This window comes from Streptomyces sp. HPF1205 (assembly GCF_020400825.1).
Taxonomy (GTDB): Bacteria; Actinomycetota; Actinomycetes; order Streptomycetales; family Streptomycetaceae; genus Actinacidiphila.
The window spans coordinates 57172-113917 of sequence record NZ_JAINVH010000025.1; the positions used below are offsets into that span (position 1 = coordinate 57172).

General features: G+C 73.8%; 49 protein-coding genes (2 of these 49 running past the window's edge). 21 read left to right on the forward strand and 28 right to left on the reverse strand.

The genetic code is table 11. From position 1 onward, the window contains the following. Nucleotides 1–745, forward strand: partial view of a SpoIIE family protein phosphatase gene (locus K7G61_RS37360; protein ID WP_374204230.1) — the 3' portion only. 1022 nt of this gene lie to the left of the window's left edge; the window shows 745 of its 1767 coding nt (coding positions 1023–1767); its start codon lies beyond the left edge, outside the window; its stop codon occupies nucleotides 743–745. Here the strand turns inward: K7G61_RS37360 and K7G61_RS25240 are convergent. After that, nucleotides 699–1562, reverse strand: a complete 864-nt coding sequence (locus tag K7G61_RS25240; RefSeq protein WP_374204228.1) for a helix-turn-helix domain-containing protein — start codon at nucleotides 1560–1562, stop codon at nucleotides 699–701. The two genes, K7G61_RS37360 and K7G61_RS25240, sit on opposite strands and share 47 nt — an antisense overlap. Nucleotides 1563–1783: 221 nt before the next feature. Here K7G61_RS25240 and K7G61_RS25245 point away from each other — a divergent pair, with 221 nt between their 5' ends. Together K7G61_RS25245 and K7G61_RS25250 are read left to right on the forward strand one after the other, a co-directional pair. Continuing rightward, a complete protein-coding gene (locus K7G61_RS25245; protein ID WP_225849261.1) occupies nucleotides 1784–2476 on the forward strand; it encodes a DUF4097 family beta strand repeat-containing protein in 693 nt (230 codons plus the stop codon). A gap of 321 nt (nucleotides 2477–2797) precedes the next feature. Beyond that, nucleotides 2798–3403, forward strand: a complete 606-nt coding sequence (locus tag K7G61_RS25250) for a hypothetical protein (protein WP_225849262.1) — start codon at nucleotides 2798–2800, stop codon at nucleotides 3401–3403. Between the two features lie 75 nt (nucleotides 3404–3478). Here the strand turns inward: K7G61_RS25250 and K7G61_RS25255 are convergent, their stop codons facing one another. Next, on the reverse strand, nucleotides 3479–4681 hold the full coding sequence (locus K7G61_RS25255) for a S53 family peptidase (protein ID WP_225849263.1): 1203 nt from the start codon (nucleotides 4679–4681) through the stop codon (nucleotides 3479–3481). A gap of 370 nt (nucleotides 4682–5051) precedes the next feature. Here K7G61_RS25255 and K7G61_RS25260 point away from each other — a divergent pair, with 370 nt between their 5' ends. Both K7G61_RS25260 and K7G61_RS25265 read left to right on the forward strand, forming a co-directional pair. After that, nucleotides 5052–5936, forward strand: a complete 885-nt coding sequence (locus tag K7G61_RS25260) for a hypothetical protein (protein WP_225849264.1) — start codon at nucleotides 5052–5054, stop codon at nucleotides 5934–5936. Nucleotides 5937–6270: 334 nt separating this feature from the next. Beyond that, entirely contained in the window at nucleotides 6271–6894 is a 624-nt protein-coding gene (locus K7G61_RS25265; protein WP_225849265.1) for a TIGR03086 family metal-binding protein, read from the forward strand. Between the two features lie 16 nt (nucleotides 6895–6910). Here the strand turns inward: K7G61_RS25265 and K7G61_RS25270 are convergent, their stop codons facing one another. From K7G61_RS25270 to K7G61_RS25290, 5 genes are all read right to left on the reverse strand, one after another. Beyond that, nucleotides 6911–7261: a TetR/AcrR family transcriptional regulator C-terminal domain-containing protein gene (locus K7G61_RS25270; protein WP_308190697.1), complete on the reverse strand. Its 351-nt coding sequence runs from the start codon at nucleotides 7259–7261 to the stop codon at nucleotides 6911–6913. 41 nt (nucleotides 7262–7302) lie between these two features. Further along, a complete protein-coding gene (locus K7G61_RS25275) occupies nucleotides 7303–8259 on the reverse strand; it encodes a hypothetical protein (RefSeq protein ID WP_225849266.1) in 957 nt (318 codons plus the stop codon). Nucleotides 8260–8357: 98 nt separating this feature from the next. Further along, nucleotides 8358–9161 carry a hypothetical protein gene (locus K7G61_RS25280; RefSeq protein ID WP_225849267.1) on the reverse strand — a complete coding sequence of 268 codons (804 nt, stop codon included), beginning with the start codon at nucleotides 9159–9161 and terminating at the stop codon, nucleotides 8358–8360. A 105-nt stretch (nucleotides 9162–9266) separates the two neighbouring features. Further along, entirely contained in the window at nucleotides 9267–11510 is a 2244-nt protein-coding gene (locus K7G61_RS25285; protein WP_225849309.1) for a heavy metal translocating P-type ATPase, read from the reverse strand. 186 nt (nucleotides 11511–11696) lie between these two features. Beyond that, entirely contained in the window at nucleotides 11697–11993 is a 297-nt protein-coding gene (locus K7G61_RS25290; protein WP_225849310.1) for a heavy-metal-associated domain-containing protein, read from the reverse strand. A 235-nt stretch (nucleotides 11994–12228) separates the two neighbouring features. On the opposite strand from K7G61_RS25290, the gene K7G61_RS25295 reads away from it, so the two are divergent. Beyond that, nucleotides 12229–15489, forward strand: coding sequence for a BTAD domain-containing putative transcriptional regulator (locus K7G61_RS25295; protein ID WP_225849268.1), 3261 nt, complete (start codon nucleotides 12229–12231; stop codon nucleotides 15487–15489). On the opposite strand, the gene K7G61_RS25300 is transcribed toward K7G61_RS25295, so the two are convergent. From K7G61_RS25300 to K7G61_RS25310, 3 genes are all read right to left on the reverse strand, one after another. After that, on the reverse strand, nucleotides 15467–16222 hold the full coding sequence (locus K7G61_RS25300; RefSeq protein WP_225849311.1) for an ABC transporter permease: 756 nt from the start codon (nucleotides 16220–16222) through the stop codon (nucleotides 15467–15469). The genes K7G61_RS25295 and K7G61_RS25300 overlap by 23 nt on opposite strands. Before the next feature lie 92 nt (nucleotides 16223–16314). After that, nucleotides 16315–17331, reverse strand: a complete 1017-nt coding sequence (locus K7G61_RS25305) for an ATP-binding cassette domain-containing protein (RefSeq protein WP_225849269.1) — start codon at nucleotides 17329–17331, stop codon at nucleotides 16315–16317. 147 nt (nucleotides 17332–17478) lie between these two features. Beyond that, nucleotides 17479–18312: a ZIP family metal transporter gene (locus K7G61_RS25310; RefSeq protein WP_225849270.1), complete on the reverse strand. Its 834-nt coding sequence runs from the start codon at nucleotides 18310–18312 to the stop codon at nucleotides 17479–17481. Nucleotides 18313–19145: 833 nt separating this feature from the next. Between K7G61_RS25310 and K7G61_RS25315 the strand changes: the two genes are divergently transcribed. Continuing rightward, complete coding sequence (locus K7G61_RS25315; protein ID WP_225849271.1) at nucleotides 19146–19955, forward strand: LysM peptidoglycan-binding domain-containing protein; 810 nt, start codon at nucleotides 19146–19148, stop codon at nucleotides 19953–19955. 121 nt (nucleotides 19956–20076) lie between these two features. Here the strand turns inward: K7G61_RS25315 and K7G61_RS25320 are convergent, their stop codons facing one another. Beyond that, entirely contained in the window at nucleotides 20077–20724 is a 648-nt protein-coding gene (locus K7G61_RS25320; protein ID WP_225849272.1) for a cysteine hydrolase, read from the reverse strand. Between the two features lie 241 nt (nucleotides 20725–20965). Between K7G61_RS25320 and K7G61_RS25325 the strand changes: the two genes are divergently transcribed. The 3 genes from K7G61_RS25325 to K7G61_RS25335 all read left to right on the forward strand — a co-directional run bounded on the left by K7G61_RS25325 (nucleotide 20966) and on the right by K7G61_RS25335 (nucleotide 24177). Further along, nucleotides 20966–22489, forward strand: coding sequence for a hypothetical protein (locus K7G61_RS25325; protein ID WP_225849273.1), 1524 nt, complete (start codon nucleotides 20966–20968; stop codon nucleotides 22487–22489). A gap of 143 nt (nucleotides 22490–22632) precedes the next feature. Continuing rightward, on the forward strand, nucleotides 22633–23313 hold the full coding sequence (locus K7G61_RS25330) for a hypothetical protein (protein ID WP_225849274.1): 681 nt from the start codon (nucleotides 22633–22635) through the stop codon (nucleotides 23311–23313). Between the two features lie 63 nt (nucleotides 23314–23376). After that, nucleotides 23377–24177 carry a thioredoxin domain-containing protein gene (locus K7G61_RS25335; RefSeq protein WP_225849275.1) on the forward strand — a complete coding sequence of 267 codons (801 nt, stop codon included), beginning with the start codon at nucleotides 23377–23379 and terminating at the stop codon, nucleotides 24175–24177. Nucleotides 24178–24419: 242 nt separating this feature from the next. Here K7G61_RS25335 and K7G61_RS25340 read toward each other — a convergent pair whose 3' ends face one another. Further along, entirely contained in the window at nucleotides 24420–25154 is a 735-nt protein-coding gene (locus tag K7G61_RS25340; protein WP_225849276.1) for a DUF4232 domain-containing protein, read from the reverse strand. A gap of 272 nt (nucleotides 25155–25426) precedes the next feature. Here K7G61_RS25340 and K7G61_RS25345 point away from each other — a divergent pair, with 272 nt between their 5' ends. Beyond that, complete coding sequence (locus tag K7G61_RS25345; protein WP_225849277.1) at nucleotides 25427–25693, forward strand: GlsB/YeaQ/YmgE family stress response membrane protein; 267 nt, start codon at nucleotides 25427–25429, stop codon at nucleotides 25691–25693. A 90-nt stretch (nucleotides 25694–25783) separates the two neighbouring features. Here the strand turns inward: K7G61_RS25345 and K7G61_RS25350 are convergent, their stop codons facing one another. After that, nucleotides 25784–26206, reverse strand: a complete 423-nt coding sequence (locus K7G61_RS25350; protein ID WP_225849278.1) for an SsgA family sporulation/cell division regulator — start codon at nucleotides 26204–26206, stop codon at nucleotides 25784–25786. A 291-nt stretch (nucleotides 26207–26497) separates the two neighbouring features. Between K7G61_RS25350 and K7G61_RS25355 the strand changes: the two genes are divergently transcribed. Then, nucleotides 26498–27880 (forward strand): serine/threonine-protein kinase, encoded by a 1383-nt coding sequence (locus K7G61_RS25355; protein WP_225849312.1) that lies wholly within the window; start codon nucleotides 26498–26500, stop codon nucleotides 27878–27880. A 968-nt stretch (nucleotides 27881–28848) separates the two neighbouring features. Beyond that, entirely contained in the window at nucleotides 28849–30357 is a 1509-nt protein-coding gene (locus K7G61_RS25360; protein ID WP_225849313.1) for an LCP family protein, read from the forward strand. 82 nt (nucleotides 30358–30439) lie between these two features. Here the strand turns inward: K7G61_RS25360 and K7G61_RS25365 are convergent, their stop codons facing one another. After that, nucleotides 30440–31639 (reverse strand): class I SAM-dependent methyltransferase, encoded by a 1200-nt coding sequence (locus K7G61_RS25365; protein WP_225849279.1) that lies wholly within the window; start codon nucleotides 31637–31639, stop codon nucleotides 30440–30442. A 258-nt stretch (nucleotides 31640–31897) separates the two neighbouring features. Here K7G61_RS25365 and K7G61_RS25370 point away from each other — a divergent pair, with 258 nt between their 5' ends. Both K7G61_RS25370 and K7G61_RS25375 read left to right on the forward strand, forming a co-directional pair. After that, nucleotides 31898–32803 carry a diiron oxygenase gene (locus tag K7G61_RS25370; protein WP_225849280.1) on the forward strand — a complete coding sequence of 302 codons (906 nt, stop codon included), beginning with the start codon at nucleotides 31898–31900 and terminating at the stop codon, nucleotides 32801–32803. Nucleotides 32804–32917: 114 nt separating this feature from the next. Next, nucleotides 32918–33658 (forward strand): N-acetylmuramoyl-L-alanine amidase, encoded by a 741-nt coding sequence (locus tag K7G61_RS25375; RefSeq protein WP_225849281.1) that lies wholly within the window; start codon nucleotides 32918–32920, stop codon nucleotides 33656–33658. Nucleotides 33659–33848: 190 nt separating this feature from the next. Here K7G61_RS25375 and K7G61_RS25380 read toward each other — a convergent pair whose 3' ends face one another. From K7G61_RS25380 to K7G61_RS25390, 3 genes are all read right to left on the reverse strand, one after another. Continuing rightward, nucleotides 33849–35729 (reverse strand): cholesterol oxidase substrate-binding domain-containing protein, encoded by a 1881-nt coding sequence (locus K7G61_RS25380; protein WP_225849282.1) that lies wholly within the window; start codon nucleotides 35727–35729, stop codon nucleotides 33849–33851. Between the two features lie 86 nt (nucleotides 35730–35815). Then, nucleotides 35816–36784 carry a dihydrodipicolinate synthase family protein gene (locus tag K7G61_RS25385; protein WP_225849283.1) on the reverse strand — a complete coding sequence of 323 codons (969 nt, stop codon included), beginning with the start codon at nucleotides 36782–36784 and terminating at the stop codon, nucleotides 35816–35818. Further along, entirely contained in the window at nucleotides 36784–38283 is a 1500-nt protein-coding gene (locus K7G61_RS25390) for a sialate:H+ symport family MFS transporter (protein WP_225849284.1), read from the reverse strand. The genes K7G61_RS25385 and K7G61_RS25390 overlap by 1 nt, the downstream gene beginning before the upstream one ends. Nucleotides 38284–38497: 214 nt before the next feature. On the opposite strand from K7G61_RS25390, the gene K7G61_RS25395 reads away from it, so the two are divergent. After that, nucleotides 38498–39292 carry a FadR/GntR family transcriptional regulator gene (locus K7G61_RS25395; RefSeq protein ID WP_225849285.1) on the forward strand — a complete coding sequence of 265 codons (795 nt, stop codon included), beginning with the start codon at nucleotides 38498–38500 and terminating at the stop codon, nucleotides 39290–39292. A gap of 11 nt (nucleotides 39293–39303) precedes the next feature. On the opposite strand, the gene K7G61_RS25400 is transcribed toward K7G61_RS25395, so the two are convergent. The 5 genes from K7G61_RS25400 to K7G61_RS25420 all read right to left on the reverse strand — a co-directional run bounded on the left by K7G61_RS25400 (nucleotide 39304) and on the right by K7G61_RS25420 (nucleotide 43684). Beyond that, nucleotides 39304–40215: a metal ABC transporter permease gene (locus K7G61_RS25400; RefSeq protein ID WP_225849286.1), complete on the reverse strand. Its 912-nt coding sequence runs from the start codon at nucleotides 40213–40215 to the stop codon at nucleotides 39304–39306. Between the two features lie 14 nt (nucleotides 40216–40229). Further along, nucleotides 40230–41156 carry a metal ABC transporter permease gene (locus K7G61_RS25405; protein ID WP_225849287.1) on the reverse strand — a complete coding sequence of 309 codons (927 nt, stop codon included), beginning with the start codon at nucleotides 41154–41156 and terminating at the stop codon, nucleotides 40230–40232. Further along, nucleotides 41153–42055: a metal ABC transporter ATP-binding protein gene (locus tag K7G61_RS25410; RefSeq protein WP_225849288.1), complete on the reverse strand. Its 903-nt coding sequence runs from the start codon at nucleotides 42053–42055 to the stop codon at nucleotides 41153–41155. Before K7G61_RS25410 ends, K7G61_RS25405 begins: the two co-directional genes overlap by 4 nt. Before the next feature lie 209 nt (nucleotides 42056–42264). After that, a complete protein-coding gene (locus K7G61_RS25415) occupies nucleotides 42265–43230 on the reverse strand; it encodes a metal ABC transporter solute-binding protein, Zn/Mn family (protein ID WP_225849289.1) in 966 nt (321 codons plus the stop codon). A 196-nt stretch (nucleotides 43231–43426) separates the two neighbouring features. Continuing rightward, nucleotides 43427–43684, reverse strand: a complete 258-nt coding sequence (locus K7G61_RS25420; protein WP_225849290.1) for a hypothetical protein — start codon at nucleotides 43682–43684, stop codon at nucleotides 43427–43429. 165 nt (nucleotides 43685–43849) lie between these two features. Between K7G61_RS25420 and K7G61_RS25425 the strand changes: the two genes are divergently transcribed. Together K7G61_RS25425 and K7G61_RS25430 are read left to right on the forward strand one after the other, a co-directional pair. Beyond that, entirely contained in the window at nucleotides 43850–44746 is an 897-nt protein-coding gene (locus tag K7G61_RS25425) for a hypothetical protein (protein ID WP_225849291.1), read from the forward strand. A gap of 215 nt (nucleotides 44747–44961) precedes the next feature. After that, on the forward strand, nucleotides 44962–46467 hold the full coding sequence (locus K7G61_RS25430) for a cryptochrome/photolyase family protein (RefSeq protein ID WP_225849292.1): 1506 nt from the start codon (nucleotides 44962–44964) through the stop codon (nucleotides 46465–46467). A 27-nt stretch (nucleotides 46468–46494) separates the two neighbouring features. Here K7G61_RS25430 and K7G61_RS25435 read toward each other — a convergent pair whose 3' ends face one another. Genes K7G61_RS25435 through K7G61_RS25450 form a run of 4 tightly spaced genes read right to left on the reverse strand, consistent with a single transcriptional unit; the run spans nucleotide 46495 to nucleotide 49238 of the window. After that, nucleotides 46495–46761: a DUF6191 domain-containing protein gene (locus tag K7G61_RS25435; RefSeq protein WP_225849293.1), complete on the reverse strand. Its 267-nt coding sequence runs from the start codon at nucleotides 46759–46761 to the stop codon at nucleotides 46495–46497. Between the two features lie 13 nt (nucleotides 46762–46774). Next, on the reverse strand, nucleotides 46775–47857 hold the full coding sequence (locus K7G61_RS25440; protein WP_225849294.1) for a hypothetical protein: 1083 nt from the start codon (nucleotides 47855–47857) through the stop codon (nucleotides 46775–46777). Further along, nucleotides 47854–48792: an ATP-binding cassette domain-containing protein gene (locus K7G61_RS25445; RefSeq protein ID WP_225849295.1), complete on the reverse strand. Its 939-nt coding sequence runs from the start codon at nucleotides 48790–48792 to the stop codon at nucleotides 47854–47856. The genes K7G61_RS25440 and K7G61_RS25445 overlap by 4 nt, the downstream gene beginning before the upstream one ends. Continuing rightward, a complete protein-coding gene (locus K7G61_RS25450) occupies nucleotides 48789–49238 on the reverse strand; it encodes a GntR family transcriptional regulator (RefSeq protein WP_225849296.1) in 450 nt (149 codons plus the stop codon). The genes K7G61_RS25445 and K7G61_RS25450 overlap by 4 nt, the downstream gene beginning before the upstream one ends. Before the next feature lie 215 nt (nucleotides 49239–49453). Between K7G61_RS25450 and K7G61_RS25455 the strand changes: the two genes are divergently transcribed. Continuing rightward, nucleotides 49454–50440, forward strand: coding sequence for an aldo/keto reductase (locus K7G61_RS25455; protein ID WP_225849297.1), 987 nt, complete (start codon nucleotides 49454–49456; stop codon nucleotides 50438–50440). A gap of 57 nt (nucleotides 50441–50497) precedes the next feature. On the opposite strand, the gene K7G61_RS25460 is transcribed toward K7G61_RS25455, so the two are convergent. Then, nucleotides 50498–52429, reverse strand: coding sequence for an ABC transporter ATP-binding protein (locus K7G61_RS25460; RefSeq protein ID WP_225849298.1), 1932 nt, complete (start codon nucleotides 52427–52429; stop codon nucleotides 50498–50500). A gap of 319 nt (nucleotides 52430–52748) precedes the next feature. On the opposite strand from K7G61_RS25460, the gene K7G61_RS25465 reads away from it, so the two are divergent. Both K7G61_RS25465 and K7G61_RS25470 read left to right on the forward strand, forming a co-directional pair. After that, nucleotides 52749–54695 carry a serine/threonine-protein kinase gene (locus K7G61_RS25465; protein ID WP_225849299.1) on the forward strand — a complete coding sequence of 649 codons (1947 nt, stop codon included), beginning with the start codon at nucleotides 52749–52751 and terminating at the stop codon, nucleotides 54693–54695. Nucleotides 54696–54730: 35 nt separating this feature from the next. Next, complete coding sequence (locus K7G61_RS25470; RefSeq protein ID WP_225849300.1) at nucleotides 54731–55504, forward strand: hypothetical protein; 774 nt, start codon at nucleotides 54731–54733, stop codon at nucleotides 55502–55504. Nucleotides 55505–55648: 144 nt separating this feature from the next. On the opposite strand, the gene K7G61_RS25475 is transcribed toward K7G61_RS25470, so the two are convergent. After that, nucleotides 55649–56746, reverse strand: the 3' portion of a protein-coding gene (locus tag K7G61_RS25475; protein ID WP_225849314.1) for a UvrD-helicase domain-containing protein. 504 nt of this gene lie beyond the right edge of the window; only the last 1098 of its 1602 coding nucleotides appear in the window; its start codon lies beyond the right edge, outside the window; it ends in the stop codon at nucleotides 55649–55651.

Below are 56746 nucleotides of genomic sequence, written 5' to 3' on the forward strand. Positions count from 1 at the left end.
GCGCTGCTGCGAGCTGGCCAGGGCCGGCCACCTGCCGCCCGCCCTGGCCCTGCCGGACGGCACGGTGGAGTACCTGGAGGTGCCGCCGGGCCCGCCGCTCGGCGTGGGCGGCCTGCCCTTCGAGGCGGTGCGGCGCCGGCTGCCCGAGGGAAGCCGGCTGGTGCTCTACACCGACGGCCTCGTCGAGGACCGGCGGCGGGACATCGACGAGGGCCTGGACCTGCTGGCGGGCGCGCTGGCCGGCGCCGACGACCGGAGCCCGGACGAGCTCTGCGACGCCGTGCTCGCCACACTGATGCCGGACCAGCAGCGCGACGACATCGCCCTGCTCGTCGCCCGCACCAGCGCCCTGCCCGCGGACCGGATCGCGCGCTGGGACGTACCGCCCGATCCCGCGGCCGTGGCCGACATCCGCGACGACGCCAGCAACCAGCTGGCCGGCTGGGGCCTGGAGGACCTGGTCTTCACCACCGAGCTGGTGCTGAGCGAGCTGATCACCAACGCCATCCGCTACACCGCCGGGCCCATCCACGTACGGCTGCTGTTCGACCGCACCCTCATCTGCGAGGTCGCCGACGCCAGCAGCACCTCCCCCCATCTGCGCCACGCCGCCAGCACCGACGAGGGCGGGCGCGGCCTGTTCCTGGTCGCCCAGCTCTCCACCCGCTGGGGCACCCGCTACACCCCCGAGGGCAAGGTCATCTGGGTGGAGCAGGAGTTTCCGCAGGGCTTTCCGCAGGGCTGAGGGGGGCCGGGTCCGGTGCGGGCCCGGCGGTGGCGTCCGGGTCAGGCGCGCGTTCCGCGGTGGCGTCCGGGGGCGACGCGGGCTCGGGGGTGGCCTCGGGCGGCGGCGCGGCTTTCGCGTACAGGATGTCGCGGGCCTGCTCGGCGGCGCGGGTGATGCTCTCGGTGACGAAGTCGACGAAGCGGGCGGCGTTCTCCAGGCGGGCACCGGCCCGGGTGCCCGGGCCGAGGACGCCGACGCCCTCCCGGGTGATCTCGACGAGCTGGGCGTTGGACCGGGCGCTGGCCATCATCGCCTGGTACCAGACGTCGTCGTCGACGACGTAGCGCTCGCGCCGCCGCTCGTCGCGCTCCCGGCGGACGAGGCCCTGGGTGTCCAGGAACGCGATGGCCTTGGAGACGGACGCCGGGCTGACCTGGAGGCGCTGGACGAGTTCGGACGCGGTGAGGCTGCCGCTGTCGGTGGTGTAGAGGCAGGCCAGCACCCGGGACATCATCGTGGGCAGGCCGGCCCCCATGAGCACGGTGGTGAACTTCTCCTCGTACGCGCGCACGGCCTCCGCGTCGCGCCCGTGCGCCTGCGGGGGCGTACCCGGGGCCTTGGGAGCGGTCCGCCGGCGGCGGTGGGCGCGGTGCTCGGTGGCGCGGTGGGCGAGGTCGGCCCGGTAGGCGGTGGGGCCGCCGTTGCGCATCACCTCGCGCGTGACCGTCGAGGTCGGACGGTCCAGGCGTCTGGCGATCTCGGCGTAGGCGAGGCCGTCGGCCAGGCCCAGCGCGATCTGCCGGCGCTCCTGCTGGGTCAGTCTGCCTCCCGGCATCGCGGCCTCCTTCGTGGTCCGTCGCGTGCCGAGCTTAGCGTTCACTCGCGTTCATTGCAATGAATGGCAGGGGGGGTGTTGCGTTACCCGCATGGCCATTGCAATGAATATGTGGATGTGAGCTGCGAATATAGCCAGATGATGCAACGATCGCGTTGCCGAATCCGTGAAAGCAACGTAGCGTTTCTGTCATCGCGAACAACGAGCCGAAGGAGCGCACGATGCAGAAGCAGCAGAACGGGACACGGACGTTCGACACCCCCGCGCCCATCGCGGTCGTCCTCGACATCCCCGCGGGACTCATCCGCTTCATCGCCGCCGACCGGACCGACACCACGGTCGAGGTCCTGCCCGCGGACGCGGCCAAGACCGCCGACGTGAAGGCCGCCGAGCAGGTCGAGGTGGCGTACGGCGACGGCGTGCTGCGGATCCAGTCGCCGGGTGCGAAGAGGCGGATCCTCGGCCCTTCCGGGTCCCTTGAGGTGACCGTCCAACTGCCCGCGGGTTCCCGGGTCGAGGCCAAGGCGCCGCTGGCCGAACTCCGCGGTGTCGGGCGGCTCGGCGACGTCGTCTTCGAGGGCGCGCAGGCCACCGTCAAGCTCGACGAGACCGAAGGCGCCCGCGTCACCCTCCAGGCGGGCGACGTGCGCGTCGGCCGCCTCGGCGGCCCCGCGGAGATCAGCACCCAGAAGGGCGACCTCGTCGTCACCGAGGCCGTGCGGGGCGAGGTCGTCCTGCGCACCCAGCACGGGGACATCTCGGTCGGCGCCGCCCGCGGCGTCTCCGCCGCCCTGGACGCCGGCACCGCGTACGGCCGGATCGACAACGCGCTCAAGAACGCCGACGGCGCCGCCGCGGGCCTGACCGTCCACGCGACCACCGCCTACGGCGACATCACCGCCCGCAGTCTGTGAATCCCCGCCTGAATCCCCGCTTCCTTTACGGAGGGCGCGGAGGGTGCGGAGGGGCGGCGTGCGCCGGTGCCCGGCCGGTGTGCGCCGCCCCGTTCGTGCGCGCGGGGTGGGGGCCGTCAGCCATGTGCGGGGCGCGGGGCCACCTGCGGGACGCGGGGCCATGTGCGGCACGCGTGGCCACGCGGCGGCCACAACTCCCCGACGGGAAGGGGAACGTGCCGCGAATTCCCTGTCGGCGGTCTACCCGCGTAGCCCCGTCTGGGGTGTCATGGACACGATCCTGGCGCTCCAGGCCGGGCCGCTCGCCACCGGGAGACCCCCATGCGCTCCATCAGCCGAATACGCCCCGCGTCCCCCACCACCGCCTGTACCACCGCCGCCCGCACCACCGCGTCCCCCGCCCGTTCCGCGTCCCGTACCGCGGCCGCCGGCTCCGCGCTCGCGCTCGCCGTCAGCGCTCTGGTCATCGGCGTCGGCGCGGGCGCCGCCCACGCGAGCACCTGCTCGCAGGCGTACCTGCCGCTGCCCGACCCGTACTGCACCCCGGGCGCGTACAACCCGGACGTGACGCAGTCCACCATCCGCAGCACGATCTGCGTGTCCGGCTGGACCGGGACCGTGCGGCCGCCGACCTCGTACACCAACGCGCTCAAGCAGCAGGGCATCGCCGACTACGGCTACTCCGACACCAACATGTCGGACTACGAGGAGGACCACCTGGTCCCGCTGGAGCTCGGCGGCGCGCCGCGCGACCCGGGCAACCTGTGGCCCGAGCCGCACTACGGCACGAAGACCGCGTACACCAAGGACGGCGTGGAGACCAAGCTCAAGAACGCCGTCTGCAACGGCACCATCACCCTGGCCTCGGCCCGCAGCGCGATCCGTACCGACTGGACCACCGCGCTCCAGGTCACGGGCATCGGCTGACGGCGGCGGCCGGGCCGGGAGCCCCGCGGCTCCCGGCCCGGCCGCGTCGGTGTCAGCGTGCCGGACGGGCGTGTGTCAGAAGGCGCCGGTCCCGTTCGGGGTGCCGAGGCCGGTCGGGCCGTCCCAGCCGGTGCGGGCGTTGCACCACTGGGTGGTGGGGCAGGAGCCGTTGCTGCCGGAGGTCACGTCCCACAGGGACGAGGCGTGGGTGTAGGGGTAGTTGTTGTCGATCGAGGCCGTGTTGCCGGCCAGGGCGAACACCGAGGCGATGACCGGGGAGGACACGCTGGTGCCGCCGAAGACCATCCAGCCGGACATGCCCTGGTAGGTGGTGCTGTCGTAGACGGCGACGCCGGTGGCGGGGTCGGCGACCGCGGAGACGTCGGCCTCGGCGCGCTTGGCGCAGCCGGTGCCGAAGGACGCGGCGCCGCTGAGCGCGGTGTTGTACGCGGAGCAGCCGCTGCCCGCGCCGCTCCACGCGCTCTCGGTCCAGCCGCGCGAGGTGGAGGCGGACTTCAGGCTGGTGCCGCCGACGGCGGTGACGTAGTGGGAGTCGGCCGGATAGCTCGCGCCGTAGCCGCTGTCACCGGAGCTCGCGGTCACCGCGATGCCCGGGTGGTTGTAGTACGAGCCGTAGTTCGCGTCGGAGGCGTCGGAGCCGCCGTAGCTGTTGCTGATCGCCACCACGCCGGAGGTCGCCGCGGCCCGGTTGACCGCCGCGCCCAGGTTGGCGAAGGACGGGGTCTTCGCCTCGACCAGGAGGATGTGGCAGTTGGGGCAGATCGCCGAGACCATGTCGAGGTCGAGCGAGATCTCCTCCGCCCAGCCGCCGTCCTTCTTCGGGTAGGAGGTGCCGCCGTTCTGATCGACCTTCTTGAAGCAGCCGTTGGCCGTGGTGCAGGCGGGCAGCCCGAACTGGCTGCGGTAGACGCCCAGGTCCGCCTCCGCGGTGGGGTCGTCGTACGCGTCCACGATCGCGACCGTGCGGCCCGAACCGGCGGTGCTCGACGGCAGGTTGTACGCGGACTGCAGGGCGGCGGGCCCGAAGCCGGATGGCGTGGCTTGGGGGGCAAGGGACTTGGCGGACACGAGGTCGGTGCGGACCAGCGCCTTGCAGGCGGCGAATCCGGCCTTGGCGGTGGCGCACGAGTGCGCCGCCTTCGCCGTGGCCGGGACCTGCGACGTGGCGTGCGAGATTGCCGCGGGACCGAGGACCGTCAACGGGATCGCCGTCAGGGCCGCGGCCACGGTGCTCACCAGCCGTGCGCGCAAGTGCATATGACTCTCCTTGGGTTGGGGAGATCTGCGACGGCGTCAGCGTCGTCGAAGAACGCCCTAAGAGAAAGCCATGGAACGTTAAAGTCTTGAGTCGCTTGTGAGTCCTGCCTGCGCGAATGCGGCTTCGGTGGACTATCGTCTGACATGTCCATGATTGACGTGCGTGTGTCCGTGAAGGGGTGGGGGGTTCCCGCGGTTGGCTTGTTCAATCCTTCGTGGCCGGATTGTTATGAGAGCGAATCGGAAGGCTGCGCACAATCCGGTCATCCGTCACTCTGTGCCCCAGTCCGGGACTTGACGGGTGCCCTCGCGCCCCCGGAATCTTGGTGACCTCCCCCCGCTCCACCTTCGTCCTCAGGTTGGTATGCCCATGCGCGCCCTTCCCCACGTCGGTGCTGCGGCGGTCGCCGCGGCCGCGGCGACCATGTTGCTCGCCCCGGCGGCGTCGGCCCACAACGCCCCCGGCGACAACGGCACGATCAAGATCCACGATGCGAAGACCGGCCAGGAGCCGCCCGGGAACGAGCCGCAGGTGTGCACGTTCTACCTCGACGCCTTCGGCTTCGACGGGCAGCAGTCCGTGAGCTGGAAGATCATCGACAAGGCGCACGACGCGAAGAAGAACCCGGTCGCCAGCGACACGATCACCCTGGACGCGCAGGGCGACGGCCGCACCGCCGACATGACCCTGTCGGACGGCCACTACAAGCTGGAGTGGAACTTCGACGGCGAGCACGGCAAGGCCAAGCAGAAGGTCTTCTGGGTCGACTGCCCCGCCACGGGCACCACTTCCGGCGGTACGACGGGCGGGGACACGGCCGGGACGACCGGCGGTACGACGGGCGGGGACACGGCCGGGACGACCGGCGGTACGACGGGCGGGGACACGGCCGGGACGACCGGCGGTACGACCGGCGGTTCGACGGGTGGGGACACCGCCGGAACGACGGGCGGGACCACGGGCGGTACGACCGGAGGAACCACCGGCGGTACGACGGGCGGGACGACCGCCGGGACCACGGGCGGTACGACGACGGGTTCGACCACCGGCACCCCCAGCTCCTCGCCGAGCTCCTCTCCGACCGCCACGCCCACCCCGGCTGCCACCAACGGCGGTTCCGGCAACGGCCCGTCGAACGGCGGCAGCCTCGCCTCGACCGGCGCCTCGGTGATCGGCCTCTCGGGTGCGGCGGCCGTCCTGCTGGCCGTCGGCGCGGCGTTCCGGTTCCGCCGCCGCGGCAGCCGCCAGCACTGACCCGCGACTCGTCGCGCCACCCGCAGCCGTAGCCCCGGACCCCGGACCCCGGCCCGTGGCCCGGCGTGCGACCCACCGGTGCCGGGTCCTCCCCGTGAGGACCCGGCACCGGTGTTTTCACGTGCCCGCCCCCGACCGATGAGTTCCGGCGGGGACGGCGGTCTGCAGGGGTGGGACGCCCGGCGTGCGAAGTGACGTGCGCCGGGGCGTACCCCAACCGGCGTACGGGACCCCGGCCACGGCGGCCGACGGCAGCCGACCACGGCAGCCGACGACGGCGACCGGCCGGGGCGACCGGCGTACGCGGACCGGCAGACGAAAGGACGTACTCCCGATGGCTGACACCACGACGCTCGACCTGGAACCGGCCGCACGCGCGGTCGCCGCGCTGGCCGCCGCGATCGGCGACCGGCAGCTCGGCGAACCCACGCCCTGCCCCGGCATGGCCGTGCGCCACATGCTCGGCCACCTGGCCGGCCTGAGCGTCGCCTTCCGCGACGCCGCCCGCAAGGACCTCGGCCCGACCACCTCGGGCAACCCCGCCGACGCCGAGCCCGACATCGACGACGACGGCCGGTGGCGCACCGAACTTCCGGGGCTGCTGACCGGCCTCGCGGCCGCCTGGCGCGACCCCGCGGCGTGGGACGGCATGACGCAGGTGGGTGGTGTGTCCCTCCCCGGCTCCGTCGCCGGGGCCGTCGCCCTCAACGAACTCGTCGTCCACGGCTGGGACCTGGCCCGCGCCACCGGCCTGCCGTACTCCCCGGCCACCGGCGATCTCACCGCCTGCCGCGCCCTGCTGGCCGCCTCCGCGGACGACCGCGCACCGGGCCGCGGCCCCTTCGGTCCTGCGGTCCCGGTGCCGCCGGACGCCCCGCTGCTGGACCAGGTGATCGGGCTGAGCGGGCGCGACCCGCTGTGGCGGCCGCGGTCCACCGCCCCCGGGGAAAGAGGCTGACGGCCGCCGGCGCCCGTTACGTCACCCGCGAGGCGCCGGGCGACGGGGCGTAGTAGCCCAGGAACATGTCGACGCCGGCGGTGATCAGACGCTCCGTCAGGTCGTCGTCCACGCGGGTGCCGTAGGCGCCGAAGACGACGTGCGGGTAGAGCAGCAAGGCGTAGAGCTGGACGATCGCCGCTTCGAGGTCGGGGATGTCGAGGCGGCCGCGGTCGGCGAGGGTCCGCAGCGCCTTGGCCACCGCGGGGTGGTGGCGCTCGGGGCCGGCCGCGCGCCGTACGGCGTCGAGCTCGGGGAAGCGGTGCAGTTCCCGGCCGACGACGTTGCGCAGGGCCAGGACCTCGGGGTTGTCCCGGAGGCCGGCCACCGTGCGCACGGTCGTTCGTACGTCCGTGCGCACGGGTGTGCTCAGCCGGCGTGCAGGGTCAGCGCCGCGGTGTGCAGGGCGCCGGAGGCGCGGAACTGCAGGAACAGCCGCCAGTCGCCGGCCTCGGGCAGCTCGGCGTGGAAGGCGAGCTCGGGCCCGCCGTGGTCCCCGCGGACCGCTGTGCGCGGGTGGAGGTGGGCGAACGCCAGGTCGCCGGCGTGGAAGGCGGTCAGATGGGCGTACGTGCCCAGGTACGGCTGAAGGTCGGTGACCGGCCTGCCGTCCTTGGCGACGTCCACCGTCAGGTCGTGCGCCATTCCGGCCATCACCTCGCCCCGCACGGTGACGGTGTAGCCGTCGACGGCGGCCGTGGGCGCGGCCCCGGGCAGCGGGACGGCCTTCGCGGCGCCTGGCACGGTGAGCGTGCGGCTGAGCACGAAGTCCTTGCCCCTGCCCGCCCCCGCGTCCGGCGTGAAGCCGGCGAACAGCCGCCAGGCGCCGGGCCGGAGGGAGCCCAGGTCCGCCGCCCAGGTGCCGTCGGCGGCCATGGCGGGGTGGAGGTGCCGGAACCCGGTGAGGTCGGAGCGGATGGCGTAGAAGTGCAGCCGCTTCGTCTGGTCGATGGCGAAGCCGGTGACGGGCTCGCCGTCGGGCCGGGTGATCGTGAAGCGGTACGTCAGCGGCGTCCCGGCGGGAGCCTGCGCGGTACGGGAGACCATGCGGTAGCCGCCGGCGGAGTCGGACAGGCCGTTCCCCACGGGCATCCGGTCCATGCCGGGCATGGGCATGGGCATGGCGGCGGAGGAACGGGCGGACGGTGTCATGCCGGCCATCGGCGACGCGGCGTGAGTGCCGTGAGTGCCGTGGGAGTCGTGAGCGGCGTGCGCGCCATGCGGGTCGGCGGACGAGCCGCAGGCGGCGAGGACCGCGGTGAGGGCGACCGGACAGGCGGTCGCCGCGAGGGCGCGGCGGAGCGCGAAGGGCTTGCGTGCGGACATGAGGTCAAGGTCCTTCCGGGCGGCGCGCCCTTGGGCGCGCGCGTGAGCAGGGCTTCCTGTCCCGGACCCCGTACGACCGAGGAGCCGGGCAGGGCCCGTCACGTGCGCGCGACGCACACCCGCAGCAGCAGATCGCGGCCGCCGCCCGGCGGTCCGCGCCGGCCCGGGACCGGCGGGCGGCCGGAACGGCCCGGCGCGGCGACGGCCGGCGGCACGGCGGGCGTCAGTGCGGCGGGCGGGGAAAGGTGCGGGCCGCCGCGCGCGGCCGTGGCCAGGCAGGACGCCCCGCCGCCCGCTGCCCGCTCGCCGGCCCGCGCCGCCTCCGCCCGGCGGCCCGCGGAAATCCGCTTGAGGGCCCCCGCGTGCCTCGGGGCGCTCGCCATGGCGGGCACGCGGGCCACCGCGTGGGTCGTGTGGGCCGCGTGGGCCGTCAGGCCGGCGGTGGCGGCTGTGGGGTGGCTTGTGGTGTCCGTCGTAGGGCCGCCCGGAGCGCTGACCGTGGTCGTGGCCGCACGGGTCGCGGTTGCGGTCATTGCGGTCGGCGCGTGGCCTGTGGTGTCCACCCGGGCGGTCGGCATGGCCGGCGTGAGGGCCGGCGACCGCGTGGCGTGGGGCGCGGGGGCCGTGGCGTGGCTTCCGGTGTCCGGCGGTCGGGCCGCCGCGTCCGGTGGGGCGGTCGCCATGGCCTGGGCGCGGCTCGCCGGGAGCCCCGGCGCCGTGCCCGTGGACGTCATCGCCGGGGACGTCATCGCCGGGGACGCGGCGGACGCGAGCATGGCGCCGTGGCACCCCGAGGCCGCGCTCGCCGGGCTCCCGTGCATCAGCAGGAGGCCGAGCAGGACGGCGCACAGCACCGGGAGCCGGGCCCGGCCCGGCTCCCGGTGGTCGCCGTCGCGCGTCACGCTCGCCTCACTCCTCGCACCCGTCGCAAGGACACCGTCCTGACGATGTGGGCTCACCATACCCCCAGGGGGTTTGGTTGACCGACCGCTGAGCCGCCGTGCGGGTCATGCCCGCGCCGGCTCCTGCGGGCGGAAGCGGCGCAGGCGCAGGCTGTTGGTGACGACGAAGACGGACGAGAAGGCCATCGCGGCCCCGGCGATGACGGGGTTGAGCAGGCCGGCGGCGGCCAGGGGGAGGGCGGCCACGTTGTAGGCGAAGGCCCAGAAGAGGTTGCCCTTGATGGTGGCCAGGGTGCGGCGGGCCAGGCGGATGGCGTCGGCGGCCACCCGCAGGTCGCCGCGTACCAGCGTCAGGTCGCCCGCCTCGATGGCGGCGTCGGTGCCGGTTCCCATGGCCAGGCCGAGGTCGGCCTGGGCGAGGGCCGCCGCGTCGTTGACGCCGTCGCCGACCATCGCGACGGACCGTCCACGCTCCTGCAGCCGCCGTACGGTGGCGACCTTGTCCTCGGGCAGCACCTCGGCGACGACCTCGTCGATGCCGACCTCGGCGGCGACGGCTTCGGCGACGGCCCGGTTGTCGCCGGTGAGCAGGACCGGCGTGAGCCCGAGCGCGCGCAGCTCGCGTACGGCCTGGGCGCTGGTGGGCTTGACGGCGTCGGCGACCTCCAGCACGGCGCGCGCGGCGCCGTCCCAGCCGACCAGGACCGCGGTGCGGCCGGCCGCCTCGGCCTCCTTCTTGGCGACGGCCAGCTCCCCGGGCAGCGTCAGCGACCAGTCGGCGAGCCACTCCTCGCGTCCCGCGACCACCGCGTGCCCGTCGACCACGCCCTGGACGCCCTTGCCCGCGGTGTTCACGAAGTCCTCCACGGGCGGCAGGGCGCCGAGCCGTTCGGCGGCCGCGGTCGCGACGGCGGCGGCGATCGGGTGCTCGGAGGCGTGCTCCAGCGCGCCGGCCAGCCGCAGGGCCTCGTCCCCGGCGGTGCCGTCGGCGGTACGGACGGCGGTCAGGGTCATCCGGCCGGTGGTCACCGTACCCGTCTTGTCCAGCACGATCGTGTCCACCGCGCGGGTGGTCTCCAGCACCTCGGGGCCCTTGATGAGGATGCCGAGCTGGGCGCCGCGGCCGGTGCCGACCATGAGCGCGGTCGGGGTGGCCAGGCCCAGCGCGCAGGGGCAGGCGATCACCAGGACGGCGACGGCCGCCGTGAACGCCTGGGCCGCGCCGCCGCCGGCCAGCAGCCAGCCGGCGAGCGTGCCCGCGGCGATGAGGATCACCGCGGGGACGAAGACCGCGGAGACGCGGTCGGCGAGGCGCTGGGCGGCGGCCTTTCCGTTCTGCGCGTCCTCCACCAGCCTGGCCATCCGGGCCAGCCGCGTGTCCGCCCCGACACGGGTGGCCTCGACGACCAGCCGGCCGCCCGCGTTGACGGTCGCTCCGGTGACGGTGTCGCCGGCCGTGACCTCCACCGGGGCGGACTCGCCGGTCAGCATCGAGGCGTCGACCGCGGACGAGCCCTCGACCACGGTGCCGTCCGTGGCGATCTTCTCGCCGGGCCGCACCACGAACCGGTCGCCGACCGTCAGCCGCGCCACCGGGACGCGCACCTCCCGGCCGTCGCGCAGCACCGCGACGTCCTTGGCCCCGAGGTCCATCAGCGCCCGCAGGGCGGCCCCGGCGCGGCGCTTGGAACGCGCCTCGAAGAAGCGGCCGAGCAGGATGAGCGTCGTGACCGCGGCGGCCGTCTCCAGGTAGAGCATGGAGGAGGCGTCCGCGCCGCCGGTCCGCCACTCGAAGCCGTGCTTCATGCCCGGCATGCCGGCGTCGCCGCCGAACAGCGCCCATGTCGACCAGCCGAAGGCCGCCAGGGTGCCCAGCGAGATCAGGGTGTCCATGGTGGCCGCGCCGTGCCGCAGGTTGATCGCGGCGGCGCGGTGGAAGGGCAGGCCGCCGTACGCCACGACCGGGCCGGTCAGCGCGAACGCCAGCCACTGCCAGTTCGTGAACTGCCAGGCGGGGACCATCGACAGCAGCACCACCGGCACCGTCAGCACCGCGCTGATCAGCAGCCGGTCCCGCAGGCCGTCGGCTTCCCCGGGCGCCCGACCGGACGCCTCGCCGGACCCGGACCCGGGGGTGGCGGCCTCGGCGGCGGCCGGTTCGGGTTCCGGTGGCGGCGGTGGGGCGGCGGTGTAGCCGGTCCGCTCCACCGTCGCCACCAGGTCCTCGACCGATACCCCGGGGCCGAAGTCGACGCGCGCCTTCTCGGTGGCGAAGTTGACGGTGGCGGTCACGCCCTCCATCCGGTTGAGCTTCTTCTCGATCCGCGCGGCACAGGAGGCGCAGGTCATGCCCCCGATGGCCAGCTCGACGCGTTCCGGGTGCTCCGGGCGTTCCAGGTGCTCCGGGTGCTTTACGGGCTGCGCGGGCCGGTCGGGGGTCGACGGGGCGGTGCTCGGGGTGTTCATGGGGTGACTCCAGCGGTAGACGATGCGGCGCCGGGGCGCGGGTCGGGCGGCCCGGACCCCGGCCCGGGGTCAGGCGGGGCCGACCAGTTCGTAACCGGCCTCGTCCACGGCGGCCCGGACGGCGTCCTCGGACAGCGGGGCGGCGGACGTGACCGTCACGCGGCCCGTCGTGGCGTCGGCGGCCACGCCGGTGACGCCCGCCAGCGCCGAGATCTCCCGGCCGACGGCCGTCTCGCAGTGGCCGCAGGTCATGCCGGACACCGTGTACACGGCGGTCACGGCTCCGGGCGCGGGGTCGCCGGCGGCCGCGGGGCCGTCCGGGGCACAGTGTCCGTCCGGGGTGCAGCAGGACGACGCGGTCGCCATGGGCAGGAACGCGGGCGCCTTGAGCGACGACGCGGGCGACGGCGTGGGCGACGACGTGGGCAGCGAGGACATGGGGCGAGCTCCCTCCACTCTCCGTATACCCCTAGGGGGTAGCTTTATCGTCACCGTATACCCCAGGGGGGTATGACGCAAGCGCTCCCGGCCGTGACGGCCCGCCCCGGCGCACGCCCGCACGCCCGGACGCGCCGGTGCGCGTGCTGGCTAGTCTGCAGGCGTGACGACCGAACTGGTTCTGCTGCCCCGCGTGGCGTGCCGCGGCCGGGAGATCACCGCGCCCCGGCTGCGCGGGCTGCTGGCGCTGCTCGCGGCGGACCTGCGCACCGGCTGCGGTACGGGGCGGCTGGTGGAGGGCCTGTGGCCGGACGAGCGGCCGGAGCGGCCGGGCAAGGCGGTGCAGGTCCTGGTCTCACGGCTGCGCGCGCATGTCGGCGCCGACCTCGTGGTGAGCACGCCGACGGGCTACCGGCTCGCGCTGGACGAGACGCGGGTCGACAGCTCCGCGCTGCTGGTGTTCGAGGCGGCGAGCGCGCGCTGCGCGCGGGCCGGTGACCACGAGGGCGCCCTGGCCCGGGCCGAGGAGGGCTTGGCGCTGTGGGACGGCGGGCCGGGCGGTGGCCCGGGTGCCGGGGCGGGCGCGGACCCGTACGACCCGGTGGCGGCCCTGCGCGCGGAGCGCCTGCCGGCCCTGCGGTCGCTGGCCCGCTCCCGGGCGCTCGCCCTCGCCCGGCTCGGGCGGCGGGAGGAGGCCGCGGCGCCGCTGGCCGGGCTGGCCCGGGAGCTGCCGCGGGACGAGGAGGTGCTGGCGGAACTCCTGCGCTGCGAGGCCGCGACCGCGGGCCGGGCCGCCGCGCTGGTCCGCTACGAGACCTATCGCCGCGCCCTGCGCGAGGAGCTGGGCACGGATCCGGGCCCGGCGCTGCGCTCGGTGCACCGGGAGCTGCTGGCCGCGGACGTCCCGCCGGTACGCCACGGCGTGCCGCACGAGCCGAACCCGCTGCTCGGCCGGGACGCCGACGTCGCCGCCGTGACCGGGATGCTGCGCGAGGCCCGTCTGGTCACCGTCGTCGGCCCCGGCGGGCTGGGCAAGACCCGCCTGTCCCACGCGGTGAGCCGGGCGGCCGAGCAGCCCGTCGTCCACTTCGTCACCCTCGCGGGCGCCACCGCCGACGACGACGTGGCCGCCGAGGTGGCCTCGGCCGTGGGCGCCGCGGAGGGCCGGCCGCTCACCGGCGGCGGCGACGCGCTGAGCGGCATCGCCACCGCGCTCGGCGCCGGACCCGCGCTGCTGGTGCTGGACAACTGCGAGCACGTGCTGCCGGGCGCGGCCTCCCTCGTCCAGGCGCTCGTGTCGCGGTGCGCGGACCTGCGGGTCCTGGCCACCAGCCGGGCCGCGCTCGGGCTGACCTCGGAGTCGGTGTACGCGCTGCCGCAGCTGTCCCTGGCGACCTCCGTCGAGCTGTTCGAGCAGCGGGCGCGGGCCGCGCGTCCCGGCGTGGACCTGCCCGCCGGCCAGGTGGCCGGGATCTGCCGGCACCTGGACGGCCTGCCGCTGGCCGTGGAACTCGCCGCCGCCCGGGTACGGGTGCTGTCGGTGGCCGACATCTCGCGCCGGCTGCGCGACCGCTTCTCGCTGCTGCGCGGCGGCGCCCGCGACGCGCCGGAACGGCACCGCACGCTGCGGGCCGTGGTCGAGTGGAGCTGGAACCTGCTGGAGCCCGGCGGCAGGGCGGCGATGCGGGCGCTGTCGGTGTTCCCCGGCGGCTTCACCGAGGACGCGGCCCGGTACGTGCTCGGCGCCGGGGAGGGTGAGGACACCGAAGCGGCCGCGGGCGCGGACGTGCTGGACCTGCTGGAGCGGCTCGCCGGACAGTCGCTGGTCACCGTGGACGACGGCCCGGCCGGGACGCGCCTGCGCATGCTGGAGACGCTGCGGGAGTTCAGCGCCGGGCGGCGCCGCGAGGCGGGCGAGGACGAGGAGGTCACCGCCCGGTTCCTGGCCTGGGCGCGGGACTTCGGCCGCGCGCACCACGACGTGCTGTTCAGCGGCGATCCGCAGCCCGCCTGGGCCCGCATCCGGGCCGAGCAGGACAACCTGGTCCTCGCGCTGCGGTACGCGCTGGCCCGCGACGACGGGCCCGCGATCGCGGCGGTCACCGCCGTGCTGGCCTCCTTGTGGGCGACCGACTCCAACTACGCCCGGCTCGTCGCCCTGGCCGCCGACACCGGCGGCCCGCTGTCCCACTTCCGTCCCGGGCCCGAGGACGTCGAGACCGCCCGCAGCGCGGCCGTGGCGTGCACCACCAACCTGTTCATGGGGCGCGGCCCGCACGCGGTACGCCACCTCGTCACCCTGCGCCGCCTGCCGCCCGCGGAACCCGGGACCCTGCTCCAGGCACTGGCCGTCGTCCTGTGCGCCGTCCCGGACATGCGCCCGCCGCGGTACGAGCGGCTGGAGGAACTGTGCGCCGACACCCGGCCCATGCTGGCGGGCGTGGCGGAGTGCGTCGCCAGTTACGTGTGGGAGGCCGAGCAGGACACCGAGCGCGCCCTGGAGTGCGCCCGCCGGATGCTGCGCGCGCTGGAACCGCTCGGCAACCCGTCGGTCGCGCTCCTGTGCCACGGGCGGCTCAGCGAGCTGTGCCTGCAGTCCGAGCGCGGGCAGGAGGCGTACGGGCACCTGCGGGCCGCGCTGGAGGCGTCCGGCGAGTTCGGCGGCTGGTCGGACGCGCTGGGCGTCCGCTGGTCGCTGGCGCTGGCCTGCCTGCAGCGGGGGGAGACCGACGAGGCGGAGTACTGGCTGCGGCTCGCGGAAGCGGACCAGCCGCCGGAGGCCGCGCAGGCGTACGCCCCCGCCCTGCCGGTGCGGGCCGAGATCGCGCTGGCCCGCGGGCTGACCGAGGCCGGTCTCGGGATGTGGCGGCAGGCGGCGGAGCGGATACGGGAGGTCAGTACGCGGTACGCGGGCGACGACCCCTTCGCCGACCCGTGGGCGCTGGAGGTGGAGGCGGCCGCGCTGGCCGCCCACGCGCGGCACGGCCGGCTGGAACCGGTGGCCGCGCTGGAGGCGCGGCTGAGGGAGCGGGTGCTGGGGATGCTGCCGGGTGCGCGGGGCGGGCCCGGGACGCCGGCCCCCGCCGGCTCCGCCGCCCCCTACCCTCCCGGCCCCTCCGTTCCCTCCCCTTCACCCGCGGGCGGCGGTCCGGTGGACCTGCCGGTGTACGGCACGCTGCTGCTCGCGCTCGGCCTGGCCGTGCTGGCCCGCGGCGGCGCGGCGGCCGTACGCCTGGTGGCGCTGGCCGAGCGGATGCCGCTGGCACGGGAGTTCCCCTCCCTGTCGGCGGTCCGGGCCCGGCGGGCGGCCGAGGACGCCGACGCGGCGGCGTACGCGGCAGCGAGGTCCGCGTACGCCGCCCTCGGGCGCGAGGAGCTGCGGGCGGCGGCGCTGCGCGAGCTCACCGCCGCGGCTCGCGGTTGAACCGCGCCTTGGACCACAGGTAACCCAGCACCGCCAGGCCCGCGAACCAGGCGACGGCCAGGACGGCGTTCTTCGTGCCGATCCCGCTGCCCAGCAGCAGCCCGCGCAGGGTCTCGATGGCGGGCGTGAACGGCTGGTACTCGGCGAACCGGCGGAACCAGCCCGGCATGGCGTCCACCGGGACGAACGCGCTGGACAGGAACGGCAGCATGATCAGCGGGTAGCCCATGTTGCTGGCCCCTTCCGGGTTGGGGCTCACCAGGCCGAGGCCGACCGCGATCCAGGTCAGCGCGAGGCTGACCAGCGCCATCAGCCCGGCCGCGGCGATCCACTCCACCGGCGAGGCGTCGGGCCGGAAGCCGATGACGCAACCGAGGCCCAGCACCAGCGCCAGGGCGGTCAGGGTCTGGATCACGCTGCCGATCACGTGGCCGATCAGCACGCACGCGCGGGAGATCGCCATGGTGCGGAACCGGGCCATGATGCCCTCGGTCATGTCGGTGGCCACGGACACCGCGGTGCCGAGCGAGGTCATGCCCGCGGTCAGGAAGAGGATGCCCGGGACCAGGTAGGCGACGTAGTCCGAGCGGTCCGCGTGGCCGCCGTCGATGCCGGCGCTCATCACGTCGCCGAACAGGTACACGAACAGCAGCAGCAGGATGATCGGGGTCAGCAGGAGCTGGAGCGTCAGGGAGGGGTAGCGGCGGGCGTGCAGGAGGTTGCGCCGCAGCATGGTGAGGCTGTCGCGCAGCGGCTGGGCGGGGCGGGCGCTGGTCGCGGCGGGCGGGACGGCGGGGGCGCTGTCGGCGGTCGGGGTCTGCGTACTCATCGGACGGTCTCCTTGCCGGTGGTCGGGGTGGGGGCGGAACCGCCGGTCAGGGCGAAGAACACGTCGTCCAGGTCCGGGGTGTGCACGGTCAGCTCGTCGGCCTCGACGGCGGCCGCGTCGAGCCGGTCGAGGACGGCCCGCAGCTCGCGCTGGCTGCCGCCGCTGGGGACCTGCAGGGCGAGCCGCTCGTCGTCACGCGCGGCCTCGCCCAGGGCGCGCGCCGCTCGCTCGTACGCCGCCGGGTCGGTGAAGCGGAGCCGCACGTGGCCGCCGGGGACGAGCCGCTTGAGTTCCTCGGCACTGCCCTGCGCGACGATCCTGCCGCCGTCCAGCACCGCGATGCGGTCGGCGAGCTGGTCGGCCTCGTCGAGGTACTGGGTGGTGAGGAAGACGGTGGTGCCGCCGGAGACCAGTTCGCGGACGATCTGCCACATGATGTGGCGCGAGCGCGGGTCGAGGCCGGTGGTCGGCTCGTCGAGGAAGATGATCCGCGGTGCGCCGACCAGGGTCATGGCGATGTCGAGGCGGCGCTTCATGCCGCCGGAGTAGGTGGAGACCGGCTTCCGCGCGGCCTCGGCCAGGCCGAAGCGCTCCAGCAGGGCGGCGGCGACCTGCCGGCCCTCGCGCCTGGGCAGGTGGTTCAGGTCGGCCATCAGCAGCATGTTCTCCTCGCCGGTGATCAGGCCGTCCACGGCGGAGAACTGGCCGGTGACCCCGATGGCCGCCCGTACCGCCCCGGCCTCGGCCACGAGGTCGTGCCCGGCGATCCGCGCCCGCCCGCCGTCGGCGGACAGCAGCGTGGACAGGATGCCGACCGCCGTGGTCTTGCCGGCGCCGTTCGGACCGAGGAGGGAGAAGACGGTGCCCGCGGGCACGCGGATGTCGATGCCGTCGAGCACGGTCTTGTCCCCGTAGGACTTGCGCAGCCCGGTGGCCTCGATCGCGAGCGGTGCGCCTGCCGGCTCTTCCTGCTCTTCCTGCTTGTCCGGCTGTGCCGGCTGGGTCGTCGTCATGCCCGCAGGGTGCCGGCGCGGCGGTTCAGCGCGGTTTCAGCCGGCTTTCACCGCGGCGGGCGGGCGCCGCGTGGCTGAAACCCGCGGGCACCCGCCGGAGTACGGCGGAGTACGGCGGCGTACTCCGGCGTACGGGGTGGCGGGCGGTCAGACGCCCGCGGCGGTCACCACGGCGTCCGTGGCGAAGCCGAGCAGCAGGCCCAGCAGGATCATCCAGGTGGTCAGCTCCTTCATGGCCGCGCGGCGGGCGACGGCCAGGAGTTCGATGATCACGTAGAGGATGGAGCCGGCCGCCAGGCCGAGGAAGGCGATGGACAGGGTGTCGTCGACCACGTGCTGCCCGACGAGGGTCCCGGCGAAGGTGGGGCCGCCGCCGATCAGGCCGAGCAGCGCGAGGGTGCCCCACGAGGGCCGCTCGCCCTCGGCGGCCAGCGGGGCGACGATGCCGAAGCCTTCGGTGGCGTTGTGCAGGCCGAACCCCACGATCAGCAGGACCGCCAGCGAGATCTCGCCGCGGGCCGCGGAGTTGCCGATGGCCAGTCCCTCGGCGAAGTTGTGCAGGCCGATGCCGGTGGCGATCATCAGCGCCAGGCTCGCGGCCTGCGACCTGGCCGCCGGGCGGCCCAGTTCCCCGACGGCGGCGGCGCCCGGCCCCGCGGGGCGCCGGGCGGCACGCTCACGGCGGGCGGCGAGCATCCGGTCGTAATACACCAGTCCCGTCAGGCCCGCGGCCAGCCCGGCCGCCAGGACCAGTCCACCGCGGAACACCGTCGCCCAGTGGTGGTCGGCGAGCGCCGCGTCGGTCGGCTCCCACGCCGCGCTGAGCACGTCCCAGACCAGGAAGATCAGGATGCCGATCGCGACCGCGTTCAGCGCGGCCCGCAGGCGCGGCGCGGGGCGGCGCAGGCGCCCGATCGGCAGGCCGAGGTAGATGGTGAACCCGGCTATGGCTCCGAGCAGGGCGATCTTCGATCCGGACACGAGCGGACGCTCCAGGAGAAGGGGGAACGGTTGCGGCCGCGCCGACAGTAAGGCAGGCAAGGCTTGCCTAACAAGTCGGGGCCCGCGTGCCGCCCGCCCGGCGGTCCCGCGTCAGGGGAGAGGGGCCGGCGGCCGCGGGCCCGCGGCCAGGCGGGCGTAGACCACCACGTTGCCACGACGGATCCGCACGCCGCCGCCTTGCGTCCTCTGTCCGCCCTCGCTCGGGACGTCGGTCCCCCTCGCTGTCACCGGACCGGCGCGGTCGCCGGTCCACGCACAGTGGTTTCCCGCCGGTGGAAGTCCTCGATGTCCGCTGATGGTGTGATTCGTGACTTAATCGCGTGTTCGTCCCATAAAAGGGGACTTTCCTGTGCTTTGCGTTTCCGGGTCGACGGCGGACGGGGCGGTGCCGGGCGAGGGCATTCGCAGCTTATGTCCGTTTTGAAGTCATACGGAATAAATAGAGCCTTAAGGGTCGTAAGGCATTGTTGAGGCGGTTATCGGATCCGGCGCCGGTATGCACCAGCCGCATACGTGATCTCACCGCCCGTTCCCCATTCCTGGCCCCGGGCGTGATGCGCGACATAGGACGTAAATCACCTACGAAGCCCGGTAGTGCGTAACCGGACCGTCGAAAGGGCCGAATTCCGGGCCGGAAACACCCTGTGACCATCCGGATACTAGCCTGCTTAGAACAATGGGTAATTGTCCCGTGAAATTCCGGCTGCTAACAATGTGCTCGCCGCAGCGCACCGCTAAACGAAATGCGGGCCGGAAAGACAAGGGGGGCCGGCGACTGCGCGCATGTACACCCTTGGAACGAGGTCCGCACCATGCCCAAGCATGCCTTCAACCGCCCGAAGAAGACACGACTGATCTCCACGCGTGGCGCCGTCGTCGTCGGCACCTTCGCCGCCCTGACGTGCGGCGGCATCGTGACCGGAACGGCCCACGCCGCCACCGCGGCGCCGGCCACGGCCACGACCGCCTCCACGACCGCGTCGCACACCTGGCACACAGCGCACACCACGCCGTACACCGTCAAGGCCGGCGACACCCTCATCGGCATCGCCCGGGCCCACAAGGTGCCCGGCGGCTGGCACGCCATCGCGCGGATCAACAAGATCTCCCGCCCGTACACCATTTACCCGGGCCAGGTCCTGCGGCTGCCGACCTGGTGGCACCACACGTCCACCACCGCCCCGGCCGCGCCCGCCGCCAAGCCGGCGACCGCCGCCTCGACGTCGACCGTGAAGGCCGTCCCCGCCTCGGCGACCACCTCGACCGGTACCGGCACCGCGACCGCCGGCTCCCAGAGCTACCCGAACAACCTGACCGGGTGGATCAACCACTCGCTGGCGATCATGAAGCAGCACGGCATCCCGGGCAGCTACAACGGCATCTACCGCAATGTGATGCGGGAGTCCTCCGGCAACCCGAACGCCATCAACCTGTGGGACTCCAACGCCGCCGCCGGCCACCCCTCCATCGGCCTGCTGCAGGTGATCCAGCCGACGTTCAACGCCTACCACGTTGCGGGCACGTCGTTCAACATCTACGACCCGGTCGCGAACATCACCGCAGCGTGCAACTACGCCTACCACGTGTACGGTTCGATCGACAACGTGAACGGCCCCTACTGATCCGCGGGATCATCAATTCCGATTCCGTCGGGTGACGGTGCGGAACAACACCCGAATTCCAGGGTTCTCAGCGGGGTTCCCCATGCCGGCAATCGGCTTGGGGAACCCCGCTGTTTCCGCCTCAGGTCCCGGACACGGACAAGGCCGCGCGGAACTCGTCGGCCGTCGTCAGCAGGGTGTCGCCCGCGAAACGCAGGGCCTCCACGGAGCGCTCCGCCGCACGCCGGTCGCCCGCGCCGCAGGCGTCCGTGACGAGGACGGGTACGTATCCGAGGTCCGCCGCGTGACGGACGGTCGGCTCGATACCGATCTCCAGGGCGACGCCGACGACGGCCACCGTCGTGATGCCGCAGTCGCGCAGCGCGATGTCGAGCCAGGTGCCCTCGAACGCCGACATGGTGATCTTGTCCACCACCGCTTCCGCGGCGGTGGGTCGCAGCTCAGGGACGATGCTCGTGTGCTCGGCGTCCGGCGGGAAGGGCGAGACCACGTCCGCCGCCCGTTCGACCCGCTGCCAGGCCCGCCACATCCGCAGCTGGGAGGCGCCCATCAGCTCGGTGGGCAGCGTCACATGGCGCAGGAAGAAGGTGCGGACACCGGCCGCGCGGGCCGCTGCCACCACCTCGGCCACCTTGCCGAGGACACGCTCGCCGTCGCCGATCTGCGCCAGGACACCGACCTGCATGTCGTAGACGAGCAGCGCGGTGCGCTTGGGGTCGCACGCCTCTGCCAGGGTCCGCGGAACGCCGAGTCCGTATCGCTCATCCACGAGCGGGACGCTACCCCCTGCGTGCCCGCGCCGCCCGGCCACACGCGGAACGCGCGCCATGAGCACGGCGAGCGGGCGCGCCCCCGCCCCACTCCCGCCCCAACTCCCGCCCCAATTCCCGCTTCGACTCCCGCCCCCACCCCCGCCGCCGCCCGTCCGCGGGCCGTCCGCCGCCCGTCCGCCGGCCGGGCGCGTGCTAGCATCGCTCGCTTTTCTTCGCATGTTTGGGGGGTTACTGAAAGTGCGACGCATTTACGCGCTCGTCGGCGCGACCGCCGTCCTGACACCGCTGCTGCTGGCGAACGCGGGGTCCGCCGCCGCCAGCGGCGGCGGGTCGCTGACGCTCGCGATGGTGGGGCGGGACGGCAAGGCCGTGGCCGGCCAGGCGCGGGCCGTCAACCTCAAGACGCTCGGCGTCTACACGCTGACCACCGGCAAGGCGGTGAAGGTCCCGGCCGGCGGTTACGACGTCGTCGCGGACATCTGGAACACCAAGGACGGCACCGACACGCTCGGCGCCCGGCACGTGACCGTGTCCTCCGGCTCGGTGAAGGTGGGATTCGACGCCCGCGGCGGGCGCCCGGTGCGGGAGGCGCTGACCCCCGCCCTGCCGAGCAGCGGCTACGACCAGCAGTTGCGGGCCGACATATGCGTCGGTGACACCCCCGGGGAGATCGACGCCTATGCGGATCCCGGCCACATGTACGTGATCCCCTCGGGGATCGCCGGCATCAAGCTGGCCTACGGGGCCAGTTGGACGCCCCGCACCGCCGGCGGGGACCACTACTCGGTCGTCGCCGAGTACGGCAAGGGCGTGCCACGCGGCGTTTCGGCCACCTTCCACCGCTCCACGCTGGCCTCGATCGCGGTCACCGCGCGCAGCGGCCCGCAGACGGGCCAGGCCCTCGTCCAGCTCGATTCGGACAGCGGCGACAGCTGCGAGTGGGGAATCGAGAACCTCGGCGTCGAGGACACCCTGCCCTTCGGCTTCACCGCCCACGTGTCCGCCGGGTCCTGGGAGATCTCGCAGGACGCCCAGGACTTCATCGCCGGCACCTGGCACCAGTACGGCAAGGGCAGGCACTACAAGACGGTGATCGGCCACGCCGTCTGGGGGCCGGGCGGGCAGCTGCCGTACACCTGGGACGGCGGCAACATCTACCTCAACACCACCACCATGTTCGCCGACCCCGAACTCCCGGACTACTCCGACGCCCGCGTCGCCTACAAGCTGACGAAGTCCGGCCGGACGGTCGTGTCCAGGACGATCGACATGTTCTCCACCCTGGAGACCAAGCTGCCCGGCGCCGGCTGGTACACGCTGAGCGAGTCGGCCACGCACACGCACGCGATGCCCGCGAGCGCCCTGTCGCCGAAGTCGTCGCTGCTCCTGCACTTCTACGCCGACCCGTCCAAGGTCCAGCAGATCAGGGGCTACCTGACCCGCTTCTGGCCGGAGGCGCTGAACGTGCGCAACCAGGCGAAGCCGGGCGCCACCACCACCGTGGACCTGGGCCTGCAGCGCAGCCGGCCGCAGGACGGCCAGGTGCGCCAGCTGTCGGACTCGGTGAAGAAGGTGCAGGCCTGGGCCTCGACGGACGGCGGCAGGACCTGGCACACCGTCCAGGTCTCGCACTCCGGATCGGCCTGGAAGGCGGTCGTCCACGATCCCCGTTCCGGCGCGGTCTCGCTGCGTTCCGAGGTGACGGACGCCTACGGCGACACCGCCACGACGACGGTCGTGAACGCCTACGCGGTGGGCTGACGCCTGCGCGGTGGGCTGACGCCTGCGCGGTGGGCTGAGCGCCCCCGCGGCGCCCGCCGTGCAATCCCCGGCGCCCGCGGGCGCCGGGGATTGCACGTTTCCCGGGGGTCCCTGGCGCCCGCCTCCATGGCACACTCGACGCCATGGAGGAGATACGACCGCGGCTGAGGGCACTGCGTGCCGCCCTCTTCGCCGCGCTGTGTGTCACCTTGTCCTCCACCTCGCACGTCCTGCTGGCCCGCAAGCCGCTGCCGCTGGCCGCGGTGGCCTGCGCGTTCGCCGCCGTCTTCGCCCTCGCCTACCTGCTGGCCGGGCGGGGCGAGCGGAGCTTCTCGGCCATCGCCGGGCTGATGATCCCGCTGGAACTGCTCGTCGACACCCTGTTCACCAGCGGCCAGCAGGCCTGTTACGGCCCCTCGGGCGGCCCCGTCACGGGATCGTGGCGCTCGCTGCACGAGGCGATCGTCTGCGGCGGCTCGCACGGCGGGCCCGGCGCCCTCCCGGCGATCCCGGCCGGCGCCGCCGGTCCGCCGATGCCGTCCGAGGCGCTGCCATGGCTGCTGCTCGCCGTGCACGTGGCGGTCGGCCTGTGCGCGTCCTGGTGGCTGCGGCGCGGTGAGGCCGCGCTGCACCAGGTGCTGCGGGCCGTGGTCGCCGCCGCGTTCCGGCCGCTGCTGCTGGTGATCGCGGCGCCGCTCGACCCCGACGGGCTCGCACCGCGCCGGCGCGGGCGGCCCGGCACCACCGCGGCGGACAGGCCGTCCGCCGAACCCCTCCAGCACTCCGTCGTACGCCGGGGACCGCCCGCGCCCGTCGCCGCCTGACCCGCGGCGCGAGCACGAGGCGCAGTCCCCCCCTTTTACGCGTACACACCACGGAGTGACCTCATGAGCACAAGGAACAGCAAGACGAGCAAGGCCGCCGCCCGCGAGCGCCTGCGCATCGAGCGGGAGAAGGAGGTCAAGCGCGCCAAGACCCGCCGCCAGCTCGTCGTGGCCGGCGGGGTCGTGGCCCTGCTGGGCATCGCCGCGGGCGTCGCGGTCGCCGTCAACCAGATGAACAAGCCGTCGTACTGGTCGGACGCCGCCAAGAAGCCGCTGGTCAAGCCGGCCAACACGACGGGCACCAACGGCACCACGGTGATCGTCGGCGACCCGGGCAACAAGAACACCCTGCAGGAGTACGAGGACATGCGCTGCCCCGTCTGCGCCGCCTACGAGCAGGAGGCGGGCGCGGCGGTGCTGCAGGGCGCCAAGGACGGCAAGTACAAGATCTCGTACACCTTCGGCACCTTCCTGGACGACCGCGAGGGCGGCAACGGCTCGAAGAAGGCGCTGAGCGCGCTGGCCGCGGCCCTGAACGTGTCCGTCGACGCCTTCGAGCAGTACCACACGCTGCTGTACTCCAAGAAGGTCCACCCGGAGGAGACCAAGGACGAGTTCAACGACGCCGACAAGCTGATCCAGCTCGCCCAGCAGGTGCCGGCGCTGAAGAACAACGCCAAGTTCTCCGACGCGGTGCGCAAGGGCACGTTCGACAAGTGGGCCCTGACCATGAGCGACACCTTCAACAAGGCGCCGGGCGTCACCGGCACCCCGACGGTCAAGCTCAACGGCAAGGACATCACCGTCATCGGCCAGCCGCAGGCGACGGTGATGGCCGAGATCCAGGCCGGGCTGGTGAAGTAGGCGGGCGGGCTTTATTTGGCTCGGTTCGCCTCCGGGGGCTTGGGTCCGGTGTCGACGGTCGGCATGCTCGGTCGCTCGTTTTTTGGCTCGGTTCGCCTCCGGGGGCTTGGGTCCGGTGTCGACGGTCGGCATGCTCGGTCGCTCCTTCGTCGCTTCCTGTGCGTGCCTCCCTTTCGACACCGGCGCCCCCTTCGGCTCACTCGCCCGGGAGCGGCCTCGGGGGCGGGCGGGGGTACGCGGTATCAGCGGTTGGCGTGGACCGGGCCGACCTCCAGGTTCTGCACGCCGGACCCGACGCATTCCTGGGTGTTCCACGGGATCTGGGTCGACTCGGTCTGGTTCGGCGGGTAGACGCGCAGGGTCGGCACGGTCGTCAGCCCGCACTGGGCGGCGGTGTAGCCGCCCTGGCCGTTGACGGTCCGCAATGATGCGTAGGCGTGGGCGTTCGGGATCAGCGTGACGACCGTGACCGGGCCCGGCGCACGCGAGGCGGCCTTGCCCAACTGGATGTCGTGGATCTTGACGAAGGAGACGCCGGGGTAGCCCTTCAGGCTGCACGGGGCCGTACCCGTGTTCTGGAAGACCAGTTGGTAGTCGGCGTGCCCGGCGCCCGCCCCGGCGCTCTCCACGGTGGTCCTGAGCCGGCTGGTCGCGCACGCCGGGACCGACGACCCGCCGGCCGCGCGGGGCGAACCGGCGGTCGTTCCGCCGGAGGACGAGGAGCCGGTCGTACCTGTGGAGCCCGTGGAGCCCGTGGAACTCGTGGAGCCGGTGGAGCCGCTGCCGCCCGTGGCGGCCGAGGAGGAGGCCGCGGACGTGGCCGGAGTCGAAGAGGCGGACGTGGAACCGGACGTGGAGGCGGACGTGGACGTCCCCGAGGACGACGAGTCGGCGGGCCCGCAGGCGGCCATCGCGGCCAGGCCGACGGTGACGAGGGCGACGGCCGGAAGCGCGCGGCGAGCGGTCCTGGCGAGCATGGGGGCTACCTCTTTCGTCTGCGGCGCCTGTGGCACCGATGGCGGCACAAAAGATCCTTGCCCGCCTCCGCGACCGCTGTCACCTGGCGTTACAGGGCAGGGACAAACCCCCGTCAGGGCCAGAACATTCGTTGCCGGGCGCGGGCACCGGGCGGGCGGCGGGCGTCGCGCGGGCCGGCGGGCGTCGCCACCGTACGGCCGCCGCAACCGTGCGCCCGCCCACTGGCGTCCCTGCCGGTGAAAGGTCCCACGACAGGAGTACGGAGGGACTCATGGGCATAGTCGGCTGGATCGTCCTCGGGCTGCTCGCCGGGGCGATCGCGAAGATCCTGCTGCCGGGCCGCGACCCCGGCGGCCTGGTCGGCACCACCCTCATAGGCGTCGCGGGCGCGTTCCTGGGCGGCTGGATCTCCAACCGCTTCCTGCACCACCCGGTCGCCCACCACTTCTACGACCCCAAGACGTGGCTCGCGGCCATCGGCGGCGCGCTCGTGCTGCTGATCGGTTACCGCATCTTCTTCGGCGATTCCCGCCGCTGAACCCCGGCCACCGCCTCGTCAGGTCCTGCAGGGCTCTCGGGTCCTGCAGGGCTCTCGGGTCGTGCGGGACCCTCGGGTCCTGCGGGACTCTCAGGAATTTGCCATGATCACGGCGAGTTCCTGGTCGAGGTCGCGGGCGATCCCCACGGTGTCGTGGGGCGCGCGGGCGCGGACCGCCGTGACGAAGGCCCCGACGTCCGCCGCCGACAGGCGGATACACGCCGAGAACGACGTGGTCAGGGAGATCTCGACGCATGGGATGGGCCCGTCGGACGGGCGTACCCGCAGGTCGCCCTGACCCGCGGGCCCGGCCAGGCCGCGTTCGAGGAGGTCCCAGGCGAAGGTCCAGCCGACCTCCGCGCCCTCGGGGCCGGTGAGCAGCAGGTTCGCCGCGAGGGGGTCGCCCGGCCGGTACACCAGTTCGGCCGTGATCAGGGCGACTTCGTCGCCCGGCAAGGCGAGGGCTCCCGCCGTACGCACCCGGACCGGTTCTCCGCAGGGCCGCTGTCCCATACCGCCACCTCTTCCGCCGCCGTCGCCCCGGTCCGTGTAGCCCGAGGCCGGAACGGTAAACGCCGGTGTCCGCTATGCGGTTTACTGCCGCCTCGTCCGCGTGTCGCGGAGGTGTCGTACGCCCGGGGACGGGCACCCGGCCCTCAAGGGCGCCGGCCCGTCGCCCCTGGCGTCGAGTGGCGGACGGCCGGCGGACGCTCCACCCGGTGAACGACGAAGTCGTGCCCCATGTGACGCTTGGGGCGATGGATCCGCTCCAATCCGTGGGAACGGTGGGGGACTTACGTGGTGATGATGGGCGCGAGCGCGCTGGTCGCGGGCAGATACCGGCTGGAGGAGCGGCTGGCGCGCGGCGGCATGGGAGCCGTCTGGCGCGGGGTGGACACGACACTCGGCCGGCCGGTGGCGGTCAAGGTGCTGGCCATTGAGGACGATCCGGACCTGACCGAGCGGTTCCGGCTCGAAGCGCGCGCGGCGGCTCGGCTGAACCACCCCAACCTGGTCGCGGCGTACGACTTCGGCGCGCACGACGGACGCCCGTACCTGGTGATGGAACTCGTCGACGGGCACAGCCTGTCGGAGGAGCTGGCCGGGTACGGCCCCCTCGACCCGGACCGGGCGGCCGGCATCGCGGCCCAGACCGCCCGCGGGCTGGCCGCCGCGCACGGCCAGTCGGTGGTCCACCGCGACATCAAGCCCGGCAACCTGATGCTGGCCGCCGACGGCACCGTGAAGATCGCCGACTTCGGGATCGCCCGCCTCATCGACGAGGCGTCGCCCGCGCTGACCGCGACCGGCCATGTCATGGGCTCCAGCGCCTACCTCGCCCCCGAACGCGCCCTCGGCGCCCCGGCCGTCCCCGCGTCCGACGTGTACTCGCTGGGCTGCGTGCTGTACGAGATGCTCACCGGCCGGCCCCCGTTCGGGGGCGGTACCGCCGCCGCCGTCGCCCACCAGCACGTCCAGGCCACCCCGGTCCCGCCCGGCCGCCTCCGCCCGGGCATACCCGCCGCCCTGGCCGACCTCCTGCCCCACCTGATGGCCAAGGATCCGGCGGCCCGCCCCACGGCACAGGAACTCGCCACGCGGCTGGAGGAGCCGGCGACTTCGTCCGGCCCGGCGGCCTCGACCGGCAGGGCGGTGGTGGCCGGTGGCCCGGCGGCTTCGCCTCCCCGGCTGCCGGACGACCCGGCGCCGACCGCGGTGATGCCCGTACAGCCGCTCTTACTGCCGCCGGTATCGCCGCCGGTGTTGCCGCCCGCGTCGTCGGCCTCGGCCGTGTCGTCGCCCGTACCGCCGCTCGCGCCGGTGCCGGACGGGTCCGCGCCGAACCGGCGAACCGCCGGCCGCGGACCGGCCCGGGGCCGCGGCCCGCGGGTCTCCCGGCGTACGGTCCTGGTCGTGGCGGCGGGCGCGGCCGCTTTCACGGTGGCGGCCGTGGTCGCCGCAACGGCGGGCTCCCACGGCGGCGCCTCCTCGCCGACGCCGGCTCCGGCGACCCCGGTCCTCACGGCCTCCTCCTCGGCGACCGCTGCGGCGCGTCCCGCGAGCGGACCGGCCGCCTCGGCGCATCCCGCGCCCCCGCCGCCCGTGAAGGGGCCTCACCACGGCAAGGATTCCGGTCCCGCACACGGCCCCGGCCCCGGCGCCGGCCCGAAGGGTCACCACGGCTGAGGCGGTCGGCCGCGAGGCGCGTCGGGCCGTCGGGCAGGCCCGGCCCGCCCGTACCGCGGGGCGGCAGGCGGGAGAGGACGGTGACCCTCGACACGTGGGGGCGGTCCGGAACCCGTATGTGCGCGCCGGCGGCCGGTCCGTCCAGGGGGTGTCGGTGGTCGCGTCGAAGGGTGCGTGCATCTGTGAGGAACCCGCGGGGGCCGCTTTTCGTCTACGTCTATGTCGTCATCGGCTGACGGTCACCGGCACCCGGTCCCCGCCTGCCCCTGTCGTCCCCGCGGTCCCACGGCCCTGGGGGCGCACAGGGCGATGACCTATCCTTGCGTGACTGCGCAAGGGGCGAGGAGGGTGGAGCCACCGCTTCACCCACCGTATCCGGCGGCGACCCGACCAACGGCCGCACGGCGGCGAGGGAGTGGGAGATGAGCGACCCGCGGTACGGGCAGGCGCCCTACGGCCAGGCGCCTGTGCCGCCGTGGCCTCGCGCGGCCGCGCACGACGCCGGTTACGGCCCCGGCCCCGGCCCCGGTCCCGGTTACGGCCCCGGCCCTCATCCCGGTCCCGGTTACGGCCCCGTGCAGGGCGGCCCGCCCGGTGCCTTCCCCCGCCCCCGCGAGGAAGCGCCCCCGTACAACGGCGGCCCCTACGGGAACAATCCGTACGGAAACGGCCCGTACCAGGACACCGACTACCGTGACCCCTCGTACGGCGACCCGGACCACGCCGACGGCGGCACCGCGGGCGAAGGCGGCGGCACCGATACCGGCAGCGGCAGCGGCAGCGGCACCGACGCGGATGCCGGTGCCGGGGACGAGGCCGGTGCTCCGTCCGCTCCCGGTGGCCGGGCGGCGGCGCGGGCCGCGGCACGTTCCCGGCAGAACGGGCCGGTGGGGCGGCACGGCGGCAGGCGGGCGGCCAAGCCGCCGCGCAGTCGAATACGGCGGGTCCTGAAGATCACCGGCATCACCATGTCGGTCCTGCTGCTGGTCACCGCGGGCGCCGGCTACTGGCTCTACCAGCACCTCAACGGCAACATCACCAGCGTCTCGCTGAAGGACCCCACCGGGAAGAACGCGGGCGGCACCGAGAAGGCCGACGCCTTCGGCCGCACCCCCATCAACATCCTGGTGATGGGCAGCGACGGCCGTACCAGCGCCGAGGACTGCAAGCTCGGCGGCGGCTGCTCCAGGACGGGCGTGCAGACCGGCCAGAACGCCGACGTGGAGATGGTCGTGCACATATCGGCCGACCGCTCCAACGCCACCGTGATGAGCATCCCGCGCGACACCATCACCGACATCCCCGCCTGCACCAACCCCAAGAACGGCGCGAGGACGGCCGGTTACCACGGCCAGATCAACAGTGCGCTGAGCTACGGGCAGGCATGCCAGGTCGCCACCGTCCATCAGCTCACCGGCATCCCCATCGACCACTTCATCCAGGTCGACTTCTCCGGTGTGGTGAGGATGTCCGACGCGGTCGGCGGTGTGGGGGTGTGCGTGGACGCCAACGTGTACGACACCTACTCCCACCTGAAGCTGTCGGCCGGCAGCCACACCCTCAAGGGCGTGGCGGCGCTGGAGTTCCTGCGCTCGCGGCACGGCTTCGGCGACGGCAGCGACCTGGGCCGCACCTACGCCCAGCACATCTACCTCAGTTCGCTGATCCGCAAGCTCAAGTCCGCCGGGACCCTGACGAACCCGGTGGCCGTCTACCACCTCGCCGACGCCGCGACCAAGGCGCTGACCGTGGACACCGGCCTGGGCACCGTCAAGAAACTCATCGGCCTCGCCGGTGACCTGGACAAGGTGCCGTCCAAGCGCATCACGTTCACCACCATGCAGACCGCGGCCGACCCGACCAACCCGGACCGGGTGGTGATCGGGCCCGGCGCCCGGACACTGTTCCAGACCATCGCCGCCGACCAGTCGCTGACGACCGTGTCGGGCGGCAAGTCCGCGGCCGCCTCGGCCACCGGCGCCCCGACCACGCCCCCCGTACCCGCATCGCAGGTCACCGTGAAGGTCGAGAACGGCACCGGCCTCCCCGGGCGAGCCTCCACCGTCGCCACCGGGCTGATCAACCAGGGCTTCAACCCCGCCACCAGCACCGCCAACGCGCCGGCCCCCGTTCCGACCACGACCTTGACGTACGGTCCCGGCGAGAAGGGCGAGGCCCAGACGGCCGCCCGCGCGCTGGGCCTCGCCTCCTCCCACCTCAAGCAGGGCACCACGGCCGGACTGACCCTGGTGATCGGTTCCGACTGGCAGAGCGGCGCCACCTTCCCCGGCGGCGGCGGCAAGCCCGCGCCCGCCGACACCAAGGTGGCCCTGAACAACTCCCACGCCGAGACCGCCGACGAGACCGGCAAGTGCGCCAAGGTCAGCCGCTACAAGACCGTCCAGATCAACGGCGTCCCGATGACCCCGACCCAGGCGTACGCGGCCGCCCCCGGTAGGCGGGACTCCGACGCCTGAGCGCGTGCCCGGTGATCGAGCGGGTTCCGCCGGTTGAGCGGGACCCCGGCGCTTCAACGACCGGTCACCTCCGTACCGGATCTCACCCCCTTTCGGCCGTCTCGGGGCCGGGCGCGGGGGCGGGGCCCGGGACGCGGGCGGGGTCGGGGGCGGAGCCGGAACCGGCGACGGAGCCGGGGGCGGCGGGGGTAGGGTCGGGGGCGCGGCGGATCCGGGTGAGCAGGGTGAGACCGGTGGGGTCCCGGCGGATGTCCAGGTCCGCCACGAGGTGGCTGGCCGCGTCGCCGACGACCTCCTCCACATCCGCCTCCTCACGCTCGATGAGCGGCCAGCTCGCGCCGTACTTCATGGCGACGGCGAAGGGGTTGCCCGTGGCGATGTTGGAGAAGTAGAAGGTCCCGCCGGGGCGGCACAGGCGCTGCATGACCGTCCTGACCAGGGCGCGGGCCGGGCGTTCCTCCAGGTAGTCGAAGAGGCCGCCGGCCAGTACCAGGTCGTACGGCCCCTCGGACGCCAACTCCGCCGCCTTGCGCAGGGCGTTGCCCTGGACGGTGGTGACGTGCGCGGCGGTACGCGCCGGCAGCGTGGCCATGGCGTGGGCCAGGGCCTCGGGGTCCATGTCGTTGAGCACGAACCGGTCGCCGGGCGCCGGCAGTCCGGGGTCGACCCTGCGCAGGTCGGCGGCGCCGCCGGAGGCGATGAGCAGGATCCGCCGGGGCGGCCCGTGCCAGTACCCGCCCACCGCCGAACGCCCCTCCGTCAGCGCCGCCTCGATGAGGGCGGCCTGGTGGGCGATCTTGTTGTGGTGCTGCTGGGCCACCACCGAGTGCTGCAGGTACTCGTCGAAGAGCCGCCCGAACGTGCCCGGCCGGCCGGTGACCTTGCGGGCCAGGATGTACTCGATCATCTCGAAGTCCCCGGGGAGGCCGCGGGGTTGCTCCTGGGCGCGGCGCACCAGGTCCGAGCGCGACACCACCGCCCGCAGCGGCGCGAGGGCGGCGACGATCTCCGGCTCGGCCAGGCCCGCGTCCAGGGCGTGACGCACGGCGGCGGGGAAGTCCCGCACCAGGAAGTCGGCGAGGGTCGTGAGTGCTTGGTGCGGCTCCACGTGCTCGATCGCGGGCAGCAACCGGCAGTAGTCGCGAACGAAGGCGGTCAGCCGCTCGGAACCGCCGGGCGGCCGGGCGGGCGGCGACGGCGCGGCCGGATCGGGCGCGGAAGGGGCGGGCGGGGCGGCCGGGTCGGGGCCGGCGGTCGCGGTCGAGGCGCGTACGGCATCCATGAGCGGGGCTTTCTGGCACAACGGGACTGGAAACGATCTTCACAACGATCGGGTGATCACTTCGTCACGGTCGGGAACCGCCATGGGCATCCGGCGGGTTGTTACGCGAACGAGTTGCGCGGTCACTTTGTGTTACCATTGCCCGGGCGGTAACCGCCCAAACCAGCCCGGCCCAACGGCCGTTCGGCGTACACGGAAACACACCCACGTACCGGCGCGCGGGCTTGAGCGCGCGCACGTGAAGGAGCCATGTCACCGATGACCGACCGCACCCTGGTGCAGCCCCAGTCCCCGGCGGCCGTCGCCCGCCGCCTGCTGCATGCCTCGGCGTCGCACTCCTACGACCCCGCGGCCGACGTCGACTGGGCCGCGCCCCGGCCCGAAGGTGCCTGGTACCTGCAGCCGGAACGGCTCTCGCTGTACGGCACACCGGTGTGGGAGACCATGGACGCGGAGCGCCGCGTCGAACTGTCACGCCGCGAAATGGGCAGCCACGTCGGCATGAGCACCTGGTTCGAGCTGTGCACGATCCGGATGTTCGCCGGCTACCTGGAGGCGCGCGACATCCGGGACCCGCGCACGCACTACGCCCTGACCGAGATCGGTGACGAGACCCGGCACCTCATCATGTTCGGCCGCCTGCTGCGCGAGATGGGCTGCCCGATGTACGGGCCGCCACCCCATCTCCGGCGGCTTTTCTCCCTGTTCAGCCCCACCTTCCAGGACCTGACCACCTTCTCGCTGATCCTGGTCATCGAGGAGGTCCTCATCCGGCTGCAGCGCGAGACGGTGCGCGACGAGCGGGTCCAGCCGCTGATCCGCGAGATCTGCCGGATCCACGTCACCGAAGAGGCCCGCCATGTGAGCTTCGCCCGCGCCGAGATCCACGACGCGGTGCGCCGCGCCTCCCGCCGCCGCCTGGCCTACCACCGCGAACTGACCGGCTTCGGCGCCTGCATGGCGCTGCGCGCGCTGCTCCACCCTTCCGTCTACGACGGTCTGTGCCCCGACCCCGCCGAAGCCCGCCGCCAGGCCCGGCGCAACCCCCGCTTCCGCGAGTCCATGCTGTGGAGCGGCGAGAAGCTGGTGTCCTTCCTCACCGAGGCCGGCATGATCACCCGCGCCCAGCACCACTGGTGGCGCCGGGCCGGCCTGATGCCCTGACGAGCCCACCCTCCCCGGCCCACCAGGCTCGTCCGGGCCGGCCCGGCCGGCCCTGTTCACCCGTACGGCGGTGCATGGAGGGCCGGGCCGGTCCCGCGGGCGCAGGCTGGAGCCATGTGGGCGCACAGGGCCAGGACCGCGGCGTCGGCACTGTCCTTGGTCCTTCTCGTGAGCTGCTCGACTCCGCAGCGGCAGACCGGGGCGCCGCGGCCCGGCCGGGCGACGCTGGACTTGGCGGCCCTGCGGCCGGTGATCGTGGGCCGCGGTGCCTGGCACGCCGACGAGCACGCCGTCCAGGACCGCCCGGTCTACGACACCTCCGTCCGCGCGGTCTTCCTCCACCACACCGACAACCCCAACACCTACGACTGCCGCACGGACGTTCCCGCCATGCTGCTCGCCATGGAACAGCGCCACATCGCCCTGGGCTGGGACGACCTCGGCTACAACTTCGTGGTCGACCGCTGCGGCACCATTTACGAGGGGCGCGGGGGCGGCGTGGACCGCGCGGTCCGGGGAGCACACTCCGAGGGCTTCAACGCCGGCACGGTCGGGATCGCCGCCCTCGGCACCTTCGGCCGGGGCCAGCCGGTGCCGCTGCCGATGCTGCGGGCGATCGCCGCCATAGCCGCCTGGAAGCTGGCCCCCTCCGTCGACCCGCTCGGCAAGGTCCGCCTGGTCTCCAGCAACGACCGCAGCCGCTTCCCCAAGGGCACCGCCGTCGAACTCGCCGCCATATCCGGCCACCGCGACGTCTACGAGACCGACTGCCCCGGCGACACCCTCTACGCCGCCCTCCCCTGGATCCGCCGGACCGCCGCCCACCTCCGCCAGGCCGCGACCGTTCGGCGCTGAGCCCGCGTCCCCGCCCGGCGCCCACCGGCCCGCCCCTGGCGGCACCCACCGGCCGCCCCCGCTGGCACCCCCGGCCGCCGCTGCCCGGCCCCCCAAGCCGCCCCGCGCCCGGCGCCCGGCTGCTTCCCCAGGGCCAGGCGCCCCCGGCCGCCGCTGCCCGGCCGCCGTCGAGGGCTCCGAGCCGGCCCCGTCAGCTCAACAGGCCGTCCAGGAAGGGCGTCGACAGCACGCGGTGCGGGTCCAAGCGGTCCAGAGTGGTGACCGCCTCGTCCCAGCCGGGGCCTCCGCCGGCCCGCAGGGCCGCCGGTATGAGGCGGCCGAGGACGTCGGGATCGGACCAGGCGGCGGCGTCGGTGTACGCCCAGCCCTTCGACCACTCGACGCGGACCGCGGACCGGTCGCCGTCCAGCGTCGTGAACAGGAACTGCTCGATGTCCCGGTAGAAGCGGTCGAGCGCCGGGGTGCCGGGCAGCGAGAGGATGTCGAACCAGACCGCCGTGTCGAAGTCCGGCCGGTCGACACGCGGCCGCAGCGCCGACAGCAACGGCGGCCGGGCGCCGGGCACACCGCACACGGCCGGGTCCTCGACGCCGGTGACGCGGATCTCCACCTGGCCGTTGACCGGGTACTCCCCGCGCGCCGCGTACTGGTCGAGCAGGCCGCGGTAGGCGTCGGTGAAGGTGCTGACGACCCATTGCAGGTCGGCCCGGCGGGTGAGCACGGCGTACCCGTTGGCGGTCTCCCGCAAGGTTGTGGGCCGCACGTACTCCAGCAGGTTCCGCGACGCCCCCCACAGGTCGGACCGCAGCCCGCCCGCCAGGAGATGGGTGAGGACGTCGGCGGTCAGGATGTCGCGGACCGCCGTCCCGGACAGCAGGACGTCGGTGATGTCGCCGGTCAGCGCGACCTTCGCCATCAGGTACTGCACCTGTCCGAACAGCGGAGCGCTCGCCCACGCTCCGGACACCAGGTCGCCGGCCAGACGCGCCACCGGCTCCGGGAGGTTGTCGGAGAACGGGTAGTTGTAGGGCTGGTCGACCTCCCGCGAACCGACCGGCCGTTCAGGGCTCCGGCTCCACACCTTCAGCCACGGCACGTCGGTGAAGGCGAACCAGATCGCCTCCGCCCGTCCGCTGTCGTCCACGAAGTCCGCGAACCTCCGCCCGCCCGCGGTCCCGCCCGGCGAGTCCCCGTCCGGTGCGGCGAAGAGTTCGGACGCCGGGATGTCCACATAGGACACGCACCGCAGGTTCGCGTCCGGGCCGACCCGCAGCACGGCCTCGGTGACGAACGCCCGTCCCAGGTGCGTCAGCAGAGCGTCGCAGTCGGGCTCGGCCCGCCCCAGCGTGCGCAGGACGTAGCGGCCGGAGGCGTCGTCCCAGACCACGGCGGTGAGTTCCGTGACCAGGTTGCTCAGTGAGCCGTAGCCCTGGCCCGGCTCCGGGGTCTCGCCCAGGGCGGGGACCGCCGTGCCGTGCGCGCCGATCGCCAAGGCGCCGCCCACCGAAAGGTCGCCCGGCGCGGGCGCGGCCGTCACCCCGTAGCCGCCGGCGCCGGCGAAGGCCAGCAGCGATTCCAGCGAGGCGCCCGCCTGGACCCGTATCGCCGCGGAGCCGTCGGCCGACCGCTCGGCCACCGACATGCCGGTCAGATACGTGGTGGTGTCCACCAGGACCACCTGGGCGTCGGCCGGTGTCCCGGCGGCGACGGTCAGCGGCGCCCAGCCGTGCCGCATGCCCTGGGCCCGCGCCCGCCAGCCCGCGCCGTGGGCCCAGTTGACGACGTCGAGGACTTCCTGCGGGGTGCGCGGCGCGCAGGTCCACAGCGCGTCGGTGCGGATCTCGCCCGCCCAGTTCTCGTACACCCGCTGGTACAGCTCGACTCCGGCCGGGAAGTCCGGCGGTCCCGCGCTCGCCCGCGCGCCGTCCGGCCCGGCCAGCCCCCGCAGCAGCCACACCGCCCCGCCCGCGCCCGCCGACGTGGCCAGCAGGCGCCTGCGCGACCACAGTTCACGCCCGCCGCGCGCACCCGTGCCCGAACCGCCGCCCGCGCCCGCTCCCGTGTCCCTCATCTCCGGACCCCCCGTCCGCCACATTCCGCCAACTCCGGTGCCCGGCCTGCCCCGGACATTTCGAAGCTACCCCGGCCCCGGCCAGTTCACGAGCGTCCGACCGATTCCCCACTCGAACGAGTGATCGAAACCGGGGGCTTGACCCGGTCCAGACCGGCCTCGGCCAGCAGGTCCGCGACGGCCCGCGTCTCGCCCTCGGTCAGCGGGAGCAGCGGGGCCTGCGTGCGCGGGTGCCCGATCACCCCGCGTACGTACAAGGCGGCCTTGAACGCGCCCAGCGCGGCGGAGATCCGGCCGACCCGGTTCCGGTCGGGGATGCCGATGAGGCGCGCGAACAGGTCGGCGAGCCGCCGCTGTTCGGACCCGGCCGACGCGAAGTCCCCTGCGCGCGCGGCCTCGTACAGGCGCACGTAACCGTGCGGGTCGACGTTGCCCAGGCCGGGCACGATGCCGTCCGCGCCGCGCGCCATCGCCAGGTCGGCGAGGGTCTCGGAACCGGTCAGGCACGCCACCCCCGTGCCCGCCGCCCCGTCCATGACCCGCTGGAAGGACTCCAGGTCGCCCGAGGAGTCCTTGACGGCGGCGATCACGCCCTCCCGCGCCAGGGCTGCGACCAGCGCGTGCGGCAGCTTGTAGCCGGTGTTGGCGGGGATGTCGTACGCGACCAGCGGAAGGTCGAGGGCGGCGTGCAGCGCCTCGTAGTGGGCGCGCACCTCGGCGTCGCCGACGCCCACGTAGAAGGGCGCGGTGACCACGACCGCGTCGGCACCCAGCGCTTGGGCCCGCCGGGCGTGCTCCAGGACCCTGAGGGTGCCGGTGTCGATCACGCCGGCCAGCACCGGAACCCGGCCCTCGGCGACCTCGACGACCGTACGCAGCGCGGTGTCGCGGGCCGCGTCCGTCAACTGGGCCACCTCCCCGGTGGACCCGCCGACGAACAGGCCGTGCACCCCCGCATCCAGTTGGAAGGCGGCCAGCCGCCGCAGCGACGAGGTGTCCACCTCCCCGTCCTCCGTCAGCGGTGTGCACAGGGGCGGGACGACTCCGTGGAACATCAGACCTTCTCACTTGTCGGGGGGTTGGAACGGGGACCGGCCGCGGTGCCGGCCGGGCCGGTGACGGCCCCGTCCGCGCCGCCGGGCGCCGGTAGCGGACGCCTGGCGTCGGCCATGCGCTGCAGCCGCGCGGGTACGTCGAAGCCGACCAGCAGCACCACCACGGCGGTTAGGGCGAGGGCGAGGACGGCGATGGAGGTGCCCAGGCCGAGCGGCTTGGCGATCTTCACGCCGAGCACGGGCGCGGCGGCGCCGCCGAGCGCGCCGACGTTGTAACTGAAGCCGAGGGCCGCGGCGCGCATCCGCAGCGGATAGTGCGAGCTCACATAGGCGGGCAGTACGCCCGAGGCTCCGGAACTCGTGCCCACCAGCAGGAACAGCAGCACCCACAGGGCGACGGCGTGGCCCTTGCCGAGCACGAACACCGGGTACACGAACGCCAGGGAGGCGACGAGCATGGCGACGTATCCGCGCCGCGTCCCGAACCGGTCGCCGAGCCAGCCGACTGCGACCGATCCGACCGCGTAGCCGAAACCGGCGTACAGCAAGGCGTCGGAGACCTGGCCGGGGTCGTAGTGCAGGTCGGTCTTCAGGTACGTCGGCAGCAGCGACTGCAACGGCCAGGAGTACAGGAACGCGCAGAAGACGGTGACCATCAGGGCGACGACGACCGGCCACAGGCGGCCGGCGAACTGCACCGTCAAGGCGACGAAGCAGGCCGTGACCAAGGCGACCAGCAGCAAGGTGACGGCGGTGGACTGGCCGCGCAGCACCACAAGGAGTGCGACGGCGGCCGCCGCGCAGATCGGCAGGTTCCAGCTCTTGCGGCGCCCGGAGAACAGCAGGCCGGTGGCGCTGAGCCGCGTCTCGCCCGCCGCCTCGGCCCGTTGCCACTCGGCGGCCTCTGGCAGCCGCCGGCGCAGGTAGACGGCGACGACCACGGGAAGGACGCCGATCCAGAACAGCACCCGCCAGCTGCTGTGCGGCACCACCCAGGCGTACGTCTTGGCCGCCAGGACGCTGCCCAGCGGGTAGCCGGACAGCAGCATGCCGCTGGCGGTGTTGCGCAGCCGGTGCGGCCAGCTCTCGATGACATAGGTGGCGCTCGCGCTGTACTCGCCCGCCATGCCGAGCCCGACGACCATACGGAAGGCGAACAGCGACCAGTAGTCCCAGGAGAAGCCGCACAGCACCGAGCCGACCGCGTAGAGGGCGATGCTCAGCACCATCGCGGGGCGTCGGCCCAGCCGGTCGCCGAGGGCGCCGATGGCCAGGCCGCCGAACCAGCGCGAGACGAAGGCGGCGGACACCAGCGTCGCCGCCCGGACCGTGGACAGGTGGAAGTCCTTCGCGATCTCGGTCAGGACGAGGGTGATCAGGACGAAGTCGAAGCCGTCCATGGCGTAGCCCAGCCAGGCGGCGGAGAACGCCTTCCAGTCCTGGGCGGCGAGTTCCGAACGTCTGCTCGGTTGCGGCGGGGCGGCGGCGGAAGAACTCATGGCTCGCATCCTCGGGAGCGGGGGTTGGCGGAGGGGGTACGTGAGGGGAAGGGAAGGGTGGGAGGCAGGACGTGGGACGTCTCACGAGTCACATCGTCTGTGTGGGTGAACGTAGGACGTCCCACGTAGGGTTTGAAATGCTGATTTCCGCGTGTGGCCAGGATGTAGGACGTAGGACGTCCCACGTCCTACGCATGGCGGTAACCTAGGCGTCATGCCACCGCAGCGCAAGCCCCTCGCTCCGGCCACCGCCGACCCGGGCCGTACCCGGCGCCCCACCGTCCAGGACCAGATCGTCGACCTGATCGTGGAACTCGACCTCGGCCCGGGCGAGGCGCTGCCCACCGAGCCCGAGCTCATGCGCACGCTCGCCGTGAGCCGCAACTCGGTACGCGAGGGCCTCAAGGCCCTGCAGGCCCTCGGCATCGTGGACGTCCGCCACGGTTACGGGACCTACGTCGGCACGGCGCAACTGGACTCCCTGGCGCAGAACCTGCTGTTCCACACCCGTCTGGCGGTCCGGCGCGACGACCACCGGGCGCTGCGCGACATCGTGGAGGTGCGCGCCCTGCTGGAGAGCGGCCTGATCCGGCGCTCGGCCGTGGAACTGCCGCCCGTCGCCCTGGGCCGGCTGGAGGCCGAGCTGGAAGCGCTGGCGGAAGGCGGCGACGAGGGCCGGGCCGGCCACGACCGCCGCTTCCACGAACTGCTCTACGAGCCCCTCGGCAACACCCTCGCGCTCGAACTGATCGCCCTCTTCTGGGGTGTCTACCGCCAACTGGAGAGCGAACTGGGCAAGCCGCGCACCGACCACGAGCAGGTCGTCCGCCAGCACCGCCGGATCCTCGACGCCCTGCTCTCGCACGACCCGGAAGCCGCCGCGGCCGAGCTCGCCGAGCACTTCGCCGACGTCACCGCCCGTATCGACCAGTGGTCCGCGAAGGCCGCCGGCCCGGCGCCCGAGGCGCCGCGGGCAGCGGGCCCGGTCAGTACAGCCGGCCGGCCCTGACCCGGCCGGCCCTACCCCGGCCGCCCGTTCCGCCCGTTCCGCCCGGTCGGCCATGGCAGGTACGTCGCCGCGTAGACCGCCGTCGCCGTCGCCACAATGGCGAAGCTCGGCGGCACGCGCGGCACGGCATAGCTCAGGGCGAGACCGGCCCACATCGCGCCGACCGCGAGGCCGGCGGACAGGCCGAGGGCGAGGTGGGGCCGGGCGGTCAGCCGCTGGGCCGCGCCCGCCGGGGCGGCGAGCAGGCCGAGGACGAGCAGCGCGCCGACCGCCTGGGTGGACTCGGCCGCGCACGCCCCCGCCAGCGCGAGGAAGACGAAGCCCAGCAGCCGCACCGGAACCCCGCGCGCCGCCGCCACCGACTCGTCCACCGAGGCGAACAGCAGCGGCCGGGCCACGGCCAGGACGGCGCCGCAGATGCCCGCCCCCACCAGCGCCGCGGTCAGCGCCTGCGCGCCGGACAGCCCGAAGACGGAGCCGAACAGCACACCCACTCCCGCGCCGCCGTTCCCCGCGCTGCGCGAGGTGGTGTAGAGGGTCAGGAAGAAGACGCCGAGCCCGAGGATCCAGGAGAAGACGCTCCCGATGGCGACGTCGTCGGCCCGCCCGCGCCGCCCGAGGGCGCCGAGTAGGACGGCCACCGCGACGGTCCCCCCGTACAGCCCGATCCGGGGGTCGACGCCCAGCGCGAAGGCGGCCAGAGCGCCGGTGAAGGCGACGTGGCTGAGCGCGTCCCCCGTGAACACCTGGGCGCGCAGCACCATGAAGTAGCCGATCAGGCCGGCGGCGGCCGCGATCGCCGTACCGGCGAGGAAGGCGTGCTGGAAGAAGGGGTGCGAGAAGGGGCCGTGCGCGGCCATTACGACGACCGCGTGCCTCCCCCCGCCGCCCGTTCCCCCACCGCCTCCCATGCCTGCGCTCACGCCACCCACCCCGCTCATGCCGCCCGCTCCCGCGTCCCTTGACGCCCCCGTATGACCGCTGCCGCACGCGCCGCCGCATAGGCGCCGAAGGCGAACGTCGTCACATAGAAGCCGATCGGGTACGGCGAGTAGTACGCCACCGTCAGGCCGGCCCAGGTCACCAGGAGCGCGAGCGCGACGGAGAGCGCGAGGCCCCGGGCGGGTCGCGTGGTCAGCGCCTGGGCGGTGGCGGCGGGCATCACCAGCAGGGCGAAGACCAGCAGGGTGCCGGTGATCTGGCTGGTCTCGGCGGCCGCCGCGCCCAGCAGGACGAGGAAGGCGGTGGACAGCGGGCGCAGCGGCACCCCGCGCCCGGCGGCGACGTCCGGGTCGACGGAGGCGAACAGCAGCGGCCGCCCGATCGCCGCCAGCAGCGCGAGCACCGCGGCCGCAACCGCCAGCAGCACCCACACCTGGGCGGTGGTGATGCCCAGGAAGCTGCCGAACAGCAGCGAGGTCGTACCGCCGAGCAGCCCCTTGTAGAGCGCGGTGAACAGGAAGCCGCAGGCCAGCAGGAAGGCCTGGACGGTGCCGGTGAGCGCCGACTCCGCGATGCCGCCGTCCCGCCCGGCGCGCGGGACCGCGGCGAGCACAAGGGCGGCGGCGAGGCAGAACGCGAAGTAGCCGTAGGTCGCGCCGACCCCGACCAGGACCGCCCCGGCCGCGCCCGGGAAGCCGACGACGGCCAGGGTGTGCCCGGCGAAGCTCTGCCGCCGCAGCACCATGAACCACCCGACCACGCCCGCCGTGACGGCCACGACCGTGCCGGCCCGGAAGGCGTTGACCATGAAGGGGTACGACCACATGTCCCGCAGGTCGTCCACGAGGTTCCAGGACCAGACGGGGCCCGCCGCCGCGGCTCCGGCCACGAGCCCGCCCGTCCCGCTCACGACCGCGCTCACGCCGGCCCCCCGGAGGAGGAGCCGCCGCGCACGCTCAGGTTCCCGCCCGCGCCCAGGGCGCCGGATTGCCGGGCCGGGTGCCGATCCGCGTGACGGGCCGCCTGACGATCCGCGTGCCGATCCGCGTGACGGGCCGGGGCCTCGGGCTGGCCGACCACCACCAGGCGCCCGTCGGAGGTGCGCAGGACCTCGATCGGCGTCCCGTACAGCGTCGACAGGATCGGCCCGGTGATCACCTGGGCGGGGGTGCCGGAGACGGCGCCGCCCTCGGCGAGGTAGACCACCCGGTCGAGGTGGGACAGGATCGGGTTGACGTCGTGCGCGACCATCAGCACGGTGACGCCCTCCTCGCGGCATACGCGTCCGATGAGCGCGGCGACGGCGGCCTGGTTGGGCAGGTCGAGGCTGTCCAGCGGTTCGTCGAGGAGCAGCAGCCGGGGCCGGCGTACGAGGGCCTGCGCGATCAGCAGCCGCTGCTGCTCGCCGCCCGAGCACTGCCCGATCGGCCGGTGCGCGTACGCCGACGCGCCCACCAGCTCCACGACCTCGGCGATACGGTCGCGAGCGGCCTTGCGCCCGGCCGCCCAGGGCACGGGCAGGCCCCAGCGGTCGCCGTCCCACCCGAGCCGTACGACGTCGATGCCGCGCAGCCGCAACGAGGCGTCGAAGCTGCGCCGCTGCGGCAGATAGCCGACCCGGTCCCCGGCCCTTCCCGGCACCCCGCCCAGCACCCGTACCTCCCCGGCGGCCGGCGGCAGCACCCCAAGCAGCAGCTTGACCAGCGTGGACTTGCCGACACCGTTCGGGCCGAGGACCGCCACGAACTCGCCCGCTCCGACGTCCAGGTCGACGCCCGACCACAGCGCCCGGCCCGCGACCCGTACGGAGGCGCCGCGCAAGGAGACGACGGCCCCGGACCCTGAGCCGGTCCCGGACTCCTGGCCGGTCCCGCGTCCCGAGCCGCGCCCGCGTCCTGAGCCGGCCCCGCGTCCCGAGCCGCGCCCGGATTCCGAGCCGCGCCCGGGGAGGGTTCCCGCGGCCGTGTTGCTTCCCGTCACTGTCGTCACTCCTCTTCGCGTCCCGTCACGTACGGTCCCGTGGTGTCCCGTCACTTGCCCGCGGCCCGGTCGAGGGCCTGCTTGATGCCCTGGAGCTGGCGTACCTGCCAGTCCTGGAAGGAGGCGCCCGCCGGGGTGAGGGTCTCGGTGACCGTGGCGACGGGGATGCCGGCCGCCTTGGCCTCGTCCACCTGCCGCTTCACGTCCGGCGTCGCGTTCTGGCTGTTGTAGACGTAGACCTTGATGCGCCCGGCCGTGATCTGCCGGTCGGCGACGGCCTTGTCGTGCGCGGTGGGGTCGGTGCCCTCGCTGATCGCGGTCAGGAACGAGTACGGGGTGAGCACCCGCAGCCCCAGCCCCTCGGCGAGCGGACCGACAACGGACTCCGACGCGCCTATGGGTGTGCCCCCGTAAGCGGCCTTGATCGCGGAAACGAGCCCGTCGTACGGGCCCAGCGCCTTCGTCTCGAACGCCGTCCTCAAGGCGTCGAAGTCGGCGGCGTCCGCCGGGTCGATCTTCTTGTAGTCGGCGGTGACGCGCTCGATGACGGCGTGGACGTCGGCGGGCGAGTACCAGCGGTGGGGGTTGCCGCCGGGCCCGACCCCGACCAGGTCGCCGACCTTGAGCTCGGTGCGGCCGCCGTCCGGGTCGGCGGCCAGCAGCTTGTCCGCCCAGGTGTCGTAGCCGGCCCCGTTGACGATCACGTATCGCGCGGCCGCGACCGCACGGGCGTCGGAGGCGGTCGGCTCGTAGTCGTGCGGGTCGGCGTCGGGGTTGTCGATGACGCTGGTGACCTGGACGTGCCGGCCGCCGAGCTGACTCGCGACGCTCCCCCAGAAGTTCTCCGCGGCCACCACCCGGATCACCTTCGTGGCGCCGCCCGACGCCTTGCCGTCCCCGGCGGCCGGGGAGGTGGCGCACCCGCTGAGCACAAGGGTGGCGACGGCGGCCAGGGCGGCGGAGGCGGCGAGAGGCGCGGCTGCGGCGGACGCGGGGAAGCGAGGGGCGCGGGTCATGCGGCTTACGCTAATTGAAAATGACTTTCACCTCCACGCCCGCCCCTATGGATATGAAAATCGTTACTACTTCTTTGCGTGCGAGCGGATGAACGAATGAACGGATGAGCGTGCGAGTGGGCGAACGTACGAGGCCACGAGGCCACGAGGCCACGAGGGCGCGGGGACCCGAGGCGTGAAGGCGCGCGCCCCCGCCTCACGGCCCCTTCACCCCCCTCAGCCCTTGGAGCAGCGCGCGCAGGACCGCGAGCCGGTACGCGCGGTCGGCCGGTCCGGAACGCAGGGCTTTGCGCGCGGCGTGCACGGCGAGCCCCGCGAGGACCAGCCGGACCAGCGCGCCGCTGACGGCGAGAGCGCACAGCGCCCACGCGGCGGCATCCGTGTCGATCTCGCCGATTTTGACGATCTGGTCGATCTGGTCGATCTGGTCGATCTGGTCGATGAAGAGCACCATCGCTCACCTCTCCGGGACGTGCGGGAGGTTACGGTCTAGCGCCGCGGCGGCCCGGTGCGCTGCCCCGCGGCCGCGCGGAGTCGCTCGCGGGGCCGGGCGGCACCGCCGAACTCCGCGCAGCCGCGCCCCTGTCGGCCGTGCGGCGCGCGGGGGAGTATGCGCGGCATGGACGTCACCGATGAGCCGCGAGGTCCCCGGGGCAAGCGGGACCTGCCCTTCCCGTACGACCAGGATCTGTCCGGGGTGCTGCGCAACCTCCACCGCAGCACCCGGTGGGGCCGCGAGCGGCTCGCGAACGACAAGGTCACCGCGGCCTTCCTGGCCGCCGGCATGCGCCTGCTCGTGACCCATCTGGGCCCGGGCGGCCGGCGGCCCGTCGACAGCGAGCGGCTGCTGCTCGGTTCGCTCTCGCAGCGCAGGGTGGCCGAGGAGTTCGCCCGCAACCCGCACCCGTTCGTCCGCCACGGCAACGGCGTCTCGATGCTGCGCGACCGCTGGACCCCGCACTCCGACTTCGTCACCGACCTGATCACCTTCGCCGTCTGGCGGGAGAACTACCGGCCGCGCTACCGCAGGCAGCAGGAGGCCGATGTCGAACGGCTCGTGCGCGGACCCGACTTCGTACAGGCCGTCCACGACATCGCCTACCGGCACACCGCCGAGGGCGTCGGACTCCCCTCCGTCCGGCTGGGCCTGACCCTGATGACCGCCGCCGAGGGCGACGACGAGGTGGCCCGGATCATCTCGGCCGTGTACGAGGACTACGTCGGCTCGTGGAAGACGGTGTACGCCGACGTCATACGCGAGCGCCGGCTCCGGCTGCGCCCCGGCCTCACCCTCGACGACCTGGCCAACGCGCTGTCCGCGGCCACCGACGGCATGATCCTGCGCGCCATCGGCGACCCGGGCGCAGCCGTGCTCGACCACGAACGCCGCCGCTCCCTGATGGGTACGGTCGCTCTCGCCGTCGTCCACGCCTTCCTCGAACCGGACGACGACGCGACCGGCCGCACCCTCGAACAGGCGGTGTCGTCCCGCTTCGACCCGCACCCGCACCCGTGATCGCGCCCGCGCCCATGACCGCGCCCGCACCCGCGCGCCCGCACCCGTAACCGCACCCGCGCCCCCGCCCGCGCGAAGACGCCACGCACCCCGCCCGCTCCCGGGTGGCGCCGCGGACCGGATGCGGCATGGCGCCGCCCGGTGGGCGCGGCGGCGTGCCAGGGTCGAAAGGACCCGGTGGCCAAGGCGCCGGACGACCGGTCGAGGAGGCGGCGTTGGCAGCGCGACCGCACTGGCTGTTCGGCGACCAGTTGGGCCCGCACTTCACCGATCCCCGGCACGGCGGGCCGGAAGAGGACGCGCCGCTGGTGATGATCGAGGCCGAATCGGTGCTGGCCCGGCGCCGCTTCCACCGCGCGAAGGCGCATCTGGTGCTGTCGGCGATGCGGCACCGGGCGGCGGAGCTGGGCGACCGGGTGACGTACGTCCGCGCGCGGACGTACCGCGAGGGCCTGGAACGGGCGGTTCCGCGGGGCCGCGTCACCGTGTTCCCGCCGACCTCGCGGCGGGCCGCCGGCCTGGTCGCCGCGCTCGGCCGGGTGGACGTCCTGCCGGAACGCGGCCACCTGGTCACCCGCGAGGAGTTCGCCGACTGGGCGGGCGAGCACGACGGCCGCCTGCGGATGGAGGACTTCTACCACCGGGTGCGCCGCGGCCTCGGGCTGCTGATGGACGACGGCGGTCCGCTCGGGGGCACGTGGAACCTCGACCGCGAGAACCGGGAGCCGCCGCCGTCCGGCCGCGAGGCCCTGGACCTCCGCGCCCCGTGGCGGCCCCGCGAGGACGCCGTGGACGACGAGGTCCGCCACGACCTGGACCGCTGGGAACGCGAGGGCCGGGTCTCCTTCGTCGGCAGGGACGGCCCGCGCGGCTTCCCGGCCACCAGGCGGGAGGCCCTGTCCGCGCTGCGCCACTTCGTACGCCACCGGCTGGCCGCGTTCGGGCCGTACGAGGACGCGATGCTCGCGGCCGACCCCGTCATGAGCCACAGCCGGCTGTCCCCGGCGCTCAACCTCGGGCTGCTGCATCCGCGGGAGTGCCTGCGGCGGGCGGAGGCGGCCCTGCGGTCCGGGGACGCGCCGCTGAACAGCGTGGAGGGCTTCGTCCGGCAGATCGCCGGATGGCGCGAATACGTCTGGCACCTGTACTGGTACTTCGGCGAGGAGTACCGCGGCTCCAACGCGCTGCGGCACCGCGAGCCGCTGCCGGAGTGGTTCGCGGAGCTGGACGCGGACGCGGTGACCGCGCGCTGCCTGTCCACCGTGCTGGCCCAGGTCCGGGACACCGGGTGGACCCATCACATCCCGCGGCTGATGGTGCTCGGCAGCCGGGCCCTGCAGGACGGCTGGGACCCGGCCGCCGTGACCGACTGGTTCCACCGCTGCTTCGTGGACGGGTACGACTGGGTGATGCTGCCCAACGTCGTCGGCATGTCGCAGTACGCCGACGGCGGCCGGATGACCACCAAGCCGTACACGTCCGGCGGCGCGTACATCGACCGGATGAGCGACCTGTGCGGGGGCTGCGCCTACCGGCCGGGCGACCGTACCGGCGACCGCGCCTGCCCGTACACGGCCGGGTACTGGGCCTTCATCCACCGGCACCGTGACCGGCTGGCGCACAACCCCCGCACCGCTCGCGCGGCGCGGGGCCTGGACCGGCTGACCGACCTGCCCGAGACGCTGGACGGTGTGCGCGCCCGCGGCACGTCGGCCCCCTGAGGCGGACCGGACCGCACGGCGGGCGGGTCACGTCGCCGGACGGGCTTCCGGAGGGGCTTCCGTACCGGCTTCCGGACCGGGGGCCTTCGGGACGGGAGCTTCGGTGGCGGCGGCTTCCGGAGCGGGAGCTTCAGGCGCGGCGGCGGCCCGGATGCGGACGACGCCGCTGTCGAGGTCGATCGGCCCCCGGTACGGATCGCCCTCGCCTTCCTCGTCGCGCGTCCACTCCAGGCGGTGCTTCTCCTCCTCGCGGTGGCGGGCGCTGGGGAAGAAGATCTCTTCGAGGATGCTCATCGCGTGGCCCCTCTCAGCCCGCGCTCAGGCCGGCGCGGCGTACGAGCAGCCAGACGGCGGCGAGGGCGAGGGCGCCGAGGCCGAGGTAGCCGGAGGCGATGAGGAGGTGGAACTCGGGGATCCTGCTGCCGGGCTGGTACGCCATGTACTGCTGGAAGCGGTGGTGGACGAGGCAGGAGAAGCCGGTTCGCGGGGGCAGCAGGATGAAGTCGGGGCAGGCGTGCTGCAGGCCCGCGTAGTCGAGGGGGTGGCCGGAGGCGTCGAAGACGTTCTCCACGTGACCGGGACCGACCCGGATGCCGCCCTTGATACGCAGCGCGTTGGTGGGGTCGGTGGGTCCCGGCGCGCCGAACCGGAAGAGCCCGGACACCGGTTGCACCAGGGTGGGGTAGCGCCACTCGACGGTCAGCAGCAGGCCGACGAAGCCCGCGAGCACGGCCATCGCGGCGGGCAGGACGCGGCGGATCGCGGCCCCGAGCGCCACGCCGGCGGCGAACCACGCGACGCCGATCGCGAGCGGAAGCATGCCGGAGTCCAGGAACATCGACCCCTCGAACATGGTGCTGCCGTCCACGTCGTGGAGCACGTGCGCCAGATGGTCGGTGGTCGCCGACAGGACCGCGGTCAGCGCCGCGACGAACCCTCCGACCAGGGCGAGCTTGGCCCACAGCCAGCGCACGGGCGAGACGTCCTGGCTCCAGGCGAGCAGCAGGGTGCGCTGCTCGTACTCCCTGGCCAGCAGGGGAACGCCGAGGAACATGCCGATCAGCGCCGGGAGGTACTGCACGGCCAGCAGCAGCTTGTCAGCGACGTCGATCGGGCCGGTGAAGCGGGCGTCGAGCGTCGCCGCCTGGGGTGAGCCGTCCGGGCAGAGCGTGTTGTGGCACTGGTGGTACAGGTTCGTCATATCGGCGGCGAGGTACAGCATCCAGCCGGTGAGCACGGCGGCCAGTACGAGGGAGGAGACCAGGGCCCAGCGGTGCTGGCGCCAGGTCACCCACGCCAGGCCGGCGAAACCCGCGCCCGGTCCGTCGTCCTCGGTCCGGGCGCCGGCGGGGCCCGCCTCGGCCGGGGCGGTAGGGGTCAGGGGAGTCATGCCACCGCCTCCGGACGGAGGGACGCCCGTTCCGACGTCCGCCCCGACGCCTGTCCCGACGCCCTGAGGTGGGCCAGGACCAGGTCGTCCAGCGTGAGCGGCTCGGCGGTCCAGCCGGGGGCGACGACCGGGGGCGCGCCCGCCGGGTCCGGCAGCCGTACGACGAACGTCGACTGGCGGTCGGTGTGCCGCTCCGACACGATCGTCCCCGGGCCCGGCGGCAGGTCCGCCCGCGGACCGATGAGCCGCGTGTGCTGCGCGAGGAGCTCTTCCACGTCGCCGGCCAGGACCGCGCGGCCATCGGCGAGGAGCAGCAAGTGGTCGCTCACTCCGGTCAGTTCGGCGACGATGTGGGTCGACAGCATCACCGTCATCGCGTTCTCGGCGGCCTCCGCCAGTAGTTCCCCGGTCACCTCGGTGCGCGCCACGGGGTCGAGGTCGGACAACGGCTCGTCGAGCAGCAGCAGATCGGGACGTGATCCCAGGGTGACGGCCAGGGCGACCTGCGTGCGCTGGCCCCCGGAGAGCCTGCCGCAGGGGCGGTCGAGCGGTACGCCGAAGCGGTTCAGCCAGGACAGCGCCCGCCGCTGGTCCCACGCGCGGTTGGTGCTCCGCCCGAACCTGAGCATGTCCGCCGCGCTGAAGTCCCGGTAGAGGGGCTTGTCCTGGGCCAGGATCGCGACCCGGCTGCCGCTGCCGGCGCCGGGCTTGCGGCCCTGCACCACGGGCTCGCCGCCGACCAGCAGCGAGCCGCCGGTCGCGGGCAGCATGCCGCTGACGATGCTCATCAACGTCGATTTTCCCGCCCCGTTGGGGCCGACCAGCGCGATGACGGCGCCCGCGGGCAGGCGGAAGCCGCACTCGCGCAGCGCCCACACACCGCGGTACCGCTTGCTCAGGTCCCGCGCCTCCACGGCGCTCGGTCCGCCGCTCACGCCGCGCCCCCTTCCGTCCGTATCCCGGTCGCGCGCGGCGACGGGCCGGTCCCCGTCCGCGTACGGTCCGCCGAGTCCTCGGCGATCACCGAGGCGATCAGGGCCTGCACGTCCTCGTCCTCAAGGCCCGCCTCCCGCGCCTGGCCGAGCCAGCGGGCGAGCGCCGCGCGCAGCCGCGCCATGACATGGGGATCCGCATCGCCGAGTGACGCGCTCACGAACGTCCCCGCACCTTGTCGCGCCTCCACCAGACCCGACAGCTCCAGCTCGCGGTACGCCTTCAGCACCGTGTTCGCGTTGACCGTGCACGAGGTCACCACGGCCCGCACCGCCGGCAACTGATCCCCCGGACGCAGCCGCCCCAGCCGTAGCGCCTCGCGCACCTGCCGTACCAACTGGGCGTACGCGGGGACACTGCTGGACCGGTCGACATGGAAGTCGATCACACCCGTCCCTCCCTCCCGTTCAGTGTTCTAGTGAAGTAGAACACTGAAGCGCCGAGCGGGCAAGGGCCGGGAAGGGCCGGGCGGAACCGGTGGCGGGAAGGGAGGACCGTGCGAGGGTGGGCCCATGGCGGTGCGGGAAGCCACGGGTCCTGGTCCCGCCCGCCCGTCATCGGTGCCTTGACTTGGAGCGCGCTTCACGTACGACAGTGGCCGCCATGAAACGACTTCTGGGACGCAGCGGCATCGAAGTGAGCGGCCTCGGCATGGGCTGCTGGGCGATCGGCGGACCGTGGGGCAACGGCGCCACGCAGCAGTTCGGCTGGGGCGAGGTGGACGACGCCGAGTCCACCCGCGCCCTGCACCGGGCCTTCGACCTCGGCGTGACGTTCTACGACACCGCCAGCAGTTACGGCGCCGGCCACAGCGAGCGGGTCCTCGGCGCGGCCTTCCGCGACCGGCGCGACCAGGTCGTCATCGCCAGCAAGTGGGGCTCGACGTTCGACGAGCGGACCAGGACCGCGGGCGGCCCCGACCCCAGCCCGGCCTACCTGCGCGCATGCCTGGCGGGGTCGCTGCGCCGGCTCGGCACCGACTACGTCGACCTGTACCAGCTCCACCTGAACGACCTGCCCGTGGAGCAGGCCCTCGACCTGGTGGGCACGCTGGAGGATCTGGTCGCGGCAGGCTCGATACGGGCGTACGGCTGGAGCACGGACGACGCGGCCAAGGCCGAGGCGTTCGCGGCGCGGGCCCCGCACTGCACGGCCATCCAGCACGACATGTCCGTGCTGCGCGACGCGCCCGCGATGATCGCCGTCTGCGAGGCGTCGGGCCAGGCCGCGATCAACCGCGGGCCGCTCGCGATGGGCCTGCTCAGCGGCAAGTACCACGACGGGCGCAGGGTCGCGGACAACGACGTGCGCAACATGGACTACGCCTGGATGACGTACTTCCGCGACGGCGCCGGCGACCCCGAGTGGCTCGCCGCGATCGACGGCGTCCGCGACATCCTCACCAGCGGCGGCCGCACCCTCGCCCAGGGCGCGCTGGCGTGGCTGTGGGCGCGCAGCCAGGTGACGATCCCGATCCCGGGCTTCCGCAACCTGGGCCAGGTCGAGGAGAACGCCGGGGCCCTCGCCCGCGGCCCGCTCACCCCGGACGAGTTCGCGCAGGTGGAGAAGCTGCTCGCCGCCTTGCGGTAGCCCCGGGGACGCCCCCGCCCCTGCCCCTGCACCCGCCCCGCACCCGCCCGCGCCCGGTCAGGGCAGCACGGGCGGCGCGGGGGCGTTGCCGGCGACCGGCAGCTTGGCGTCACCGGCGTCACCGGCGTCACCGGCGTCACCGGCGTCACCGGCATGGTCGGCGCGGTCGGCGTCGGCGGCGTCCTCCTCCAGGAAGCCGCCCGACTGGTGCCGCCACAGCTTCGCGTAGGCGCCGTCGCGGGTGAGCAGTTGCTGGTGGGTGCCCTGCTCGACGATCCGTCCGCGGTCGAGGACGACGAGCCGGTCCATGCCGGCGACGGTGCTCAGCCGGTGCGCCACCACGAGCGCGGTGCGCCCGTCCATGAGCCGCCACAGCGCCTCCTGGACGAGGATCTCGCTCTCGGAGTCCAGGGCGCTGGTCGCCTCGTCCAGCAGCAGGATCGGGGCGTCGCGCAGGATCGCCCTGGCCAGAGCCACTCGCTGGCGCTGTCCGCCGGACAGCTTCACGCCGCGTTCGCCGACCATCGTGTCGAACCCGTCGGGCAGCGCGTCGGCGAACTCCGTGACGTGCGCCGCCTCGGCGGCCCGGCGGATCTCGGCGTCGGTGGCGTCCGGCCGGGCGAAGGCGATGTTGTCCCGCAGCGTGCGGTGGAACATCGCCGGGTCCTGCGGCACGTACGAGATCAGGCCGCGCAGGTCCTTCTGCCGGATCCTGCTGATGTCCTGACCACCCACCACGATCCGCCCGCCGTCGATGTCCGTCATCCGCAGCAGGAGCCGGGTCAGCGTGGTCTTGCCGCCGCCCGACCGTCCGACGAGACCGACCCTCGCCCCGCTGGGCACGGTCAGGTCGAGCTTGTCGAACAGCGGCTTCCCGCCCCCGTGGGCGAAGGTCACGCCCTCGAAGCGGACTTCGGCGCCCTCGTTCGACAGCGGCTCAGGCTCTCTTGGGTCGAGCACGGTGGGCGGGGCCAGCAGCAGTTCGGTGAACTGCGCGGCCTCCGTCATCGAGCTCTCCAGCCGGCGGTAGATCTGGTTGAACTCGAACATGATCCGCGTGGCGTTGCTGAAGTACGTGAACGCCACCACGACCGCCTCCACGCCGTGCCTGCCCCCGCCGAGGGTGACCGCGAGCAGCAGGCCGAGCGCGTTGGTGAGTACGGACATCGGCGCGACCAGCGTGTCGATGCGCAGGTTGCCGTAGTCCCACGACCGCAGGGACAGCCGTCGCGAGTGCGCGACGCGCGACCGGTGCTCGGCCGCCTCGCGGTCCTCGGCGCCGAACGCACGGACCGTGTCCATGTTCATCAGGACGTCGGCGACGTGCCCCGCCACCCGGGCGATCGCCGCCTCGCGCCGGGCGACGAGAGCCTGGCGGCGCCGGATGAGCGGTGCCACGCACACGGCGGTCAGTACGATCAACGCCAGCAGGACGGCGACGAGCAGCGGCTGGTACTGCCAGAGCACCACCGAACCGAACAGCAGGGGCACGAGGCTGCCCACGACCTGGAAGGTCAGCGTGTCGGTGAACTCCTCGAAGCGGGAGGCGAAGCTCAGCACCCGTTTGGTCAGCGCACCGGCGAAATTGTCGTGGAAGAAGGCGGCGTCCTTGGCGAACAGTTCGTCCATGCCGGTCACGTACAGGTCCTGGATGCCGTTCGCGTCGAGGCGGTTCAGGCAGTGGACGCCGAGGCGCCACAACGTCTCGGCGAGCAGCAGTACCGCGGCGAAGACGAGGACGTACGGCACCATCGGCCCGACGGCGCCGCCCGTGCCCCCCGTGCCGTGCGCGCTGTCGGAGATGCGCCCCACGAGCTTGGCGACGACCAGCGGGGCCACGTAGTTGACGCCGATGTTGCCCAGCGCCGGCAGCAGCATCGCCGGCGCCGTCAGCCACCGGTGCCGGACCAGTTCCCCTCCGTAGTAGCGCAGTGCCAGCAGCACCGGGCCCCGGCCCGGCGCGTCCTCGCGCGTGTCAGGCGATCCCATTCCCAGCCCCGTGTCGTCGTCCGGCGGCCTGCCACCTCGGGAACGGCCGCTCCCCGGTGAGCCGCCGAAGGCCGGAACCGGCAGTCTGCCGAGCCGTCTCCCGCGCGGTCCAAGCGTTTTCCGGCGAACGGGGCGCCGAGCGAAAGGATCCGGACGCGCGGACGGCACGGCGACGGCACCGATTCGGCACCGCGACGGCACCGCGACGGCTCCGATTCGGCACCGATTCGGCACTGTGAACGGGGGGTGCCGGGGAACCCCGGGGCAATAATGTGCGTCGACGCCTACGAGCAGGTGTTCGTGAGAGGGACGGCACACGATGGACGACAGCGACAGACCCGGCGGCTCCGACGACGAGTCCGACAGACCCGGCGGCCCGGGCAGTTCGGGCAGCCCCGGCGGACCCGTGGACGGCGGACCCGGCGCGGACGGCACACCGGGTTCGGACGGCACACCGGGTCCGGACGGTGCCGGGCAGTGGGTGGTGCCCGGTTACACGCACGAACGGGAGCTCGGCTCGGGCGCGTCCGGTCTGGTGGTGCTGGCCAGGCACGACGCTACGGGCACGCCGGTGGCCGTCAAGTACCTGGCCGGCCGGCTCGACAGGGACGAGCGCTTCAGGACGGCGTTCCGGAGCGAGGCCGAACTGCTCGGCGCCCTCGACTCCCCGTACGTCGCCCGCTTGTACGAGTACGTCGAGGACGGCCCGGACGCGGCCATCGTGATGGAGCCGGTCGACGGCATCGCCCTGCGCACACTGCTGCGCGAGGAGGGCGCGACGGACCCGGAACCGGCCCTCACCGTCCTCAAAGGCTCCTTGCTGGGCCTGGCCGCCGCACATGCCGCCGGCGTCGTCCACCGCGACTACAAGCCCGCGAACGTCCTGGTCACCCCCGACGGCCGGTCCAAACTGGTCGACTTCGGCGTCGCGGTGCGCAGCGGCGAGAGCGGAGGCGTCGCGGGGACGCCCTCGTACATGGCCCCCGAGCAGTGGGCGGGCGGTCCCGCCACGCCGGCCACGGACGTCTACGCGGCCACCGCCACGTTCTACGAGTGCCTCACCGGCACCAAGCCGTACTCCGGTTCGACCGTCTTCGAACTGGCCGTGCAGCACGCCGAGGCACCCGTACCCGACGCGAACGTGCCGGAGCCGGTCCGTTCCCTGATCAGCCGCGGCCTGGCCAAGGCCCCGGGGGAACGCCCGCCGGGCGCGGCCGAGTTCGTCGCCGAGCTGGAGGCGGTGGCGCGGGCCGCGTACGGGGAGGACTGGGAGGAGCGCGGGCAGCGCAAACTCGCGGCCCTCGTCGCCCTGTTGCCCCTGCTGCTGCCGTCGGCAGGCGCCGGCGCGTCGGGCACCACGGCCCTGGCCCGCACCCGGCTGGACGGCGGGCCGGGTGGCCCGGGCGGGCCGGGCGAGCCGGGTGGCGTCGCCGAAGGCGGCGCGGTGGCCGGTGCCGCCCTTGCGCCGCGAGGACCGGCCCGCCCACCGCGGCTCGGGCGGCGCGGCAGACTCCTGGTGGGCGCGGTCGCGGCCGTACTGATCTCCGCGGGGCTCACGGTGACGGCGGTGGCGACCGGCGGTGGCCGACCCGCCCCCGAAGCGGCCGCCACGACACCCTCGGCCCTGACCTCGCTGGCCGCGGGGCCGCCCGGCGCCTCCGCGACCGGTCCCTCGACCGTTCCCGCGACCGGCGGTTCACCGTCGGCCACCCTGTCCCCCTCCGCGACACCGAGCGGCTCCCCGACCGGCACCAGCACCGGCACCGGCACCGGCACCGGCACCACGGCCCCGCCGACCGGCACACCGACCGCCCCCGCGGCGGCCCCCGCGGCCACGAGCACCACCGCACCCACCCCCTCGAGTCCCGCGGTGACCACGACCGCCACCGCGCCACCGACGACGTCCGCTCCGCCGCAGCCCCTGCACGTGGTCTCCGTGTCCATCCCCCGGTTCGGCTGCAGCGGGAACAGCGGTTACACCGCCGTCGCGACGGTCACCGTGCAGAGCGACGGTGCGGCGGCCGGCACGCTGACCCTCTCCTGGTTCCACAGCGCCACCAAGGACCCGCGGGGCGGCGCGACGGTGTCCACCCAGTCGGTGCGGTTCGCCGAGGGGCAGCGGTCGTTCACGGCCACGTACTCCTACGACTTCGGCGGCGGGGACACCTACCCGTACTGGGGTCTGACGGTCTCCACGACCCCGGCCGCGGACTCGGGGAACGGTTCGTACCAAGTGGTCGCCGCATGCGGCCCGATCATCTTCTGACCCCGCCGCCCGGCCATCCGCCAGGGGAGACACCCATGCCGCACGACCACGACCACGACCGCGACCACGAGCCCGACGACCACGGGCCCGACACCACCCTCCGGCTGGACGGGCCCGACACGGACGCCGGCGAGGCGACCCGCGCGACGCTGCTCGACCCCGATTCGTGGTCCAGCCGGGCGGCCCCGCCCACCGCCGCCACCACCGCGGCGCCGGCGGCCGAACCGGACGGCACCGTTCCGCAGCAGCCGCGAACGCCCGACGGCGCCCCGTACACCGGCGGACTGCGCCGGTTCGGCCCCGGCGTGCCCGGCCCGGACACGACCGCCGCGACCGCGCGGACCGCCGCCGTCTGGCACGGCACCGTACGGCCGGGCGAGCCGGGGACGGTTCCGGCGGGCGAGGACCGGCGCCGCCGACGGGCGCTGCGCGGCTGGCTGCTCCCGGTCGTGGTGCTGCTCGGGGTGCTGGCGTACCTGGCCTGGCAGCACTTCCCCTCGCCCGTGAAGGTCGACGGTGTGGCCGTCCGCGAGGACACGGCCGTCCAGGGCTGCCACAGTACGGCGAAGATCATCGGAACCCTGCGTACCAGCGGCGGCGCCGGAACGGTCCGCTACCGCTGGCGGCGCAGCGACGGCACCGTCTCCGACGAGCTGAGGCAGCATGTGGCCAGGGGCCGGCGCACCACCGACGTCGTCCTGCTCTGGACCTTCGACGGCCCCGGCTCACTCACGGCCACCGCCACCCTCGACGTGCTCGCCCCCCAGCACCGCTCGGCCTCCACGACCTTCGCCTACCGCTGCCGCTGAGCCTTTCCGGTCGGCGCTGTCGGGTTAGGTCTGCCGCATGATCGAACTTCCTGGCGGCGGCAGCGTCGCCGACACGTATCGGTGGGTGCGGGCGGCGGTCAGGCACCGGTCGCCGTCGACGGCGGGCGGGTGCCACCGGGCCGGTCAGTGGCCGGGCGGCGGTGGCCGGAGCCGATCCCACGGCGAAGTCCCGGGTCCGGGGCGGTCGGAGGACCGCGGAGAAGCCGCCGGCGTACAAGGACGTCCCGGTGCGGCGTCGGCGCGAGCGGGCGCATCGGGGTGGCTGTCGAACCAGGCCAGCCCGCCGGGGTCGAGGTGGCGCCGGGCGCGCGTGACGGCGACGTACGCCAGGCGCGCTTCCTCCTGGTTGAGGGGCGGCGGGACCGGCTGCCCGCGGGCGTCGGTCTCCTCGCTGGGAGGCGGTTCGAAATCGGGCGCGATCTGCACGCACGGCCACTCCCGGCCCTTGGCCTTGTGAGCGGTGGAGACCACGATGTGCGCGTCCTGCTCATCACAGAGCCGTCGTACGGCGGCGAGGATCACGTCCACGCCGTGCTCGTCGATGACGTCGACCAGCGGCAGCAGGTCCTGCCCGGAGGGGTCGAACTCGGCGTACTCCTGGAGCTCGCCCCACGTGCTGAACAACACCAGCTCCGGGTGGGTGGCGCGGTGGCCCGCCTTGAGCTGTCCGGCGGCCACCGCCAGGTCTTCCAGGGCCTTGCCGCCGCCGACCAGGGCGACGCGACGGTTGTCGGCCAGCAGCCGCAGGATGGCGATCATGGCACCGACGTTGGTCCGGCACAGGATCGCGTCGGCGGTGTCCGAAGGGCCGACGGTGGTGGTGAGCGAGGGGGCGCCGGTCAGGCGGATGGGGGACTCCACCACGGTCAGCCAGCGGTTGGCCTCCTGGGCGAGGGCCGGACCGAAGCGGAAGGACTGCGACAGCGCGAGCTGTTCGCCGTCGAAGTCGGTCATCACGTCCCGGGCGCCGCGCCACCCGTAGATGGCCTGCGCGGAGTCGCCGACCATGACGAGCTGGGCGTGGGCGCGTTGCGCGCTGAAGACCTCCTCCAGCACCGGGTTGGTGTCCTGGGCCTCGTCCAGCAGCAGGTAGTCGCTCCGTATCAGCGGCTGTTCCATGGCCCACATCTTCAAGTAGTGGTCGTGCTCGAAGCGCATGGCACCGCCCGCCGGGTTCTGCAGGTCCTCCCACGCCTTCTGGGCGTACGGCAGCACGACCGT

Excerpts from the sequence above, each read along its gene's own strand:
- K7G61_RS25240 (WP_374204228.1), bottom strand. The coding sequence starts at position 1,562 with ATGCCGGGAGGCAGACTGACCCAGCAGGAGCGCCGGCAGATCGCGCTG.
- K7G61_RS25245 (WP_225849261.1), top strand. The coding sequence starts at position 1,784 with ATGCAGAAGCAGCAGAACGGGACACGGACGTTCGACACCCCCGCGCCC.
- K7G61_RS25250 (WP_225849262.1), top strand. The coding sequence starts at position 2,798 with ATGCGCTCCATCAGCCGAATACGCCCCGCGTCCCCCACCACCGCCTGT.
- K7G61_RS25255 (WP_225849263.1), bottom strand. The coding sequence starts at position 4,681 with ATGCACTTGCGCGCACGGCTGGTGAGCACCGTGGCCGCGGCCCTGACG.
- K7G61_RS25260 (WP_225849264.1), top strand. The coding sequence starts at position 5,052 with ATGCGCGCCCTTCCCCACGTCGGTGCTGCGGCGGTCGCCGCGGCCGCG.
- K7G61_RS25265 (WP_225849265.1), top strand. The coding sequence starts at position 6,271 with ATGGCTGACACCACGACGCTCGACCTGGAACCGGCCGCACGCGCGGTC.
- K7G61_RS25275 (WP_225849266.1), bottom strand. The coding sequence starts at position 8,259 with ATGTCCGCACGCAAGCCCTTCGCGCTCCGCCGCGCCCTCGCGGCGACC.
- K7G61_RS25285 (WP_225849309.1), bottom strand. The coding sequence starts at position 11,510 with ATGACCTGCGCCTCCTGTGCCGCGCGGATCGAGAAGAAGCTCAACCGG.
- K7G61_RS25290 (WP_225849310.1), bottom strand. The coding sequence starts at position 11,993 with ATGGCGACCGCGTCGTCCTGCTGCACCCCGGACGGACACTGTGCCCCG.
- K7G61_RS25300 (WP_225849311.1), bottom strand. The coding sequence starts at position 16,222 with ATGCTGCGGCGCAACCTCCTGCACGCCCGCCGCTACCCCTCCCTGACG.
- K7G61_RS25305 (WP_225849269.1), bottom strand. The coding sequence starts at position 17,331 with ATGACGACGACCCAGCCGGCACAGCCGGACAAGCAGGAAGAGCAGGAA.
- K7G61_RS25315 (WP_225849271.1), top strand. The coding sequence starts at position 19,146 with ATGCCCAAGCATGCCTTCAACCGCCCGAAGAAGACACGACTGATCTCC.
- K7G61_RS25330 (WP_225849274.1), top strand. The coding sequence starts at position 22,633 with ATGGAGGAGATACGACCGCGGCTGAGGGCACTGCGTGCCGCCCTCTTC.
- K7G61_RS25335 (WP_225849275.1), top strand. The coding sequence starts at position 23,377 with ATGAGCACAAGGAACAGCAAGACGAGCAAGGCCGCCGCCCGCGAGCGC.
- K7G61_RS25340 (WP_225849276.1), bottom strand. The coding sequence starts at position 25,154 with ATGCTCGCCAGGACCGCTCGCCGCGCGCTTCCGGCCGTCGCCCTCGTC.
- K7G61_RS25345 (WP_225849277.1), top strand. The coding sequence starts at position 25,427 with ATGGGCATAGTCGGCTGGATCGTCCTCGGGCTGCTCGCCGGGGCGATC.
- K7G61_RS25350 (WP_225849278.1), bottom strand. The coding sequence starts at position 26,206 with ATGGGACAGCGGCCCTGCGGAGAACCGGTCCGGGTGCGTACGGCGGGA.
- K7G61_RS25355 (WP_225849312.1), top strand. The coding sequence starts at position 26,498 with ATGATGGGCGCGAGCGCGCTGGTCGCGGGCAGATACCGGCTGGAGGAG.
- K7G61_RS25360 (WP_225849313.1), top strand. The coding sequence starts at position 28,849 with ATGTCGGTCCTGCTGCTGGTCACCGCGGGCGCCGGCTACTGGCTCTAC.
- K7G61_RS25365 (WP_225849279.1), bottom strand. The coding sequence starts at position 31,639 with ATGGATGCCGTACGCGCCTCGACCGCGACCGCCGGCCCCGACCCGGCC.
- K7G61_RS25370 (WP_225849280.1), top strand. The coding sequence starts at position 31,898 with ATGACCGACCGCACCCTGGTGCAGCCCCAGTCCCCGGCGGCCGTCGCC.
- K7G61_RS25375 (WP_225849281.1), top strand. The coding sequence starts at position 32,918 with ATGTGGGCGCACAGGGCCAGGACCGCGGCGTCGGCACTGTCCTTGGTC.
- K7G61_RS25380 (WP_225849282.1), bottom strand. The coding sequence starts at position 35,729 with ATGAGGGACACGGGAGCGGGCGCGGGCGGCGGTTCGGGCACGGGTGCG.
- K7G61_RS25385 (WP_225849283.1), bottom strand. The coding sequence starts at position 36,784 with ATGTTCCACGGAGTCGTCCCGCCCCTGTGCACACCGCTGACGGAGGAC.
- K7G61_RS25390 (WP_225849284.1), bottom strand. The coding sequence starts at position 38,283 with ATGAGTTCTTCCGCCGCCGCCCCGCCGCAACCGAGCAGACGTTCGGAA.
- K7G61_RS25395 (WP_225849285.1), top strand. The coding sequence starts at position 38,498 with ATGCCACCGCAGCGCAAGCCCCTCGCTCCGGCCACCGCCGACCCGGGC.
- K7G61_RS25415 (WP_225849289.1), bottom strand. The coding sequence starts at position 43,230 with ATGACCCGCGCCCCTCGCTTCCCCGCGTCCGCCGCAGCCGCGCCTCTC.
- K7G61_RS25420 (WP_225849290.1), bottom strand. The coding sequence starts at position 43,684 with ATGGTGCTCTTCATCGACCAGATCGACCAGATCGACCAGATCGACCAG.
- K7G61_RS25425 (WP_225849291.1), top strand. The coding sequence starts at position 43,850 with ATGGACGTCACCGATGAGCCGCGAGGTCCCCGGGGCAAGCGGGACCTG.
- K7G61_RS25435 (WP_225849293.1), bottom strand. The coding sequence starts at position 46,761 with ATGAGCATCCTCGAAGAGATCTTCTTCCCCAGCGCCCGCCACCGCGAG.
- K7G61_RS25440 (WP_225849294.1), bottom strand. The coding sequence starts at position 47,857 with ATGACTCCCCTGACCCCTACCGCCCCGGCCGAGGCGGGCCCCGCCGGC.
- K7G61_RS25455 (WP_225849297.1), top strand. The coding sequence starts at position 49,454 with ATGAAACGACTTCTGGGACGCAGCGGCATCGAAGTGAGCGGCCTCGGC.
- K7G61_RS25460 (WP_225849298.1), bottom strand. The coding sequence starts at position 52,429 with ATGGGATCGCCTGACACGCGCGAGGACGCGCCGGGCCGGGGCCCGGTG.
- K7G61_RS25465 (WP_225849299.1), top strand. The coding sequence starts at position 52,749 with ATGGACGACAGCGACAGACCCGGCGGCTCCGACGACGAGTCCGACAGA.
- K7G61_RS25470 (WP_225849300.1), top strand. The coding sequence starts at position 54,731 with ATGCCGCACGACCACGACCACGACCGCGACCACGAGCCCGACGACCAC.